Source organism: Cytobacillus sp. FSL W7-1323 (assembly GCF_038595015.1).
GTDB lineage: Bacteria > Bacillota > Bacilli > Bacillales > Cytobacillaceae > Cytobacillus > Cytobacillus kochii.
Map to the genome: position 1 here is coordinate 173,015 of NZ_CP151998.1, position 57,671 is coordinate 230,685.

A 57,671-nucleotide genomic window follows, 5' to 3' on the forward strand; every position below is an offset into this window, starting at 1 on the left:
AGTTAATCTATTATTGGAATATGAACTCATTGCAAATTGAGTTATTTTAATTCAATGAAATTCTAAGGCTTATTCAACTAGGGGGGAAGGTTAGTTAAAGAGGGACATACTTAAGCAAAGTATGTGAGTAGTTTAATCACACTATAATAATTGAACAATTATCTAAACTCGTTGAATGAGCAACAATACTTTGGTTTATGGTCTAATATATACTTTCAAGTCATTTGACAAATACTGTGGCTAAATGTTTTTTGTAATTCTTTATTTTAAAAATGAACGATTTCTCCCAGTTAATCGTATTACATATAGATTATTATTGTATGGAGTAGATCTCATGGATGAAAAGGATTTAATTCAAAAGGCGAAAAAAGGAGATACATTGGCGCTTTCGAAACTGCTACAACAGAATTATTCGTTTCTCGTAAAGTATTTAATGAAAGTTACCCTTCATCCACAAGTCGCAGAAGATTTAACGCAAGAGACGATGGTGAAGTGTATTGAAAAAATCCAACTGTATAATGGTGAATCCAAGTTTTCCTCATGGCTCATCACGATCGCAACGAACCTTTTCATCGATCAACAGCGGAGAAAGAAGCTGGAGAAAAACTGGCTAGAGCACGAACAAGCGCTCCGAAAAATGAAATGGAATGTAGCAAATATGAATGAAGAATGGGCAGATGTACTTGATATACTTGCCCAAATTGATGAAGAAATACGTATGCCAATCGTATTAAAGCATTATTACGGATATTCATATGGGGAAATTGGGAAAATGATGGGTCTAGCAGAAGGAACAGTAAAATCTCGAGTGTCAAATGGTCTAAAAAATGTACGAAAGGAGTTGGCTGATCTTGAAGGAGAATGATTCTAAAAATAGTAATTCTATGTTGGATGATGAAGATGAATTAACGGTTAAGCAATTAACAGATGGTTTAGAAAAACTGGACCAATGGAATCCAGTATCTACTCCAAACTTACAATGGTTTCAACAGAATGTTGAATTAGAGAAAAAAAGAATACGAAAAAAACAATGGAAAGACCTTCTCACGTTTATCTCTGTTGCAGTATTAGTGCTTTCAGTTGTGATTGCTGTCGTTTATCGCCAGCCAATTCTTTTTCTTTATTTTCAGCTTGTGGGGATTATCTTACTGCCCGTCGCTCTTAACAAAACTAGAAAGAAGGTCAGTAATGAATGAACTCAAATGAACTAAGTAGCATATCGCTTTGGTTATGGCTCGTGATTGCGTTCATTCTGATTTGCCAGAGCTCGTGGATGTTTTGGGACGCGCGAAAGAGAGGACACAATGCTTGGCTATGGGGATTCTTAGGTCTTATTCAATTTCCAACGTATCTTATTATCTATCTTATTTTTGCAAGGAAAATATTTAAAAGAAAGGTCTCAGGATCAAATTCCTGAGATTTTTTTTTCGTGAGTGAACGAATAGGCAAACGTAATCGTATTAAGGATAAATAAACAGTTTGGAGGAGAAAAAATGAATGAACTGTTAAATGGAATCCCATGGGGAGCGTTTGCGCCAATTATTGTCTTACAATTAATTCTTATGATTATCGCATTAGTTTCTTGTATTAAAGAAGAAAAAACGAACGGACCAAAATGGTTGTGGATTCTTGTTATTCTCTTTATCGGCATAATAGGGCCAGTGCTTTATTTCGTTGTTGGAAGGAGAAATGATTAATGGAATTATTAAAGGCAAGCGATTTAGTAAAAAGTTTTGGAAATACGAATGCTGTTAAAGGAATCAATTTTCATATTGAAGAAGGCAGGTGCGTTTCATTACTTGGACCAAATGGAGCAGGAAAAACAACAACATTAAAAATGCTATCCGGATTGTTGGCACCGACTTCAGGTAGTATTGATTTTAAAGGGGGAAAACCAAAGGATTTAAGGCCGTATATTGGGTATTTACCTCAATATCCTGCTTTCTATAATTGGATGAGCGGAAAGGAGTTTCTTGTTTTCGCAGGACAATTGGCAAAAATGAATCGTAAGGAAGCAGAAAAACGGAGTGAGGAATTACTTGAACGAGTGGGTCTAACGAATGCAAAGAAAAGGAAAATAGGGGGTTATTCTGGTGGAATGAAGCAGCGCCTCGGATTGGCACAGGCACTCATTCATCGTCCGAAATTACTTATTTTAGATGAGCCTGTTTCTGCACTCGACCCACTTGGGAGACGGGAAGTGTTGGACATGATGAGAGAGATTAAAGAGGAAACAACTATTCTTTTCTCAACTCATGTCCTTCACGATGCAGAAGAAATAAGTGATGACATTCTTATCATGCATGCTGGGGAAATTGCGATATCAGGTAGCCTGGGAAGGGTAATGGAGGAATATCGGCAACCTATTTTACAAATCGAATTCGAATCACCGGCTGTTGATTGGCTAAAGAGCATAGCGAGTTATAGCTTTGTATCTGAAGTAGACATTCAAGGTAATAAAACCAGCATCGTATTAAAAGATATGGTAAATGGAAAGCAAACATTATTAAAAGATATCGTGGATAGAAAACTTCCGATTCGTAAGTTCGAGATTTCTCAAACAACATTAGAAGATTTATTTGTCAAGGTGGTGAAGGCATGACGCAATGGACTGTTCTTTATCAAAAAGAAATAACGGAAATGGTGCGGAATTATAAAATTTTATGGATTCCAATTGTGTTTATTTTGCTAGGTGTTATGCAGCCGGTTAGTTCGTATTATATGCCGGAGATTTTGGACACTTTTGGGGGTCTTCCAGAAGGTACAATCCTTGAAATGCCTACTCCAACAGGGGCAGAAGTATTAATGAATGTTCTATCTAATTATGGGATGCTCGGTGTACTTATTCTTGTTTTGAGTGCAATGGGTATCGTTTCCGAAGAAAAACAAAGTGGAGTAGCAGCTATGGTCATGATTAAACCAGTTTCTTATTCCTCATATATATTATCTAAATGGGCTGGGTTACTTACAATTACATTCGTTTCATTGCTTATTGGATATGTAGCTTCTTGGTATTATACGAGTTTACTCATTGAAACAGTCGCTTTTGAGCGCGTTTTTCAAAGTGTAGTGATCTATAGCATATGGTTAGTTTTTGTTGTTACATTGACGCTTTTTTTTAGTACGATAATGAAAGGAAATGGAGGAGTTGCTTTTGTTACAATATTTGTGGTCTTTGCCATTTCGACAGTTACATCCCTTCTAGGAAAGTATATGAAATGGAGTCCGGCCACGATGACTGAGCACACAGGACAGGTCTTGCTGTCAGGAAAACTAGATTCTAGTTTCTTGTTAGCTTTTATTACAACTATTGCTATTATTATCGTCGTACTCATCGCATCTGTACAAATATTTAAGCGAAAAGACTTATTGGAATAAAAAATCCTTTTTCATACATTTTTATCCATATAACACTTCGCAAAATGGTATAAACTTGTTATATCAATGTTAACCCTCTTTGTTCTTAATGAGCAAGGAGTTTTTTTAAGTCTAATTAAGGATTTGAAGGGCTCTAGAATCAAGGGTAAATAATTATATTGTGCAATCTTGCAAGAGCATGTAACAACAGGGGAGGAGCAAGGAGGGTATTAATGTCATTTTTAAATCATCCAATCTAAGTACAATTCATTTACCTAATATTAAATTTCCTCTTGTATCTCACGTAACGTGAGTTGTTAATATTAATTCACAATCTATCAAGGAGGATAAATTATGGAAATTGGATTTTGGCTTATTTTAATTACCTTATTGCTTTATGATCCGATTGTTGGATACTTAGACTTTCAGAAATTTAAAAAGGATGTACGGATAAAAGAGCATGCAAGATTAAAGTACTACTACAAAATAATATATGGATTATGGATACCCATCATTTTCATGCTTGGCCTGGTTTTACTGACAGAACTGTCTTTAGGGCAAATAGGATTCACATCACTGAAACTTAATACTTCTGTTTTAGGTACTGTTTTCAGTTACATCATTTTAACCTTAGGAGTATTTTATCTTTGTTTAGTTTTGTACTATATAATTGGTTATTATTTAAGTTCTAAGATTAGGCGTGAACTATCCATAAAAAAAGCGGGGGAAATGGAGAATTATGAGTTTACTCCGATATTGCCAGTTAATGATAAAGAGAAAAAAGTGTGGAATTTTGTATCATTGAGTGCGGGGATAACCGAAGAAGTTCTTTATAGAGGTTTCTTAATTTTTGCACTATCCTATTTATTTCCTGATTTATCAATATGGGGAGTCATTATTGCCGCATCTTTTATATTTGGATTAGCACATACCTATCAAGGGGTTTGGGTAGGAGTTGTAAGAACTACTATTATAGGTTTTTTATTTTCTTGCCTATATATTGTTTTAGGATCAATTATTCCACTAATTATTTTACACTTCTTAATTGATTATCTTGCTAAATTAGGTGATCAAGGTCATGCTGTTGCGAAATGAGTGAGGGATGTTACCCCTAATTACTGTTATGGCAGCTTGTAACTAAAAAATTTGGAGTAGGTGTTAGATGAAACAAAGGGGAAACGTAACAGGATTCAATATTCATTTTCTCACTTGAATGATAAAAGGAATCGCCCTATGTTTCCTTTTTTTAATGTCAAGTTAGTTTTAGGAGGAAAAATATATTAAATGCCGAACTAATTATATTAAATAATACACAAAAAGGAGAAGAGTCATGAAAGAAGGTCAATTGGTACTTTTTAATCAGTTAGAAGCTTATCGACAAGATTTATTGGATAGTATAAGTGGGGTAAGTGCAGAGGCAGCTGAGATTGTACCCAACCATTTTAATAATAATATTAGATGGAATATGGGACACGTATATCTAGATCAGTATTTATGGATTGAGACTTTAACAAAGGAGAAAACGGAGGCTCCAGAATCTTTCCGAAAATGGTTTGGATATGGTACAACACCGGATAATTTTTCTATGGAGACACCTTCTTATATCGAACTAAAAAAATTGTTGGAGGAACAACCTAAGAGGTTGAAGGAGAGCTATGGACATCGTTTAGAAGAATTATTTTCTCCCACTGAAATGGGGATGCGAACGATTGAACAAGTGTTAATTCGGACCATCTTTCACGAGGGAATACATTTGCAAGCTATAAATGACATAAAAAAATGTTTATATTTGCATGAAGCGATATAAACCCTTAAAGGAAACTGGTGTAGAAGGAAAGGCTCTTCCTAAGAAAGTCGGCATCAAGTGGAAACAAAGAGGTAGCTTATGCAGCCCCTTTGTTTTTTTGTGGAAAATAAACGCTGTAAAAAATGTAGTAAAGCCAAAAGTTGTTTCATGCTTGGTGAGATAAACTTTTTCCTTCACAAACGGGGTTGAGCAATTCAGTCAGACAAAAGAGGCTCTATGAAGTTACTATTAGTTCATAGAGAAAATTACAAACATGACGATAGGACCTTCTTTAACAAACGCATTTCTCATCAAGAAGTGTAACTACCTTAGATATCCACCATTATTTATATCGAAAGTTGCCCCCGTATAATGCTTTGCTCTATCTGATAATAAGAAGACAACAGTATCAGCCACATCTACAGGGAGGACAGGTGTATGAATGAGTTGCTGTTTTAGATAATTCTCTTTTCTCCAATCAGGAATCGTATCCATCATTGGAGTAGTAACCATAGTAGGAGCAACAGCATTTACTCGGATATATGGTGAGAAATTTAATGCACAGCTTTTAGTTAAACCTAATATAGCAGCTTTTGATAACCCATAAATTGCATCTGAACTGCCTTCCATTCCAGATACGGAAGACATATTAACAATAACTCCCGGGCGCTTGCTTTGAAGCAACTTTTTACCGAACATTTGTGAGAAATAAATAAACCCTTTAACGTTTATATCCAAGACTTTATCCATTTCATCTACTTGATAATCCAGTATGTTTTTCGCCAAATACACCCCTGCATTATTTACTAATCCATCTACATCTGTATGTGCTTCTTCAACATGTTCAAAGAATTTAGCGACCTCTTCATAGTTACTTACATCTAACTGATATGTATGTAGAACATAGTGATTAGCCATGGATTCTTTTAATTCATATAAAGAATGTTCATTAATATCGCATGCAATTACTGAAACTCCCTCATGTAAGCATTGTTTAACAATTTCTTTCCCTATTCCAGAAGCCGCTCCTGTTACGATTACTTTCTTAGTTTTAAGCACTTATTATAGCCCCTCTCTTTACATGGTTACTCTAGACAGTATTATTTATCCAAATAACTATTTCCTTCTTTTTAGGTCAATTTATTGGTATCTATTAGTGGCTTTGTCGTATTGATTATATTGGGTCTTATTCAACATATGAGAAATAATAAAAAATACAAGTAGTCCTTCAAGTGCATTGTCATAATGAAAAGAGTCGAATGAACGTTGTTGTTCATTCGACCCTTTTTTAGATTCAATACTTATCAGTTGATTAGAAAAACCTTTCCTTTACGATTTCGATAAGACTCTACAAAATTGACTGCTTCTTTTACTTTTATCAAGTCGAATTGAGCATCTGCATTCTGGAGTTTTAACTTTTTATTAGTGATTAAGGCTATCAGGTGATTAAATGTTTCTTGCCAAGTACTTATCGAAACTCTATTATTCCAATGTCGTAAATGAAATATTTTGGCGTTTACTTTTGCCTTATTTATGATTTGTGCCCAGTCTACTTGAATTCCTGATAATAGTCCTATAGTTAAAAAGGTTCCAGTTGGGTGAACGCTAAATGCTAAATTAGTGCCTGCAGGACCTCCTATTGAATCAATGGCTGCTTTGGCCCCGAGTCCATTGGTTAATTCCATCACTGTTTCATGCAATGGGCTGACAGAGGTGTTTATAACATAAGAAGCACCGAGTCTTAGTAAATCTTTTGAGTATTTCTCATTTCTTGTTACAGCTATTAATCGGAAGCCTATTACTTTAGATAATTGAGCAAAAATATGCCCAATCGAAGAACCACATGCGTTTACCAATAAGACATCATTTGGCCTTAATTTTAATTCTTCCACACATATCACCCAGGCTGTTATTGGGTTTATATACATCTGAGCAGCTGTAAAGTCATCAATAGAATCCGGTATCGGCACGGTAAAGTCTGCTGTTGTTTTCACAAACTCTTGCCAAGTACCTTCACCTCGTAAAGGTAAGACACGCTTACCAATAAGGTTTTGAGATACTAATGGACCAACCTCTTCTACAATACCTACGCCCTCATAACCAGGAATATTAGGTAACGGAATACGGTGAGAATATGCACCTTTAATGGGAATTAAATCAGAAGGGTTCATTGGTCTTGCTATCATACGTACCAGCACTTCATTATCCTTAGGAGTTTAGTACGTCTTCGGGATTACCAAATTCATAGAACTTAATACACTTTGCTTCCAAAACAGTAATTCTCCTTTTCCATAATCTCAACATTGCTATGGCGCTAATAATCATTCAGACCCTTTTATTATCATGGTGTATTTGAAAATAAAAGACACCAGAAACCCCAAAATTGTAGGACGCGTTTCTAGTGTCTTCATCCTTCCCTATTCCTTCCCTTCAGGTTTCTCATTCAATATCGAACGCAGTTCTTTGATGTCTTTGTCTGATAATTTATCGTCTTGGATAAAGTGGACGAGCATGGATTTGAGTGTGCCGCCGTAGATGCGTTGGATGAATGATTGTGTTTCTGCCTTTTGGCACTCTTCTTGGGAGTAGAGTGGGGAAAAGGTGTACACTTTCTGGCTCTTGTCGACAGCTACGACTGACTTTTGGACGAGACGGTCGAGCAATGTTCTGATGGTCTTTGGTTTCCAATCAGTATTTTTTTGTAAAGATTGGATGATATCGTTAGCTGTTCGTGGTGAGTGATCCCAAAGGACATTCATGATGGCCCATTCGGATTCTGAGATATTCGGTAATGTTTCCCCCATTTATTGTGCCTCCTTGCTTTCGTAAATCCCTAATTCTTTCAAAATATCTCTCGTGATTTGTATTGCCTTTTGCCCATCTGGTTCTCCTTCGTCTTGAATATTTGTGGCAAAGAAGTAGGTAGTTTGCTTTGTTTCGACGTAACCTATAAACCAACCGTTTTTGTTTATACCATTAATGGTTCCTGTGCCTGTTTTTCCATATAAGCGGTAACCTGTGTGGCTTTCAATTAATAGTGCATCTTGCACCTTGGCTGTATGCTCCTTTTTAAATCCTAATTGATGATGATAAAAAGATTGCAAGAGCTCGACTTGTTCAACTGGTGAAATCTTCAAGGATGATTCATTCCAAAAGTCTTTTACGCCTCCTGAAGTATCGGTGTTGCCATAATGTATACGTTGAAGATTTGTTTGTAACGCTTCCTCACCAGCCATCGTATCTAAGCGTTGGAAATACCAATTAACTGAGTTTTGTAGAGCAGAAGTTAAGTTGTGATCTTGATTCCAAGCCGCAAAAGGTTGGTTTCTGCCATCCCACGAAAGGGTGGAAGCTTCCTCCATAATGTACCCTGCATCTAATGCAAATAAAGCACTATAGATTTTATAAGTAGAATCAGGTGAGATCCGCTTCATGCCATTCTCGCGGTTATGAATGACGTATTGATTTTTCGCTTCATCATAAAGGACGAAACTTCCTTCAAACCCTTGAAAGAAAGGTGAGAGATTTCGCTCAATGATGCTCTCGTTTTGAAAGTCATATGTCTCTTCTGCTCCGATTTCGAGTGCAGATACGAAAGGTAGCTGAGCAATTAAGATAAAGAGAGTTAAAGTATAGAAGCATACTGTTTTTTTAAATGAGTATGCTTTTTTTGTACGAAAAGCAGCAATACGCTCGATTCGTTCTTTCATTTGTCGTTTGCCACTTGTGAATTCTGCGGTTAGTGGCAGCTTCCTTTGCATAGTAGATGCGAAATTAATCATTGTATGCCCATAACGAACGACAGCTTTGTCATGGTAGAGTAACTGTAAAACTGCCTCATCACAAGCCATTTCTCTATCGGCTTTCATTCTTTTTGAGGCAATCCAGATGAGCGGGTTGAACCAGTAAATGACCTGGAAGAAAATCATCACATAGTTTGTAAGTAAATCTTTATTTTTATAATGACTTAACTCATGTAGAAAGATATTTTCATAGTCCGTCATGGTTAACCAGCTTTGCTCTTTTTTTGGGATGACAACGACACTATGAAAAAGGCCAAAAATGAGTGGTGAGTGAGTCTCGGTTGAATAGCGGACGTCGATAGTTCTTTTAATCCCTAGTCTTTTTTTACATGATAGAAAAAGAGCCTTAATATTTGGGTCTTCAACTGGTTGTGTTTGGGCCTTCAACCTTTTAAGTGCGAAAAAGCTAATCAAAAGTAAAGATAGTAACACAAACACACCGAGTAGCCATAGAATCATGAGCGGTACATTTAAGAAAGAGAAATCAATCCTTTGAACCGAAACAGAGAAATCTTTAATGAATTCGTTTGTCATTACACCTTGGTTTTTTTCAATTGCCACTGTTGTACCTTCCTTTTGTAATTCCGGAATTTGCGGTTGTGCGGAAAACAAAGAAGGTAATGGTATAGGGCATAAAGGAATGAGCAGTGTTAGGAAAAGCAATATCCACAAGTGGTTAAGTGATTGTGCTTTTATTTGGTTTTTCATCCAATTACGTATAAGTAGGATGGTAAGGATTGAAAAAGTGGAAATGATCAACCCGTTGAGAAAGAAACTTATAAAGATCTCGCCCACCTCCTTTTTTTAAAAAAAAATTTGACAATTAGGATTACATATGTAATATTGTACTACAGATGTAATCAGACTACAAATGTAATCTGGTATTAAATTTTAGGGAGTGGTTTTTGGATGAAAAAAATGATTGTTGGTTTATTTGTTGCTATGTTATTACTCGTCGGTTGTTCTAAAGAAAATGAAGTGAATGGTGGGGAAGTGAAGGCAGAGGATGTGTCGTCTGGCAAGTTTGCTCAGTTAGAAGAAAAGTATGGTGCTAAATTAGGTGTATACGCTATTGATACAGGTAATGAAGAAACGGTTGCCTATCAAGAAGACGAACGGTTTGCGTATGCCTCGACATTTAAGGCGTTAGCGGGGGCGGTTTTATTAAAGGAAAACCCGATATCAATCTTAGATGAAAAAAGAATGTACACAAAAGAAGACCTTGTTACCTATTCACCGATTACAGAAAAATATGTCGATGAAGGAATGACATTAAGGGAGATTGCGAAAGCAGCTATGCAGTATAGCGATAATACAGCGGGAAATTTATTGTTTGCAGAATTAGGTGGACCAGATCAGCTTGAGGAAGCACTAAGAGCGATCGGTGATGATGTGACAGAGATGGACCGGTTGGAGACAGAATTAAATGAAGCCACTCCTGGGGATACGAGAGATACTAGTACCCCTAAAGCATTGGCAACAAATTTAAGAATACTTGGATTAACGGATGAATTATCGGAAGAAAAAAGAGAAATTTTTCAGGAGTGGTTCAAAGGAAATACAACTGGTGATACCTTGATTAAATCAGGAGTACCAACAGATTGGATCGTTGGTGATAAAAGTGGTGCCGCATCTTATGGTACAAGAAATGATATCGCGATTGTATGGCCGCCTAATGATGAACCAATTGTGATTGCCGTATTGTCGAATAAGCAGGAAAAAGAAGCCGAATATGATGATCAATTGATTGGAGAAGCAACCGAGATTGTGCTTGAAACATTGACTCAAGTGAATTGAGATCAAAAAGTGTTATTGGGAATAAACTGCCTAGATAAAATTGATTGTTCATAGCTGTTTTACAGTAGAAAATATGTCATTTCTGTCCCTGCATCATCATAAAAAAACCCATTCTGACCATAAGTCAAAATGGGTTTCTTACTTTATTTATAATTATTGTGCTGTGTATCCACCATCAATAATTAGGCTGTTACCAGTCATGAAAGAAGAATCATCGCTAGCCATAAATAATACTGCTTTTGCCATTTCTTCTGGTTTACCTAAACGATTCATTGGTGTAGCAGCAGTTAAACCTTGTCTATCTGCTTCTCCAAGAATTGGTGTATCGATAAATCCTGGGCAAAGCGCATTTACACGGATATTGCGTGCTGCATACTCTAAGCCAAGCGAACGAGTTAAGTTCACGACACCTGCTTTGGCAGCGTTATATGCCGCACTTCCAGGTGAGCCAACCCAACCATACATAGAAGCTGTATTGACAATAACACCGCTTCCTGTTTTTAAGAATTCTTTAATAGCAGCTTGTGCAACTAAGAATACCCCATCTAAGTCCACTTCTACTGTTTTTCTCCACTCTGCATAGCTTAGCTCTTCAGTTGGTTTTACTGCGCCAATTCCCGCATTATTAAATAAAATATCTACTTTACCGAAAGTATCTAATGCTGTAGTAAAGATATTTTTAACTTCTACTTCACTTGTTACATCAGCTTTAAGGAAAACCGCTTCTGCACCTTGTGATTTTAATTCAGCTTCAAAACTAGCACCTTTTTCTTCGTTCATATCAACAAGGACTAATTTTGCCCCTTCTGAAGCAAATAATTTTGCAGTTGCAGCACCAATACCAGATACTCCCCCAGTAATAACAGCTACTTTATCTTGTAGTTTGCTCATGTTTCTTCCCCCTATTATAATGAATGTGTCAATACACTTAATTGAAAGTGTTTACAAATAAATTATAATACGATGATAGATAGGTTCAATCAGCAATAAAATTGTAATTGTGTATTCATTAGACATATTAGGTATAATTGTCTATAAACCAGCAAAATTTTGTTGCATAAGGAGAAGGAGCGAATGCAAAACAATTGGTCTACCCCAAGAAGAGATCGGACGAAGATGCACCTTCAACAGGCTCTGATTGCCTTAACGAAAGAAAAGGGCTTCCATTCTGTTTCTGTCAAAGATATCGTGCAGTATGCAAAGTATAATCGAAGTACGTTCTATGTTCACTATAAAGATAAATTTGAATTAGCCGATGACCTCTTGTCCACCAATCTAGCGGCGTTAGAAGAATCTTTTGAAAGGCCGTTTAAACTTAAGAGAGAGGTTAGTACAAACCTATTGGATAATAGGTATTTTCATATTATCTCATCCATTTATAACAATCGGGAATTTTATGATTTAATCAATTATGTCGACACCATTCCCGAACTGCATACGAGGTTTCCACAAACAATACTTACGATATATCAGGAGAAGTTTGAATTTAAAACAATTAATGATCTCCCGGTTAATATGGATTACTTTAAGCGATACACAGCATATGGATTTTACGGTTTATTAGCCAATTGGATTAATACAGGCTTCCAGATATCAAAAGAAGAATTGATTAAAGAAATTATCATACTATCTCAGGCGCATATGGCTTCGGTCAAATATTTAGATAAACATTAAAAGTGGCAAAAAAGTAGGCTCCGCTATTACAAGCTTGTTTGGACTATTTTCCTCATGGACCACTTTTTAATTCTTCATCATGTTCAATGATTCACAATCGGGTTATAGTTCTAGTATAACCGCTTGTGCACATTTTCACAAACTAATTTTAATTGATATTCGTTTGGAAACAATCTATGGAGTTAAGTCATCCATTAGCCCATTTAATTATGTTAAAATGAAAAGATAAAATTCAGTTGATTGATCCATGGTTTGCATAATGAATTAAGGGAGAATCCATTTTTGAATAAAAAAGATATAGCTGACTTTAAAAAACAATTTAAGATGAATAATGATTTATTAAAGATTAAAGATATTTTTAATGTTTATATAATGAAAGAATCTAGTGAAGTTTATCACCATCAAAGCACGCCATTTGAAATGCTTGAACAAGAACAGCAGGAACTTTTCTTAACCAACTTCAAAAAAGTACTGACAGGCCAGTTGGATCAGAAGTTGTTTGAATTGAAATTCCAGCGAAATATAGAGAATAGTAGCCAACTGATACTTCATCAAGCGATACTTACGAATGATACGGATGAATGGAAAGGGCATATGTTGGATCTTGTGGAAAAGATGTTGAAGGATAAACAGTACGAAATGGATATTGTCGTTACGTTTATACATGGTGAATATTTAAAGCCTACGAAACGGAGTAACGAAGAGACCGAAGAAAGCAGCCGAGATGCGGTTTATGCCAATCCTTTTATCTTATGCAGTATCAACAAGACGATAGATCCCAAAAAAGAGCTACTGTTTGACTATGTGGAGAAAGAATTCAAGTATCACTTTGTCGTTGATCCTGTTATCAATTTGAAAGTGCCAGTTGGCGGATTTCTATTTCCTAGCTTTACTGATCATGCTGCAGATGTGAATCATGTACTCTATTCAGCAGGAAAGGCATATGAGCTGGATTATCATTTCATTGAAGAAGTATTAAATGCTGAAGAAGCTATGACAGCACAAGACGATAAGATTGTGTTTGAGGAAATTGTAAAGGATGTTGCAGGCAACCAGATTAATACGTCGATACTTGCCAATGTATTCGATGAAATCCAACGAGTGGTGGAAGAGAATGAAGAGCCTGATGCCCCGAAACTGGACTATCGCGATGTGGAGAAGGTTCTAACGACTAGCGGTGTGCAGGATGTCGATCGCCAAAAGGTAGAATCAGCTTTCAAAAAGGTAATTGACGATGAAAATTATGAGCTGAAAGCAACCAGTATTGTGCCAAAGTATACGTCTAAGTCAATTAAAATCAAAACAAAAGTAGCAGATATTTCTGTTTGTCCGCAGGATTTGCGCTATGTCCGTCAAATGCATGTGGATGGTAAGCTTTGTCTAATGATTGAAGTGGAAGAGAACACAGTGATTGAAGGCTTTGAAATGATTCCAGAAGCAATATTTAATAAAGTAAAAGATGAAGAATAAAGAAAGATTTATCCCAATAAGTATTTAATAAGAATGGGATATAAAAATTAGCCGCCTTAGCCCAAATATAAGGCGGTTAAGCGTGATTTACCGGTAAATTGACACGAGATATGACCTATCCACCCTCCTCATTTTAAATAGATTCCCCAAAATGCCTGTATTACATTGGCATACTTTTCGAATATGCGATTAGATAGATATAGTCCATTCAGTTCCACGTAATCTTTATATGCCACTTTTACTTTATTCTTGAATTTATTTTTTTAAATATGAGCCGAAGGATTCCGTGGCTTAACAGAGTCCAAAGCAAGTGATGTTTATAGGGCAAGGGTACGACTTGTGTATATTTTACTGCTCAACATGCAACATTGGATAATATCTACTTATTAATAGGGTTCATTCCACTATTCTTTTAAAATGAGTATAAAAACCATATAAAATAATCCAAACTAATAGAAGGTAAAGAACCCTAATCATTCGGATGCATCTGATATCATTATCCCAACCACTGATTGATGTGACATTTACAAAAAGGAACCCAATTCTCTATTTTTAAATCCAATTTGAATCGTATCATTAACTTGTTAGGAGCTTTATTTAAACCTAACAGTAAATGATGTGGTTTCTTAAATGCCATATGTTTTCATCTGGCGTTGATAAAAAGTCTTTTGCTTTTAAAATGTTTACAATGTACCAATTATTGCCCCTTTTTAAAGCGACGTCTTCTCGATAAGCAACCATTAATTTGTAATTTAAAATTTCCAGTGACTTTTAAATGGAAACTTCCAAAAGGATGTTGTATTCTTATAGGTATTGAATTGGGGTTTTCTGTTATTAGAAGGCCCATCATGAATAAGGAAGGTGGAAGATTGAAGCAGATTTTCAGCATTGTCAGGCAGGATTTTAGGAATTTACGCAGGGTACCGTTAGTTGCGTTACTACTAATCGGTTTAGCCTTTTTGCCGTCATTGTATGCATGGTTTAATATTGCTGCATCGTGGGATCCATATAGCGAGACGAGTCAAATTAAGGTAGCAATTGTCAATGAAGATAGTGGCACAGAGCTTGAAGGGAAAGAAATGAATATAGGGCAAGAGCTCGTTGATCAATTAAAAGATAATGATCAAATGGGTTGGACCTTTGTGAATAGGCAGGTAGCTGAAGAAGGAGTAAGAGATGGAGATTATTATGCTGCGGTCTATATTGACGAGGATTTTTCGAAACAATTAACAAGTGTGGTGGATGGTGAACCAGAGGCACCGGAAGTCAGGTATGAGGTAAATGAAAAATTAAATGCGATTGCACCAAAGATGACATCTGCAGGCGCTTCCGCATTAGTTGAACAGATTAGTGAGAATTTCTTAGCCGAAGCATCAAAAGCCCTATTCACGGAATTTAACAATATCGGTATTAAGTTAGAGGAAGAACTACCGACCATTCTTAAAGTGGAGAATAATATATTTGCATTAGAAGAACGTTTTCCGGAGTTAAATGAACTAGGTGAAAAGATTGTCACGTTAAATGAAGACTGGCCAGAGATGAAGGAAACAATCACAAAAGTAATTGCCCTGGAAGAGAAATTTCCTGAATTAAATCAAGGAGCACAGCACATACTCACATTAGAAGAAAAGCTTCCGCTCATCAATCAATTAGGTGATCAAGTATTGACATTAGAAGAGCGGTTACCAGAAATTGAAGAGGCAGCAGAGCGATTAACAGAAGCAAGTCAGCAGTTTGGAGAAGTATCAGATCAGTTAAATCGAGCGTTAAAAGGTGTTCAAACAGCGCAGGAGGTGATTGATCGTGTGCAGGAAGCTTTACCGAAAGCCAATCAAATGGCAGCTGATGCTGAAGAATATGTTAAAAGTCTAAATAGCTTTTTATCAGCAAATGAAGGGGCAATTGAGCCCATATTAGATGTTATAACTCAAAATGCAGTTATCATTGAAAATACGGCCAATTCCATTGACCAAGTACTTAAACAACTCGAAAATGACCAAATGAACAATTCGGTCAATCAATCGATTAAAGATTTACAGCAACAATTGCAAACAAATATTACATCAGTTAATTATGCGATTGATATGTTTACGGCGTTAAATCAAAACGGTCAATTTACAACGGTGATTGATTCATTAACACAATTATCACAGCAGTTAACAGCACTTAATGATTCCCTAGCGCAAGCGGGCTCAGGTGAGTTATCAAAAGAGCAAATCCAAGTACTTAGGAAACAGGCTCAAGATACCGCTGCTCAAGCGGGAAGACTTGTTGCTTTTATGAACAATGGTGGAAAGCAAGAGATCTTAAATGGCATGCAACAATTGAATGATACAGCACAAAAAGCTGCGGGCGATTTAGAGAAAATTGAACAAGAAATGCCGAATATAGAAGAAGTGCTAACAAATGCAGAAGGAATTGCTGAGACAGGTGAAGCACAGCTCAATCAAATCATTGCTGACTTACCGGCAATCGAGGAGAGCATAGGTGAGATTGTTGCCAAGATTGAAACGGATTTACCGAAAGCAGTTGATGCCGTTCATAAGGCAAGCGACTTTATACGAAATGACCTTCCAGGTGTGGAAGAAAAAGTTCATCAAGCAAGTAACTTTGTCCGTAATGACCTCCCTAAAATTGAGTCAGAATTCTCGCGAATAGCGGGCTTAGTGAATGAAAACCTTCCTGAGGTGGAAAAAGGACTTTCTGAAGTTACCGCGTTCATTCAAGGGAATCTTCCTGCGCTTGAAGATTCGGTCCATAAAGCAGCCGATGATATTCGAGATTTTAAGGCAAATAATGATTTGGGAGAAATCATTGCGTTATTAAAAAATGATATTCAAAAAGAAAGTGAATTCTTTAAAGAGCCGGTAAAGCTTGTTGAGGATCAATTATATCCAATCCCAAATTACGGTTCAGCGAATACACCCTTTTATACTGTGTTATGTTTATGGGTAGGTGCACTGTTATTAGCGAACTTATTAAAAACAGATGTCCACCCAAAAGATATGAAAGAGGAGTATTCTATTCGTCATGTTTACCTTGGCAGGCTTGTCCTATTTTTAATCGTTGGCTTTCTACAAGGGTTAATTGTTAGTGTTGGTGATCTTCTGATTCTTGGAACTTACGCAGCAAATCCGGTTTGGTTTGTGATATTTACTGTCATTATTGCGATGATGTTTATGACAATGGTCTATACGATTGTCTCAATCTTTGGCAATATTGGTAAGGCGTTAGCGATTATACTCATGGTATTGCAGTTATCAGGTGCAGGCGGTACTTTCCCGATTCAAGTTGCACCAGCATTTTTCCAAGCGATTAATCCATTCTTACCATTTACACATGCGATTAATATTCTGAGAGAAGCAGTTGGAGGCATTGTCCCTCATGTCGTCTGGATGAGTTTTCTATACTTATTTCTCTTTTTCGTAGCCTCTTTAATCTTAGGGCTTGTACTAAAAAAACCATTAACGCCTTGGTTAAAGAAGACAGCGGAGAAATCTCGTTCTAGTCGATTAGTTGATTAATATAGAGCTTTTTGTCACTTATCGTGGCGAAAAGCTTTTTTTGATGATGTACATCAAATTTTTTCGGTGATTTAATTTACAGAACAGTGATTATTGGTGGCGATAATTTAAAGGGAGTGGGGGCAGATCTTCTTACGAGGTTGGTAATTAGGCAAGTCGCTCTGTTTGAAAATGTGAAGGGGTACATAGTTACAAGGGAAAGCAAAGGGATAAGTAGCGCAAAACAGATTTGTGACGTTCCTTAGTGGAAGCGTAAATGTTTAGCAGTTCTTTTCGGATGATGTGGCTCATACCTATCATCGTCATAAAATCTGAATAGTTCTCCTCATCCGTTTTACTTTCGTCTTTTCCATTATTTGTTGCTTTGTGTCCCAGAATAAAAGAATAATTTAACATGAAGCTACTATTGAAGTATGTGCAGATGGTTGTCCTTACTTTACAACAAAGATGAAAACACGATATTCAAGATTGAGCCTGCATACAGACCGTTGAGCGAGGTTAGAGGACATCAGGATTTGAATGGTAACGCTTTCTTTCACTATCTCGCTCATATGCTTATGACTTAATCGTTAACCCTTGATTCTAAATAGTGACATGTTAAGATAGATAACGTTGAAAAAAGTACGGAAACGAAGACACAACTTTTAAGGAGTGTTTGTGTAAATGTTAGAGAATAAGACAGTGGCTTTTTTTGGTGCAGGTTCAATGGCGGAATCAATGATTTCAGGAATGATTCATGCGGAGAAGGTACCAGCACAGCAAATTTATGTAACGAATAAATTCAATGGGGATCGGTTGACAGAAATAAAGGAAAGATACGGTGTTCATACGATGCTACAAAAGGATCTACCGTATGAAGAAGTTGATTATTTTATTATGGCAATGAAACCTTATGGCGCAGAAGAAGCCCTTGCCTTCTTAAAAGATAAAATCAGACCTGATCAAGTGGTTGTTTCTGTATTAGCAGGTATTTCTACTTCATATATGGAAGAGAAGCTAAATGATGAGCAGCAAGTTATTCGGGTGATGCCAAATACATCTAGCATGATTCAAGAATCGGCTACAGCGATGACTCTCGGTTCTTATACACAGAAGCGACATGAGAGAGATGTGAAAGATTTACTTGCTTGCATGGGAGAAGTATTTATCATTGAAGAAGAGCAGATGGATGTTTTCACAGGTCTTGCAGGAAGTGGCCCTGCCTACTTCTACTATCTAATGGAAGAGATGGAGAAGGTGGGTGTAGAACAAGGATTAGAGGCCAAAAAAAGCACGGAAAATTATTGCTCAAACGATATATGGAGCAGCAAAAATGGTTTTAGAAAAAGGCGAAGCACCGATTGTTTTACGTGAGAGAGTGACCTCACCTAATGGTACAACTTATTCGGGTGTCGAAGCACTAAAAGCTCATCACGGCGGAGAAGCTATTTCCGAAGCTGTTCAACATGCTGCTGCACGTTCGAAGGAAATTAGAGAAGAGTTAGAAAAAGTAGCACATTAATATAGTGGAAAAATTGGCAGCGGAAATCACCGCTGCTTTTTGTATGCCTCTATACAGGAAGTTAAAGAATAGAGATAGAGGTGAAAACAAGTGACACTTATTACTACATTTGAAGATAAGCGGCGAGAGAAGCAGTTAAAATATGAAAAATCAGTGCTAAAGGAGATCTCAGTAAAGGATCTGAAAGAACAAGTCAAGCACTTATTCGGTTCATCTCGTTTATTAACAGGTTTAATGAACCATGCGGGAATAGAGGAAGCTTGCTATGATATGGCAATCGAAGCGTATCTTTTAGGCGCACATTATAGTCATTTTGGTACTAGCGGTGAGACGGCTACTACTGTTCAACATAGATGTAAAGGGGAACTTACGCATTTTACGAATACTCTGTATCATTTTTTCTTATATTGGGCGCAAAATGAAGAAGGGGTTTATAGTGAATCCCTATTCTACAGTTGTGAACAGTATATCTATAGTTGGTGGATGGAAGGGTTTGAAAATGGTCGAAAAAGGCATAAATTAAGACTGCATTAAATCGTTCTAATCATTCTCCTTGTCCCATATATATATTTTGAGGACGAGCGGGGAGTGGTAATCGGTGAAGAAGAAATTAAAAGTAATTGGTTTTATAACTGGACTGGCTATTTTATTCTTTATTTTGCAATATGACTTTTCTGAAGATGATTCCTGGAACGCTTGGAATCTTCCTTTATCCGGAAAGGTTATCCTTCTTGACCCTGGTCATGGCGGTCCGGATGGTGGAGCAGATAATGGAAATGTGTTAGAGAAAGATATTGCCCTAGAAGTTTCTTTGAAGCTGCGTGATTACCTTCAAGAACAAGGAGCCGTGGTGATGATGACACGCGAAGATGATAAGGACTTAGCTGCAGAAGATACTAAAGGCTATAGTAGGCGAAAAGTAGAGGATTTGAAAAAGCGCTTAAATATGATTAACCATAGTGATGCTGATTTTTACGTGAGTGTACATTTGAATTCAATCCCTTCTCCTAAATGGAGAGGAGCACAAACCTTTTTTGCTTCTCATATAGATGGAAATGCACGAGCGGCTAAATTTATCCAAGATGAACTCATCGCTAACTTAGAAAATACGACAAGACGGGCGAAGGAATTAGAAAATGTCTATATTCTTGATCATTCAAAAAAACCAGGTGTCCTTGTAGAAGTAGGCTTCCTATCTAATCAGAACGAGCGGACCTTACTACAAAGCGACGATTATCAAAATAAAATAGCAGCCTCCATTTACAATGGCATAATGCGCCATTACTCTAATGAGAAAGAGATTGTGATTGAAGATTAAACGCGGACAAAAGATTTGTTCGTGTTTTTATTTTCTAAAAATCCCTTCGTGGAAAATATAAACATTTATACAAATAGATCTTTAAGATATTTTAGGCATTGTATAAAGACTGATATTCTAATATGTGTTAGAATGACAATTAGAGTTATTCTAATGAAGAAACGATTTTAAAGGGGTGTAGGATAGATGATTAATGAACAAAAAGTAAGAGAAGCCATTGAGGGCTTACAAGAACCTTTTTTACATAAAACACTCGGGGAACTTCAAGCGATTGAAGAGATTAAAGTAAAAGAGGAGAAGGCTCATGTCAGTGTAAAAATATTGATCGCCAAGACTGCAACAGCTGAACAATTGCAATTGCAAACTGAGATTGTGAATCGAATTAAAGCAGCTGGTGCAGAATCCGTGGGTATCCGTTTTAATGAACTACCGGCTGAAACACTAGAAAAACATAGACAAGCAATGCCTGAAGAAGATAAGGGTCTACTATCACCGAATAGTAAAACGAAATTTATTGCTATTGCTAGTGGTAAAGGTGGCGTTGGGAAATCAACAGTATCTGTCAATATGGCTGTCGCTCTTGCTAGGCAAGGAAAGAAAGTCGGTCTAGTAGATGCAGATATTTATGGGTTCAGTGTCCCTGATATGATGGGTATTATGAAGCGTCCTGTAGTAAGAGGTGAGCGCATAATTCCTGTAGAACGTTTTGGTGTTAAGGTTATTTCTATGGGCTTCTTTGTAGAAGATAATGCACCAATTATTTGGAGAGGTCCAATGCTTGGTAAAATGCTCAATAGCTTCTTTAATGAAGTAGAGTGGGGAGATCTTGATTATCTTCTATTAGATTTACCACCAGGAACAGGTGATGTGGCGCTAGATGTTCATACAATGCTTCCATCATGTAAGGAAATCATCGTAACTACTCCTCACCCTACGGCAGCTTTTGTTGCTGCACGTGCTGGTGCGATGGCTATTCGTACTGAACATGAAATCTTAGGCGTAATTGAAAACATGGCTTTCTTTGAAAGTAAAGTTACAGGTGAAAAAGAGTATGTCTTCGGTCATGGTGGCGGAGAAAAACTTGCAGAAGAACTAAGAACAGAGGTAATTGGTCAATTACCACTGCAGCAGCCTGATTGGAGCGAAGAAGATTTCGCACCATCTATTTACGACGCAGATCATCGTTTAGGAAAAATCTATACAGAAATTGCACAACAAGTAATTAAAAAAGCATAATAAGAAAGCATTTGGATGTTAAATCCAAATGCTTTTTTATATTTTTATTCTTCTCCAGAACCTTCTTGGCCGCTTTCTCCTTCACCGCCACCTTCACCACCTTGTTCACCGCCACCACCTTCGCTACTACTGCCGCCACCTTCTTTACCTTCTTTACCTGATTGTGATTCTTCGGCTGCCTTCATAAGAACGTCCTGTAATTTTGCCTTAAAGAGCGGGCTTTCAAAGGTTTCAGTAATGACTGTTTGCAAATGCGCCCTAAATTCTTGACTTTTCATCACTTCTGTTAATTTTTTCTCCATTTCAGGATCCTTTAGAATGTCCATCATCATTTTTTGATAATCTGGATCCTTCATTAAGTCCTTGAGTAACTCCTCATTCTCTGACTTCATGCTTTTAGCCATTGTTTCAGCAAACGCTGGGTCTTCAAATGACTTTTTCCAAAACTCTGTGCCTTTTTCAGATGTCAGTGTACTCTCGATTGTTTCTGTCACCATATTTTGGTCCATTACTAGTTGTTGTTTTATTTTTTCATCAGCCATTAAGTCTTGTAATGCTTGTTTTCCGTCATCCGTTTTTAGTATATCTACAATCATTTTCTTTGTTTGATCATAGTCCATGTGCTCACTACCTGATTGCGAACATGCTGTTAAGGTTAGAATGAGGAGCAATGGAATAATAAAAAGGCTTTTTTTCATGTTAAACTGCCTCCTAAAATAAATATCCCGTACTAATAGAATGAAGAAAATCTGTCAATATTATGCGTAAATTGCGGATTGCCTAGATTTTTCAAGTAAAGATTTGGTACAATCATTAAGTGATAATAACGTTATGGGGGAAAAGGAATTGACTAGCCGTGCTTGGATCAAATTTTTTATAACCACATTACTTGTCGGTGGCGTTGCAACAGGGGTTATTGGTTTTGTCGTGCGTTGGGATGAATTTTCTCATTTATTTACCAATTTTGATGCGTTGGAAATACTATCTGTTCTTTTTTGGTTATTCGGTGTCGGTTTAATTTTTAGTATTATTAGTCAAATGGGATTTTTCGCATATTTAACAGTGCATCGTTTTGGGTTGGGTATTTTTAAGTCTCATCAATTATGGAATGCTGTGCAAATTGTGTTGGTTTTATTTGTGCTATTTGATTTAGTGTACTTCCGTTATAAAGCTTTTGCGGATGCAGGAGATAGTATTCTTCCTTATTTAGGACTTGCAGGTTTTGTTTTAATAGCCGGTGTAGTAATTGCGGCCTTGAAAGTATCCACTACGAATAAACATGCTTTTGTACCAGCGTTGTTTTTTATGGTGGTCGTGACAACGATTGAATGGGTGCCGGTATTAAGAGTAAACGAAGAAAGTTGGTTATGGTTAATGGTTCTACCTTTAATCATTTGTAATGCTTATCAATTACTCGTGTTACCAAAATATAATGCAGAATCTGCCCGTCAAAGAGAAAGATTGGAAGCAAAAAAGTCGTCTGTTTAACCAGGCGACTTTTTGTTGTTTAATTAATTTCTTCTGCCGTTGCATTGGCATTGGCCATCATTTCTGAAATAGTAACTAACTCAATCTGTTCCTTTTTGAACCCATTTATGATAGAAGGCAATGCTTTGGATGTTTGTTTCACTGAATCAGATGCATGCATCAATACGATTTCTCCATTTTCAGCTTCGAGTACTTTTTGAATAATTTTATCTGTACCTGGATTTGTCCAGTCTTTAGAATCTAAACTCCAATGCACAACTGTATAGCCTAATTGTTTTGCTGCTGCTAAGGTCTTTTTGTCAAAGTGACCAGTAGGTGGTCTAACATATTTAATATCCTTAATATTTAACTTAGCAAACGCGGTTTGTGCTCTAGCTAAATCTTGTCTGATTTTATCTTCTTCTAGCTCTGTATAGTCTTCGTAATTATAACCCAGTATACCGATTTCATATCCAGATTTAGCAATACGTTCGACAATATCAGGGTGGCTCTCAGCCCATGAACCTGATAAGAAAAATGTAGCAGAAGTGACTTTTTCTTTCTTTAATAAATCTAAAATAGGCTCCGCCTTTTCATCTCCCCAACCAATATTAAAAGTGAGAGCTACTCCTTTCTCCCCTTTATATAATGCCTTCGGTGCGTCTTTTGTAGAAAAAACAGGTAAATGAATCGTTGTTTCCATAAACATAAACATTGCTGTAAAAAATGCAGCTACCAAAATTAAAGTCATTTGTTTTAATCTCTTTGCATGAAATACATAAAAGAACTTCATTCTTATTCACCTCGTCCCAAATACATCCTTGTCCTATATCTATGCAAAAAAATTAAAAACATGATGAATTTATCATTATAAAATGAGTGGGGATGGGTAATATAGTGATAGCTTGTCAAAGAGAGGGTGGAACAATCGTTGATCGGGTTATTACTAAATGGAAAAGAGCAACAAGAAATTGAATACTTATTAAAGAGAGAGATGGATGAAATATTGTTCGATTTAGAAGATGAGCGAATTGCAGATGTTGTTAAAGTTGCAATGAAAGAGAAGTATGAGATACTTTTAAGCTTATTCAAAAGGGTTGTTCCAGCAGATGAATATGCTCATTATAAATTAAATGAAAAAAAGAATAAAAAAATAAAAAAAAGTCATTGACGTTTTAAAAGATATGGTGTTATTATATTAAAGCAGTCGTTAGTGACATCAACTATTAAAAAAGTTTTTAATAAAAAAACAAAAAAGTTGTTGACAAAAACGAGCTTAAATGTTAAATTAATAAAGTCGCTTCTGAAGCGAACGAGATTGTTCTTTGAAAACTGAACGAACGTAAAACGTCAAGCGTAATTCTGAAAAAAGCTGATTTATCAGCAACAAAGCACCATAGGTGCAAACGAGCTAATCAAACACTTTATTGGAGAGTTTGATCCTGGCTCAGGACGAACGCTGGCGGCGTGCCTAATACATGCAAGTCGAGCGAATCTGAGGGAGCTTGCTCCCAAAGATTAGCGGCGGACGGGTGAGTAACACGTGGGCAACCTGCCTGTAAGACTGGGATAACTCCGGGAAACCGGGGCTAATACCGGATAATATCTATTTATACATATAATTAGATTGAAAGATGGTTCTGCTATCACTTACAGATGGGCCCGCGGCGCATTAGCTAGTTGGTGAGGTAACGGCTCACCAAGGCGACGATGCGTAGCCGACCTGAGAGGGTGATCGGCCACACTGGGACTGAGACACGGCCCAGACTCCTACGGGAGGCAGCAGTAGGGAATCTTCCGCAATGGACGAAAGTCTGACGGAGCAACGCCGCGTGAGTGATGAAGGTTTTCGGATCGTAAAACTCTGTTGTTAGGGAAGAACAAGTATCGGAGTAACTGCCGGTACCTTGACGGTACCTAACCAGAAAGCCACGGCTAACTACGTGCCAGCAGCCGCGGTAATACGTAGGTGGCAAGCGTTGTCCGGAATTATTGGGCGTAAAGCGCGCGCAGGCGGTTCCTTAAGTCTGATGTGAAAGCCCACGGCTCAACCGTGGAGGGTCATTGGAAACTGGGGAACTTGAGTGCAGAAGAGGAAAGTGGAATTCCAAGTGTAGCGGTGAAATGCGTAGAGATTTGGAGGAACACCAGTGGCGAAGGCGACTTTCTGGTCTGTAACTGACGCTGAGGCGCGAAAGCGTGGGGAGCAAACAGGATTAGATACCCTGGTAGTCCACGCCGTAAACGATGAGTGCTAAGTGTTAGAGGGTTTCCGCCCTTTAGTGCTGCAGCAAACGCATTAAGCACTCCGCCTGGGGAGTACGACCGCAAGGTTGAAACTCAAAGGAATTGACGGGGGCCCGCACAAGCGGTGGAGCATGTGGTTTAATTCGAAGCAACGCGAAGAACCTTACCAGGTCTTGACATCCTCTGACAATCCTAGAGATAGGACTTTCCCCTTCGGGGGACAGAGTGACAGGTGGTGCATGGTTGTCGTCAGCTCGTGTCGTGAGATGTTGGGTTAAGTCCCGCAACGAGCGCAACCCTTGATCTTAGTTGCCAGCATTCAGTTGGGCACTCTAAGGTGACTGCCGGTGACAAACCGGAGGAAGGTGGGGATGACGTCAAATCATCATGCCCCTTATGACCTGGGCTACACACGTGCTACAATGGATGGTACAAAGGGCTGCAAGACCGCGAGGTTTAGCCAATCCCATAAAACCATTCTCAGTTCGGATTGTAGGCTGCAACTCGCCTACATGAAGCCGGAATCGCTAGTAATCGCGGATCAGCATGCCGCGGTGAATACGTTCCCGGGCCTTGTACACACCGCCCGTCACACCACGAGAGTTTGTAACACCCGAAGTCGGTGGGGTAACCTTTTGGAGCCAGCCGCCTAAGGTGGGACAGATGATTGGGGTGAAGTCGTAACAAGGTAGCCGTATCGGAAGGTGCGGCTGGATCACCTCCTTTCTAAGGAATATACGGAATTAACTTGATGTTAGACTGTTCGTTCAGTTTTGAGAGTATAATCTCTCAATTCAATCGTTCTTTGAAAACTAGATAATGTAATGAAGAAGATTACCGAGTAATCGCCACCTTAGTTATTTTCTCTCTATTTAATAGTAATAGAGTAAAGATACTAAACTTTTTTAAGAAAACACAACCGTGAGGGTTGTGAGAAGCAAGCAGTTCAAGGAAGCGAGCGAGGAAACACCGGAGTGTGCGTCTTGTGCACATGAGGATGTTGACGAGTGAGCTGACGCCGAAATGCGTAGCTTATCGCAAGCCGAACAATGGTTAAGTTAATAAGGGCGCACGGTGAATGCCTTGGCACTAGGAGCCGATGAAGGACGGGACTAACACCGATATGCTTCGGGGAGCTGTAAGTAAGCTTTGATCCGGAGATTTCCGAATGGGGAAACCCCCTATCCGTTATGGGATAGGATCCATACCTGAATACATAGGGTATGGAAGGCAGACCCGGGGAACTGAAACATCTAAGTACCCGGAGGAAGAGAAAGCAAACGCGATTCCCTGAGTAGCGGCGAGCGAAACGGGATTAGCCCAAACCAAGAGGCTTGCCTCTTGGGGTTGTAGGACATTCTATACGGAGTTACAAAGGAACGAGATAGACGAAGAGGTCTGGAAAGGCCCGCCATAGGAGGTAAAAGCCCTGTAGTTGAAACTTCGTTCCCTCCAGAGTGGATCCTGAGTACGGCGGGACACGAGAAATCCCGTCGGAAGCAGGGAGGACCATCTCCCAAGGCTAAATACTCCCTAGTGACCGATAGTGAACCAGTACCGTGAGGGAAAGGTGAAAAGCACCCCGGAAGGGGAGTGAAAGAGATCCTGAAACCGTGTGCCTACAAGTAGTTAGAGCCCGTTAATGGGTGATAGCGTGCCTTTTGTAGAATGAACCGGCGAGTTACGATTACATGCGAGGTTAAGTTGGACAGACGGAGCCGTAGCGAAAGCGAGTCTGAATAGGGCGAATGAGTATGTGGTCGTAGACCCGAAACCAGGTGATCTACCCATGTCCAGGGTGAAGTCCAGGTAACACTGGATGGAGGCCCGAACCCACGTACGTTGAAAAGTGCGGGGATGAGGTGTGGGTAGCGGAGAAATTCCAATCGAACTTGGAGATAGCTGGTTCTCTCCGAAATAGCTTTAGGGCTAGCCTCATGCGTAAGAATCTTGGAGGTAGAGCACTGTTTGGACTAGGGGCCCTCATCGGGTTACCGAATTCAGACAAACTCCGAATGCCAAAGATTTATCCATGGGAGTCAGACTGCGAGTGATAAGATCCGTAGTCAAGAGGGAAACAGCCCAGACCACCAGCTAAGGTCCCAAAGTATACGTTAAGTGGAAAAGGATGTGGAGTTGCTTAGACAACCAGGATGTTGGCTTAGAAGCAGCCACCATTTAAAGAGTGCGTAATAGCTCACTGGTCGAGTGACTCCGCGCCGAAAATGTACCGGGGCTAAACGTATCACCGAAGCTGTGGATTGAACATCGTTGATGTTCAGTGGTAGGAGAGCGTTCTAAGGGCGTTGAAGCTAGACCGTAAGGACTGGTGGAGCGCTTAGAAGTGAGAATGCCGGTATGAGTAGCGAAAGATGGGTGAGAATCCCATCCACCGAATGCCTAAGGTTTCCTGAGGAAGGCTCGTCCGCTCAGGGTTAGTCGGGACCTAAGCCGAGGCTGAAAAGCGTAGGCGATGGACAACAGGTTGATATTCCTGTACCACCGTATTCTGTTTGAGTGATGGGGGGACGCAGGAGGATAGGGTAAGCGCACTATTGGATGTGCGTCTAAGCAGTTAGAGGGACCATGAGGCAAATCCCATGGTCACATACCTTGAGCTGTGATAGCGAGGGAAATTTAGTACCGAAGTTCTTGATTCCACACTGCCAAGAAAAGCCTCTAGCGAGGAATAAGGTGCCCGTACCGCAAACCGACACAGGTAGGCGAGGAGAGAATCCTAAGGTGAGCGAGAGAACTCTCGTTAAGGAACTCGGCAAAATGACCCCGTAACTTCGGGAGAAGGGGTGCTCATTAGGGTGTTAAAGCCTTGATGAGCCGCAGTGAATAGGCCCAGGCGACTGTTTAGCAAAAACACAGGTCTCTGCGAAGCCGCAAGGCGAAGTATAGGGGCTGACGCCTGCCCGGTGCTGGAAGGTTAAGAGGAGAGGTTAGCTCACGCGAAGCTTTGAATCGAAGCCCCAGTAAACGGCGGCCGTAACTATAACGGTCCTAAGGTAGCGAAATTCCTTGTCGGGTAAGTTCCGACCCGCACGAAAGGCGTAACGATCTGGGCACTGTCTCAACGAGAGACTCGGTGAAATTATAGTACCTGTGAAGATGCAGGTTACCCGCGACAGGACGGAAAGACCCCGTGGAGCTTTACTGTAGCCTGATATTGAATTTTGGTACAGCTTGTACAGGATAGGTAGGAGCCTTAGAAGCCGGAGCGCTAGCTTCGGTGGAGGCGTCGGTGGGATACTACCCTGGCTGTATTGAAATTCTAACCCACATCCCTTATCGGGATGGGAGACAGTGTCAGGTGGGCAGTTTGACTGGGGCGGTCGCCTCCTAAAGAGTAACGGAGGCGCCCAAAGGTTCCCTCAGAATGGTTGGAAATCATTCGTAGAGTGTAAAGGCACAAGGGAGCTTGACTGCGAGACCTACAAGTCGAGCAGGGACGAAAGTCGGGCTTAGTGATCCGGTGGTTCCGCATGGAAGGGCCATCGCTCAACGGATAAAAGCTACCCCGGGGATAACAGGCTTATCTCCCCCAAGAGTCCACATCGACGGGGAGGTTTGGCACCTCGATGTCGGCTCATCGCATCCTGGGGCTGTAGTCGGTCCCAAGGGTTGGGCTGTTCGCCCATTAAAGCGGTACGCGAGCTGGGTTCAGAACGTCGTGAGACAGTTCGGTCCCTATCCGTCGTGGGCGCAGGAAATTTGAGAGGAGCTGTCCTTAGTACGAGAGGACCGGGATGGACGCACCGCTGGTGTACCAGTTGTCTTGCCAAAGGCATCGCTGGGTAGCTATGTGCGGAAGGGATAAGTGCTGAAAGCATCTAAGCATGAAGCCCCCCTCGAGATGAGATTTCCCATAGCGCAAGCTAGTAAGATCCCTGAAAGATGATCAGGTTGATAGGTTAGAGGTGGAAGTGTGGCGACACATGTAGCTGACTAATACTAATCGATCGAGGACTTAACCAAAAACGAAAAGCGAAAGCGCCTTGCACAGGTGCGACAAGCATAAGACAGATTTGACAGGAGGTTGTTCTTTAACCTCATGACAAATTTGACTTATGACCTCGAGCACCTAGGCGCCGCAGCTGGACAGAACTACGTAAGTAGTATCCTACAGCACGCATTCAGGCGATTACTCAATAAATATCTTCTTCAACATTACCTAGTTTTGAGGGAACGATTCCCTTACAATTTCATAGTCCGGTGGCGATAGCGAGAAGGTCACACCCGTTCCCATACCGAACACGGAAGTTAAGCTTCTCAGCGCCGATGGTAGTTAGGGGCTGTCCCCTTGTGAGAGTAGGACGTTGCCGGGCATACATATTAACATATTATTCCGCAGTAGCTCAGTGGTAGAGCATTCGGCTGTTAACCGAACGGTCGTAGGTTCGAATCCTACCTGCGGAGCCATTTTAAACAAAATCAAAGATATTTAGCTGATGCTTCCATAGCTCAGCAGGTAGAGCACTTCCATGGTAAGGAAGAGGTCACCGGTTCGAGCCCGGTTGGAAGCTCTGGTAAGAACTTTAAATATTTTTGGCCCCTTGGTCAAGCGGTTAAGACACCGCCCTTTCACGGCGGTAACACGGGTTCGAATCCCGTAGGGGTCACCATTTTGGAGGATTAGCTCAGCTGGGAGAGCATCTGCCTTACAAGCAGAGGGTCGGCGGTTCGATCCCGTCATCCTCCACCATTTCAATTTACTATAGATGGGCCGGCCTAGCTCAATTGGTAGAGCAACTGACTTGTAATCAGTAGGTTGGGGGTTCAAGTCCTCTGGCCGGCACCATTTTAATATATTTATGTCGGAGGGGTAGCGAAGTGGCTAAACGCGGCGGACTGTAAATCCGCTCCTTCGGGTTCGGCAGTTCGAATCTGCCCCCCTCCACCATTTCAATTTTATTTGAATGAAAATCCAAAAAGCGGACATAATATAATTAGTCCTTTTTATTTTGTTTTTTTACATACGATGGGCTATAGCCAAGCGGTAAGGCAACGGATTTTGATTCCGTCATTCGCAGGTTCGATCCCTGCTAGCCCAGCCATTTTCGAGCCATTAGCTCAGTTGGTAGAGCATCTGACTTTTAATCAGAGGGTCGAAGGTTCGAGTCCTTCATGGCTCACTTAATCCTTAAACATTTTATGTTTAAGGATTTTTATTTGTTATCTTGTATTTTTCCCATGAGATTAAACATAAGGAAATTACCCACATACTTCTTGTATGAGATATCACAGGGCCTTTCTTTGTACAATCCTTTAAGCTGACTTAACTAAGTAAGCAGAGGAAGCGCATCTATTTTTGGTGATTTGTAATTCAATCTGTGTTTAGAAATATATCATTTTCCGTTTGTGTTCTGCTATCCTGCCCACAGTAATTGACCCAGAGCAATAATAAATGCCCTTTTTTTGTATAGATATACAAAATTTTGCACAGTTGAACCATTAGAATGTAACCGTTTACAATAGAGAGAGAATTCATTCTTTAGTAGGGGGAGCAACTAAATGAAAAACATTTCAATTATTGGTATGCCGATGGACTTGGGACAATTAAGAAGAGGGGTAGACATGGGGCCAAGTGCCATCCGATATGCGGGCATTGAAAATAGATTACAAGAACTTAATCACCAAGTTGATGATTTAGGTGATATTGAAATAGGTAGGTCGACTGAACAAATAGATAAGGAAACAGGTTTAAGAAACTTGGACTTAATTGCAGAAAAGACTAAAATCTTAGCAGATCAAGTTGATGGGGTAGTAAAAAAAGGAGCATTTCCTCTTGTTTTAGGAGGGGATCATAGTATCGCTATTGGTACGTTAGCTGGTTTATTACAGCATTATCATAACTTAGGTGTGATTTGGTACGATGCACACGGGGACTTAAATACAGCAGAAACTTCGCCATCCGGTAATATTCATGGGATGTCCTTAGCAGTCGCTCTAGGATTTGGGCATCCATTGTTATTAGAGGTAGGAGGAGTCCATAAGAAGTTGAAGCCTGAAAATGTTGTGATTATAGGAGCAAGGTCTTTAGACCAAGGCGAAAGGGATTTGATTAAAGCCAAGGGAATAAAAGTCTTTACGATGCATGAAATTGATCGCTTAGGGATGCCGAGGGTAATGGAAGAGACGATTAGTTATTTACAAGACCGAACAGATGGTGTTCACCTTTCGTTAGATTTAGATGGTCTTGATCCATCTGATGCACCTGGTGTGGGTACACCAGTTATGGGGGGGATAAGTTATCGAGAGAGCCACCTTGCTATGGAAATACTGGCAGAATCCCAAATGATTACTTCGGCCGAATTTGTTGAGGTTAATCCAATATTAGATGAAAGAAATAAAACAGCTGATGCAGCGGTGGCCTTAATGGGCTCGCTATTCGGTGAAAAATTACTATAAAGTGAAAGAAGCTTGAGTCGATGCTCAAGCTTCTTTTTTTAATGTTAATGTATAGTATCTATTAATTAGGTTGTCCAATTCAATGCTCGCTTTAAGAACTTGGTGGTTTGAAAATGAAGAAATAGAAGCAAGTTCAACCATTTTAGCTCTGTGTATTTCAATATCTTTTAATAGTTCCTCCGTATACATGAGATCATTGTCCTTTCCATTTGAAAATTTTATTCCAGCACGTAGACAATTTTTAAATGTATGGTCTCTTGTTCGTTGGAGCAAAAATATTGAAGGGAAGGTCTTTTTTCCTTCGTCAACACACTGGTTTTAAATCCTTTATACCCAGTATGAAAATTAATTAAACTACTTTAGTTAAAATTTGTTAAAATATTATGTGATAACTCTTATATAACCAAAGTACTTATGGAGGAAAAGGAACCTAATAAAAAATATGTGAAACCTTTTTGCTATCGATTCGTAAATGATTATCGATAAGCCGCATAGAGCGGGGGTAAATAGATGGAATTGTTGGTGAAGAAAAGAATTAAACAAGTATTAAAAGGAGATCAAGATGCTTACGCTGAAATAGTAGAAATATACAAAGACAGAGTATATCATATCTGTTATCGAATGTTGGGTAATCAACATGAGTCTGAAGATATTGCACAAGAAGCTTTCTTACGAGCATATGTAAATATACAAAGCTTCAATACGAACTTAAAGTTCTCAACATGGTTATATCGCATTGCAACAAACCTATGTATTGACCGGATCAGGAAGAAAAAGCCTGACTATTATTTGGACGCGGAAGTAGCAGGAACAGACGGTTTAAATATGTACTCACAAATTCCCGCGAGTACGAAACTACCTGAAGAAGATGTAGAAAAAATGGAGTTGCAGGAAACCATACAAATGGAAATTTCGAAGCTACCGGAAAAATATCGATCGGTCATCGTGCTTAAGTACATTGAAGAACTATCCTTGAATGAAATCAGTGAGACCTTAGATCTACCATTAGGCACTGTGAAAACGAGGATTCATAGGGGAAGAGAAGCTTTAAGAAAGCAATTACGCTACGTATAAGAAGGTGATTTCAGTGAAATGTAATGAAGAAATTATTGAATATATGCATGAATATTTAGATGAAGAAATAACAGATGAGCATAAACAATTACTCAAAACACATATAGAGCAATGTGAAGAATGCCGCATGCATTTTCATGAACTAAAGCGAGCGATTGCCTTTGTCCAGAGTACGTCACATTTCCAAGCGCCTGCAGGTTTTACTGAGAATGTGATGGCAAGACTGCCTAAAGAAAAGAAAAAAGTAGGTGCACAAAGGTGGCTCAGGAAGCACCCAATGCTTGCTGCAGCATCACTCTTTCTTATCTTAATGTCTGGAAGTGTTCTATCTGCCTGGAATCAAGAAAGTGCATTGTCTGTTTCCAAGCAATCTAATCTAGTGATTGAGAACGATACGGTCATTGTCCCAGAAGGAGAAGTGGTCAAGGGAGATGTTGTTGTTAAGAATGGAAACTTGCAAATAAATGGTGAAGTCGAAGGGGATGCAACGGTCATTAATGGTGAGCAATATTTAGCCTCGGCTGGTAACGTCACAGGAGAAATAAAAGAAGTAGACCAGCTTTTTGAATGGTTATGGTATCACATTAAAAATACAAGTAAAAGTTTAATCTCGACTGTTACACAAGAGGATGAAAAAGAGTAAGGGAAAATAGGTCACTGCTATAATGCGGTGGCTTTTTCCTTTGTTCAAAGAAGTGTAAATATGTAATTATTTGTTAATAAATCGCTTAATCTTTGCATATGTAGTAATAAAAATGTAGGATATATTTTAATAACGTTCACGATTGTATACATAACTAGAAAATTGGATTTCATTAGAAATATGGTATAATAAGTAGGTTAAACGACTATTTTAATGGTGGAAATAAATACTTGGAGGAAGGAAAATGTCGCTTTTAGATTTATCTTTCACAGATTTACCTTTATTAAGGCTTTTAGCGAATACAGTAGACATTCTCCTTGTCTGGTTCGTTATATATAAATTAATTATGATTGTTAAAGGGACGAAAGCCGTCCAATTAGTCAAAGGGATATTTATTATTCTGATTGTAAAGGTTTTAAGTGATATCCTTCATTTGCAAACTTTAGGATGGATGATGGAACAAGTTCTCTTATGGGGGGTACTAGCCATTATTATTATCTTCCAACCAGAGTTGCGTCGTGCACTAGAGCAGCTTGGTAGGGGTAAATTCTTCGTTAGAAGTGGTAACCAAGAAGAGATGGATCAAGATCAATTAGTTACTGCAATTGTAAAGTCTGTTGATTACATGGCTAAGCGGAGAATTGGTGCGCTAATTTCGATTGAACGTGAAACTGGTATGGGTGACTATATTGAAACTGGTATTCCATTGCATTCCAAAATATCATCAGAATTACTTATTAATATCTTTATTCCCAATACACCATTACATGATGGCGCCGTTATTATACAGAAAAGTCAAATTGCAGCTGCTGCATGTTACTTGCCTTTATCAGAAAGTCCTTTTATCTCTAAAGAGTTAGGTACTAGACATAGAGCAGCGATGGGAATTAGTGAAGTAACAGATAGTATCACCATTATTGTGTCTGAAGAGACAGGTGGAATATCTGTAGCGAAAAATGGTGAACTTACACGCGATTTGAAACTCGATCAGCTCAAAGAACTTTTAAATGAGAAGCTTATTCACTCAGCTAAATCAAAACAATCTTCTTCCACTCTTTGGAACTGGAGGGGAAAGAAAAATGGATAAATATATTGATAAGCTCATTGATACCAGATGGTTTATGAAGGTAGTGGCTTTATTAATTGCTCTGCTCCTGTTTGATTCGGTTTATGATACGAATAACGATAATAGAAGTATCAATGTACCTGGAGATGATGGCTCAGCTGTCATTGAAAATGTTCCGCTCACAGCTTACTATGATACAGATAATCTTGTCGTTTCCGGACTTCCAGAAACAGTGGCTGTTACTTTAGATGGCCCAAGGAGCCATTTGGAAAATGCGAAGGCACAGCGGAACTTTGAAGTGTTTGTGGACTTATCAGATGCAGAAATTGGTCGACAAGAAGTAGAGGTAGGGATTAAAGATCTATCCGATAAGCTTGAATATATAATTGACCCTTCTACTGTAGATGTAACAATTGATGAAAAAGTAACTGAAGAGTTCAATGTGGAAGCAGAATTTAACAATAGTTTACTTGAAGAAGGTTACAAGGCCGAAGCAGCACTTGCTGAACCTAGTACAGTCAAAATAACAGGTGCCAAAAATGTGATTGAATCGATTGCTTATGTCAAAGCAACTGTTAATACAAAAGGTTCTATAACGGAATCATTTACAGAAACAGCCGCGATTAATGTGCTCGATCGTAATATGAATAAATTAGATGTAGATGTAAATCCAGGTGAGGTGGAGGTTTCGGTCGATGTGAAGCGTTTAAGTAAGACGGTGCCCATCGATATTGTTGAAACCGGGAGCCTTCCTTCGGGAGTTGAGTTAGACTCTCTTAAACTCAGCCAAACAGAAGCAACCATTTTTGCTCCAGAAAATGTTCTAAATGATGTAAAAACGGTTAGGGTTGAGGTCGATTTAAGCAAACTCGATAAAGATCAGGAAATAAAATTACCTGTGATCATCTCTGACGGAATTACTAGTGTTGATCCTAAAGAAGTGACGGTTAATGCCAATGTGACTGTTAAGGAACAAGAAGCACCAGAAGATAGCAGCAGTGAGGAAGAAGAATCACAAGTACAAGAACAAGAGCAGGAACAAGCCGCAAATGAACAAACAGTGAATCGAACCTATTCAGGCATGCCGATAACAATCACAGGATTAGACGACCAATATGATGTGACATTTCAAAGCCCTGATGAAGGTGAGACAAGCTTGAAGGTTTCTGGTAATGAAAAGGATATGAATAGTTTAAGTAAAGGTGATTTTACCCTATCTATAGATGTATCTGGCCTTGATCCTGGAGAACATGAGGTGAATATTCAATTAGACGCACCTCTTGGTGTTGAGTCCCAACTTGAGAGTGAGACGGCAACAATCAATATTACAGAAAAAGAATAGATGGAACAGCAGAGGAAAGTGAAGGAGCGATTAATAATGGGAAAATATTTTGGTACGGATGGCGTTCGCGGAGTGGCAAATAGTGAGTTAACGCCAGAGTTAGCCTTTAAACTAGGTAGATTTGGTGGATATGTATTAACAAAAGATCAAGAACGCCCAAAAGTTTTAATTGGGAGAGATACAAGAATCTCAGGACATATGCTTGAGAATGCACTGGTAGCAGGCCTTCTTTCTATCGGCGCAGAAGTGATGCGACTCGGCGTTATTTCTACTCCAGGTGTTGCCTATTTAACGAAAGCATTAGATGCAGAGGCGGGCGTAATGATATCTGCTTCCCATAATCCTGTTGCGGATAATGGAATTAAGTTTTTTGGTCCAGATGGCTTCAAGCTTTCAGATGCACAGGAAAATGAAATCGAAGAACTAATGGACAAGGAGAATGATTCCCTACCACGACCAGTTGGTGGTGATCTTGGACAAGTGAATGATTACTTCGAAGGCGGACAGAAATATCTGCAATACTTAAAGCAATCTGTTGATGATGATTTTTCTGGCATTCATATCGCTTTAGATTGTGCACATGGAGCGACTTCATTCTTAGCAAATCATTTATTTGCTGACTTGGATGCCGATTTATCGATGATGGGTGCTTCACCCAATGGGTTAAATATTAATGAGGAAGTGGGCTCTACACATCCAGAAGCCTTAGCTGCTTTTGTGAAAGAAAGAGGAGCGGATGTAGGGCTTGCCTTTGATGGTGATGGCGATCGGTTGATAGCTATCGATGAAAAAGGGCAAGTGGTAGATGGTGACCAAATCATGTTCATTTGTGCGAAGTACTTGAAAGAACAAGGTAGACTTAAAGAGGATACCGTTGTTTCTACAGTAATGAGCAACCTTGGTTTCTATAAGGGATTAGAAGCAAATGAGATGAAAAGTGTGCAAACGGCAGTCGGTGACCGCTATGTTGTAGAGGAAATGAAGAAGAGTGGTTATAGTTTAGGTGGCGAACAATCAGGCCATATTATCTTCCTTGATCATATCACGACAGGTGACGGGCTCCTTTCTGGTTTACAACTAGTGAACATTATGAAGGTGACAAACAAATCACTTTCAGAGCTTGCGAAAGAAATGCAGAAGTTCCCACAAAAGCTCGTTAATATTAAAGTAACGGATAAACACCATGTAACAGATAATGAAAAGGTTAAAGCTGTTATTAGTGAAGTTGAAAAAGAAATGAATGGTGAAGGACGTATTCTTGTCCGTCCTTCAGGAACTGAACCGCTTGTTCGCGTCATGGCAGAAGCAGCTACAGAAGAGGCTTGTGAAGCATATGTAAACCGTATTGCTGCTGTTGTAGAAGAAGAAATGGGACTAAAATAAGCGTGTAATATTGATGCATAAGGGAACGCTTCTGTTTTCTTATGCATATTTTATTTATGTATGAAAAAAGCATGGAGAACTTCCACTTATAGTAAAAAATACCTATTAATTGATGGTTATTCGTTGACTTTCATAAGCGTATCGGTTATGCTTATCATGTTTTTGTATATAAAAAAGAAAGGTGGTTTAGAAGCACAATTTCATAATTAAAGCGCCCGGGCTAATCTTTGAACGGATATGGAAGGTTAGTTGACGAGGAGGAGGTTTATCGAAGCATCGGCGGGTACCTCCCGGTTGAAAAGCACAACCGTAATCATGTCTTTAAATCATTAGGGTAACCTAATGGACAAAGAGAGATGAATGCCATAAATATAGAACGTAAAGGCATCTATGTCATGCCTTGCTTTCACATTGAAAAAATACGGAGATAAGGGGCAAGTACGCCCTTAAAGGCTTCTTGCCCCTTCTACATTAGGAGGAAGAAGTATGTGCGGTATTGTTGGATATATTGGTAATCAAGATTCAAAGGAAATTTTATTAAAAGGCTTAGAAAAGCTAGAATATAGAGGCTATGATTCTGCAGGTATTGCGGTAGTCAATGAAGCTGGCGTGCAAGTTTTTAAAGAAAAAGGCAGAATTGCTGACCTTCGTGCGATTGTAGACGAAAAGGTTTTAGCGAATACAGGAATCGGTCATACACGTTGGGCAACACATGGTGTACCTAGTCAAGAAAATGCACACCCTCATCAAAGTAATTCAGGTCGTTACACACTTGTTCATAACGGTGTGATTGAAAACTATGAACAGATGAAACGTGAATTCTTACAAGGTGTGGAGCTGAAAAGTGAAACAGACACCGAAGTTATCGTACAAATGATTGATCAATTTGCTAAAGAGCTTAGCACTGAAGAAGCTTTTCGCAAAACTTTGCAACAGCTTAAAGGCTCTTACGCTCTTGCGCTTGTAGATAATGAAGACAAGAGCACAATCTATGTCGCGAAGAACAAAAGTCCATTATTAGTTGGTTTAGGAGAGGCATTCAATGTCGTGGCTTCTGATGCGATGGCAATGATTCAAATCACAGATCAATATGTAGAACTCATGGACAAAGAAATGGTAATGGTGACAAAAGACGGTGTAACGATTAAGAACCTTAAAGGGGAAACAATCGAACGTGCACCTTACACAGCAGAACTTGATGCAAGCGATATTGAAAAAGGAACATACCCTCACTACATGCTAAAAGAAATCGATGAGCAACCACTTGTTCTTCGTAAAATCATTCAGAAATACCAGAATGACCAAGGAGAGCTAGCGATTGATGGAGAGATTCTGGATGCAATGAACAGTGCTGATCGTATCTACATTATCGCTGCCGGTACGTCTTACCATGCTGGATTAGTCGGTAAGCAATATATTGAAAAAGTAGCGAAAGTCCCTGTTGAAGTGCATATCTCAAGTGAATTTGTTTATAACACACCGTTGCTATCAGAAAAACCGTTATTCATCTTTATTTCACAAAGTGGTGAAACAGCTGATAGCCGTGCAGTATTAGTTAGTGTGAAAGAAATGGGACACCCAGCATTAACGATTACAAATGTCCCTGGCTCAACCTTATCCCGTGAAGCAGACTACACGCTCTTGTTACATGCTGGACCAGAAATTGCTGTCGCTTCTACAAAGGCATACACTGCCCAAGTAGCGGTATTAGCAATCTTAGCAGAGGTCACAGCGATTGCTAAAGGACGTGAATTAGAATTTAACCTTGTCCAAGAATTAGGTATTGTTGCAAATGCGATGGAAACACTATGTGACTCAAAAGAAACTTTCGAAGACATCTCACGTAGCTTCCTATCAACAACAAGAAATGCCTTCTTCATCGGCCGAAGTATTGACTACTACGTAGGCCTTGAAGGCGCATTAAAACTAAAAGAAATCTCTTATATCCAAGCAGAAGGTTTTGCTGGAGGAGAACTCAAACATGGTACCATTGCTCTGATCGAAGACGGTACACCAATCATCGCCCTGGCAACACAAGAAGGCGTTAACCTAAGCATCCGCGGCAACGTTAAAGAAGTCGTCGCACGTGGAGCTAACCCATGCATCATCTCAATGAAAGGCCTAGACCAAGACGGTGACACATTCGTCCTACCAGAAGTACACGAAATGCTCTCACCACTTGTTTCGGTTATTCCATTGCAGTTGATTTCTTATTACGCTGCTCTGCACCGTGACTGTGATGTAGATAAACCAAGGAACTTGGCTAAGTCGGTTACTGTTGAATAAGGGGATTTTGTTGGATTTTAGAATTTGTCCGCCCTGTAACTCTCTTGGTTCTCACGTAACTTTGTTCTTCTCATGGAACTAAGGTGGTATCCTAACGGTAAATGAGTCGGGGAAAGAGCGGGGAAAACACGAATAGATAGACATTCATTTAAGGTTATTCAAAATCTCAATACAAATCCGGGCTGGATCCAATAGGGTTCAGTCCTTTTCTTTGACCAATATTCCCCCAAAAACCCTGTCTGATAAAAAAGTTATAGTGTGTTCGTTTATTTGTCATATTGTTTCTATACTCTTCGTAAGAAACGGGATAGAAGAATAAGAGTGTTGGGAAAGGTATTTTTTATTCTCATTGCTTATGTCTAATTCTGTCTCCATTCAGAGGGACATCTATTTTATATTGTCAAAATATTATATACAATACAGAACGTAAAAAGAGGTCGATAGTGGCCTTTTGGGGAATAGCTTAATAACATTGCCTTCAGGCGTAAATGAGCGGGTGGAACGTTGGGGGAGAAAGGATAGAGGGGATTTGGTGAGAAACCAAGAAAGTCACAAAGGTATAGCAATCAATTCAGGTTGGTGTAGGATTTTTTTAAATCGGGTATTGTAATTATAGACATCATGGAAATAGTTATTTCCAATCTCAACTTACATTGCAAAATTTTTAAAAAGGAGATGAGGTTTTGACTTTAAATAATAATGGTTTTACTCTAAATGATGGTACAGAACTTCCTTTTGTGGGATTAGGCACGATCGGTATTAATGGGGATCAGGGTACGTTTGAAATTTTAAACGCCTTGAATATAGGATATCGCTTAATCGATACGTCAACAAACTACGACAATGAAGGGATTGTCGGTGAAGCTGTGCGTCGGTCCGCACTGCCCAGAGAGGAAATTTTGATTAGTACGAAATTACCCGGTGCTTACCATGAATATGACAAGGCATTTATCTTTATCCAAGAATCTCTACGCCGCACTGGATTAAAATATTTTGACAAGTATTTAATTCATTGGCCGAACCCTAAGGACGGCAAGTATGTAGAAGCTTGGAAGGCTTTAGTGGATGCTCAAAAACAAGGGTTAATCAGAAACATTGGCGTTTCAAATTTTGAACCAGAACATCTGGACGACATTATCGAAGCAACAGGTGTGACACCTGCTACAAATCAGGTGGAGCGTCATCCGTATTTTAATAATAACCGTATGGTAGAAGAAAATAAAAAACGGGGCATTCTTACTGAATCTTGGAGCCCTTTTGGTAGAGGTTATCTGAATGACGTGCTAAAAAATACCACAATTAAAGAAATTGCGGATAAGTACGATAAAAGCCCGGCGCAGATTATTTTAAATTGGAATTATCAAGCAGACGTATTTTCTATACCAAAATCAAGTAATCCCGTGCATCAAAAAGATAATTTCAATAGTACCAACTTTGAATTAGCACCTGAGGATATTGAAACAATTGATTCATTGGATAAAGGAGAAGCTGGCCGTGTAGAAGGGCAGGACCCAAATGAATATCACGAATATGTATAGGCAGGACAATATATAAACATCGTATAGTATTCGTTCATAAAATAAATATCGTTTTTGATACGATATTCGATTGGAACTATGAATTAGATATTTTTTGAACAATAGATAAAAGGATGGTCTGTTTTAAGCAGATCTTCCTTTTATTTTTTTACAATATATTCCTCATTTCCTTTGCCGGGATGTATTGACCACTATTAATTCTAGCAATTATGATTTTGATTTAACTTCTAAAGTGGAAACAGAAAATTACATTTGAATTTGAACCATTCACTTTAGAAAAAAGCTCGCAAATATGTTTCGTTTTTTCACCTCCCGTTAAAATAATGTTATGCTATAATTAAATGATGAAAAAATTTGATTATAAAAAGTATTCAATATAATTAAATTCATTCCTACTTTTCTTGTTATAACTGGAGAGGGAGTATAATAATTTGTAAATTTTAAATTTACTTAATTATATGTTTTTTTATAGTCTTAACTAGATTGATGTATATCACCATACGAAACTAACGTTTTAAAAACGTTGTATTAATTATAGGGAGGGTGCCTTATGGAAAAAAGAAAAAATTTATTTAGTTGAAGAATATGCAGAAAAGAAGTCTATTATCAATTGATTGAAAAATAAGTTTTAAATCATGTACTTCATAAAATTCTTTATTATCGGCATGTGGTTTGGCTTAAATTGGTATCTTCACAATGAACAACCCGACTATCTTTACTGTCACTCTTCGCTTTACTGGTACTTATTTAGATACAGTGTTGTCTAAAGCGAATATAGGCAAATATTTATTTGCTAAAGTACTATTCAAAAAAACACTGAATATGGCATGAAAAAACTTTAAAAAAAGGGGAATTTAATCCATGACGATTCAATTAAATGATGAGGCTATTCATGATTTGCATTACGATGAAATTAAGCAATTTTTAAAAGACGAACCACTTGCATCCTTTCTCGGCATGAAACTGACAAAACTTGGGCCTGGCACAGCGGAAGCCGAATTAATTCCTGACGAACGCATGCTTAATTCACATGGAATGGTTCATGGGGCCATTATCTTTTCACTTGCAGACTACGTATTCGCAGCTGCAAGCAACTCATATGGCAAAACAGCAGTGGGCGTCACAACCAATGTTAACTTTATATCAGCTGGCAAACGTGGTATGACATTAACTGGATATGCAAAAGAAATAAAGAAAAATCATAAACTTGCTTGGTACAAAATCGATGTCCAAAGTGAGAATGAACTAATTGCAACAATGGAAGCGATGGTATACCGGAAAAGTCAATATTTTATTCAACAGGATAAATTAAGATAAGGTTTTTTACATACCGGACAAATCATTCGATTTGCAGGGGGAGTTCGTAATAGTTGTTAGAATTTAATGAAAGTCCTCCGTTGTCACTTAGGGCAAAGGGTATGCTCTTAAGTTGTACTGATTAACCTAAATTATTTAAGCGTTTTCATTTAGTTATAAAGGAGGTAATAATTATGCTTATAAAGCGGAAAGAAGGAGAAATTCATCCTGGGTTTAAATGGGGTCCCTTTACAATGAGGATTCCAGGAGTTCATCTCGAAATAACACCAAGTCAGCATCTTCAAGGCGGCTTATTACTACTAGCAACATGTGGTTCGATAACTCCCCTTGCGATGAAATATTTTAACATCTCTTTAGAAGTTGCATGGACAGTAAGTTTAGTGTTTTTAGTTTGGGTCATCGCTCAAACCGTACTATTTGGTGACATATATGCTGCTGGTGCAATTACACCAGCGCTTCCCTTAACCATCGTTTATTTGAATACGCTTACACCTGGTATTGAAGCGATTCATGGTATGATCGCAATATCCATTGTAGTGATCGCATTATTCCTGTTCTTTGGTATAACTAGATTAGGAGAAAAGTTTAATAATGTAATTCCTGCATCCCTAAAAGCGGGGATTATTATGGGGGCAGCGATTGCAGCATTTCAAAGTGAGATTGGCCGTTTACCAACGATGCCGATTACGTTAGTGACAGCTTGGGTAATCGTACTTCTATTAATGTTCTCTATTCCATTTGCTAGATTACCAGATACAAAGGCAAAGGCCATAGCGGGATCAAATGCATTATTAATTGCATTTGCACTAGCTGGTGTTGTAGGTTTCTCTACAGGTGAAGTTACGTTTGATCTTCAGTGGGGAGTTTTTGTTCCTCCTATTGGTGAAGTGTTTTCTACATTATCCATCTGGTCAGTTGGTTTACCACCTTGGGAAATGATTGTGTCTGTGATTCCAATTGGGTTTATGTTTTATATTTTAGTGTTTGGGGATTTACTTGTTGCTCAAACATTGTTAAAAGACGCGGAAGAAGCAAGAAAAGATGAAAAAATTGATATTAATATGAATCGAAGTCACTTCGTACTAGCATTCCGTAACTTAGCACAAATTTTAACAGCAGGACCAATGCCGTGGCTACATGGACCAATTTGGACGGGGGTACAGGTTTTCTTAATCCAACGTTATAAAAAGGGTCGTCATGTAATGGATTCTATTTTCTCTGGTGTAGCAAACTTCTATCTACTAGCGATTCCATTAGGATTACTTTTACCAGTCATGGGTATTATTGCACCGCTATTTCCAGTTGCCCTATCGGTAACCATCCTACTCACTGGATTTGCTTGCGCGTATATAGCGATGTCAATGGTTACAAATAATATTTCGCGTGGATTAGTGCTAATGATAGGTGTGTTATGCGCCACTTTAGGAGTTGCATGGGGAATTGGTATTGGTACCGTTTTATATATGTTGTTAATTGGGAAAAATAAAGAGGATTTACCTATTGTTAATGATGTGAAAATTAAGGAAGAAAAAATTAGTTAATCAAAAGCGTAATTGAACAACTTAAGTGTATTTTGGAAAGTAATATTTACTAATAGTTCTAACGGTCTGTTCTATATTTTGAAAAGGTTGTTTTTAAATTGGAAGTGGTGGTTTTGCTTGTAGGGTTCGGGTGCAAATTCTTGAAGAAAATATAAGCGAAAGATTTCTAGTGATGCCCAATCCTAAGCAATTAGTCCAAACAGTTGATGGGTGAATTCTTTTTGAATTTGGACAACTGTCTGTTTTTAGAGTACTAGTATTAGTATGTCCAAGATTTAAAGATTAATTGCAAGAGTATTGAAATTTTTGAAAAGAACCCTATTTGTCGTTTATGTTTTAAATCTTTTGAAGGAATCTATATATTATCTACCATAAAGGCTAACAATTTTCCGCAAAATCTATCACAAGGGGAGACTCGCACTTAATCATAAAAATATAAATCTATTAGTGGAAAAGTAGGATTATGGTTAGAGTGACGATCTTTTGCCCAAAATGTGGCTTTGGGAGGTACTTTTGATCAAACTTTACTCCAAGGCTACAAGTAATCGTATAGAATTTAAATAAAAGTGATACCGTTTTAAAAATTCTGATATGCACCCCATTTGTTAGACATGATCTAACAAATGAGGTGCAGTTTTTTATGGTTAAGTTCTCTAAAATTTAAAATAGAAATAGAAAAAACTTATCATTGTTGGATTATACATTTACAATATCAAGGAGAAGAAGCATTCAAAAAATCTATACAATTTTTATAAGTATAAACTAAATTTACTGAATTACTTGTTTTTTTTAAAAGGACTTTTGCAACGGGTACTCCTTTAGAGTATTCGATTATCAAATACCAAAAAATTCTGCAGAAAGTAAAAACTTAAGACTTTTTGTTTCTTTGTTATGTCTAATAACTAGAAAGAGAAAAGGGGGAAGCGCGCTTGGAAGTGAAAAACCTAGTCAATAGAGCAAGAAAGGGAGATGATGATGCTTTCTACGAATTAATCCAAATCCATAAAAGTAGACTATTAAAAATAGCCTTGGGTTACTTACATAATGAGGAGGAGGCCTTAGAAGCATTGCAGGAAGTAACTTTTAGGGCTTATCTTTCATTGAATAAATTGAAACATGCAGAATACTTCTCAACATGGGTTATCCGGATTATGCTTAATTACTGCCATGATCAAATTCGTAAAAGAAAAAGAATCGCAGATCCTAAGTATATTGATAATCTAATAGTAACGAAGAATGACAACCAGACGTTAGAAATAGAGGAAGCATTACTAAAAATAGATGCACGTTTTCGAGAAGTCATTATTTTAAAGTATTATAACGATTTAAAGATAAAAGATATTGCCGAAATTCTCGAAAGGTCGGAGAGCACCATTAAAACCTGGCTATACAAAGGCCTAAAAGCACTTCAGGTTCAATTAAATAAGGGGGGTGGGCTAAATGTTTGAAAGAGAAGAAAGTGAGTTGGCTGAATCAAAAAAAATAATGAAGGATCTATCCATTTCTGACGATCGCTCTGACCAGGCAATTCTAAGGGGAATACAGCAAGCAAAAGCAGAGAAAAAGAAAAAGAGAGTGCAGCTGCCCATTAAGACATTCACTGCTGCATGTATTTTAGGACTTACGTTTATTACATCTGTTAATGTATCCGAACCCGTTGCATATTACATGTCAAATGTACCTGGTATGGGGAAAATTGTTGATTTTGTCCGATATGACAAAGGACTACTTGCAGCTGTTGAAAATAATTACATACAAAAAGTGGATTCAAGTGTGAATAACAAAGGTATAGAGTTTACTTTGAATTCAATTATTCATGATGAAAAATCACTGATCATTTTTTATGAATATCAATCAGATGAAGAAGACGTAGTTATTACTCTAGGAAGCTTTCAATTGCTTAATGAAAAAGGAGAGGTATTGCCTTATCATATAGTTGGTGAATATCGGAATGATAATCCGGATTCTTTGCTGGAAATCAGGGTTCCTTTAAAAGAAGGGGATAATCTGCCAAATGAACTAATTCTTTCAACTCAGTTTTCTAAAGATAAGAAACTTTTAGACGGGGTTTGGGAAATTCCCTTTACTTTAGATAAAGGTAAAATTGTTGGAAAGAAAGTGTATAATGTGGATAAAACATTAGAAATTGAAGGACAGCAATTTACAATCAAGGACGTAACAATGTATCCTTCTCAAACAGCTGTACATGTATATTATCATTCGCAAAATAGTAAAAAGATATTTGGTATTAATGACTTGCATCTAATAGATGAAAAAGGAGAAACATGGAATACAAGTGTAATAGAGACTACACAAATCAATGAGAACGAAACAATCATTTATTTGCAGAGCAACTACTTTACTAATCCTAAAGAATTATATTTGCGTTTCAATTCAATTCGTGCGCTTGATAAGGAAGAGCTCAATGTTGAAGTAGACCCGATAAAAAAGAAAATACTTAAGGCACCGAAAGACGGAAAATTAACAGATGTAGAGATAGAGCAAGGCGAGATGTCCATTAAATTAGATACGAATCCGAATCAATTCAAATCAGCAATTTTTACGCATGCAATAGATGCAGATGGAAATGTAATAAGTAAGGATGAACCATATGGTATCTCCTATTCTTATGTCGACGACTATGTATTGTATTCCGTTCCTTTCCCATCTGAGGCAACTGACTTAGGACCTGTTAAACTTGAATTGCTTGATTATCCAGCCTCTATCAGTGCAGAGGCTAATGTGAAAATAAAGTAATAGCCCAATGCAAATGTCATCAGGTACTCCGTTAAATAGAAGGTGAATTTTTCATAAAAAACCACTGTCTGTATGCGCATTTGCATTACTTTTGGGGAATTACCAAAGGGTTAAAGACCTCTTAATAATAATCCCGACTGAATCTAATAGAATTGATTTTTATCGTTTTTCATTAAGGTAATATGTACTTATGTTTAGAAAAAGCTCCGTAAAATTTTCCGGGTCTTTTCTAACTTTGATCCTAAAGAATCCACATTAATTTCTAACTATTCTTTTGGCAGCTGTTCCTACGGTTCATAAATGAATTAGATAACAAAAAGTGAAGACCAGATGATGAAAATCCCGACCATGAGTAGGTAGGGATTTTTATCAATTTAGACAACACATTTATGTTAGTAATTATTAACTAAGGGTTATATTTATTTTAGTTAAAAGTGTGAGATAGTTATACTTTTACACCTAGAAAACAGCTAGATGCCGGTTAATAAACTATTTTGTTGGTTTCGTACAAGAACCGTTTGAAGCATATTCGTTATATTTAATTTTGATCAAACTTACTCCAAATCAGCATAAATTGCGATGTTTATACCCTTTGGATATGATGGTCAAGAGGAGGTTTTTTATCGGAAATTTTATTTCGCAAACGGGCATAGTTTAAGATGAAGCTTTTTGTTAATCTTAATAATGAATAAAAATGTAAAGGAGAATAAGATGACTAAATTCGGAAAGTTATATGAAGTGAATGGTCGTTATGTTTTGCAATTTGAACGTTTGTTTACCCATAAACCAGAGAGTGTTTTCCGCTACGTAACAGATCCTGATTACTTTACCAGGTGGTATCCGTTTGCAACTGGAGAGATGGATCTTATTGAAGGTGGCAAAATAGCTTTTGATGATGGAGAGGGGACGAAGTACGAAGGCATAATTACTGAATACCAACCACCTGTCGTCTTTGCCTTTCATGAAGGCGCTGATATGCTAAGAATCGAGTTGCAAAATACCGATGACGGGTGCCGAATGAATTTTCAGCATACGTTTGATGACCGGTCTTGGGCAGCGGCAACAGCAGCAGGATGGCATCGCTGTCTTGATGCATTGGTTATGTTGGCTAACGAACAGCTGCCCGAATGGCCGGATAACGGAGCGGAGTTAAGGGAGTTTTATCGGGAAGCATTTGATTCGAATTAAGTGGAGAATATAGCACTCATCATTAGAAGTATAGACATCTTAAAAAGTAAGTTGAAAAAAGCAAATCTAGTGACGGGGGGAGATTGATGGATAAGTTAATACAAGACATCCTAAATTGGATTACAATAACGGATAAAAAGCTTATTATTGGTATTTCCGGACATGGTGCTGCTGGAAAAACAACGTTTGCCAATAAGCTTATAAACGTATTAAATCAAGATGGAGTGAATTATATAAATACAGACCCGTATATTGTTAGCTCGAATATACGAAACCATGCAATGATTGACTATACATATCAAAACGAAAATCATCGTTATAAAATGACAGCTTGCCACCCATCAGCGCATCATTTGTTATCTTTAGAAAGAGATGTTCAGATGATTAGAGATGGTTTAGATTTATACACAATGCATACACATTATATGAAAAGCGAATTAATTTCCTCGAGGAATAAAGTAACGATTGTTGAGGGAATGAGTGTAGCATTTATTCATCCTGATTTATTTGACTTAAAAATTTATTTCTATACAGATGGTGAAACTGAATTATTAAGGAGGTCGAATCGGGACATCGTTGAAAGGGGAGCAGATCTCAATTATTTAAGGCAATCCCATGAAGAACGAAGGATACAGTACGAAGTGTTTATGCATCCATACAGCCAGGATTTTGATATCATTATAAATACGTCTGCAGCAGCGATATGTATAGAGAAAAATACATTTGAAGTGAAAGAATAAACTACTTTTAAAAAAAGAAATCTTACCTTTTAAGCCTTCTCCCTTGCATCTTGACAGAAGGCTTTCGCATTTTACATATGAAATGATAATTCCAAGGATATTACATTAAATCAAGAAAAATATAAATGGCTGTACCCCAGATAAAGATAGCAGAGAATTTATTAAATAATTGCAATACATTTCTTTTGCCATCTAACTTTTTCACAAATGCTCCTGCAATCATTAGCCCAAAGAACCAAATCCAAGATACTGTAATACAAGTAATAGTAAAAAGAAATTGTTCTTTTCCAGCATATTTTATTGCACTTACCCCAATAACACCGACTATATCTAAGATGGCGTGAGGGTTTAAAAAAGAAACAGATAAAGCAAAGATAATTTGTTGACGAATAGGTAAAGCCTTATTCGTTTTTTTTGTCGTTTCGGATTTCCAAATGACAGATCCCATATACAATAAAAATAAGATACCGGTAATCATTAAAATTACTCGTAACCATTCAAATTGAAGGACAATCATTGATAAACCAAATACAGATAATAAGATTAAAAGTGTATCAGAGATTGCAGCTGTTATCGTGGCTGGAAGTGCCTGAGCCAATCTAAGTTGGGTTGCTCCTTGAGAAAATACAAAGACATTCTGTACCCCTAAAGGTAAAATAAGTCCGAATGCCAAAATTAATCCATGCAGAATGGGTTCCATTCAAATCAACTCTCTTTCAATTACTATCGTACTATGATAAAACTGAAAGAAAACAACCAATTGGATGGTTTTTTATCCACCCAATTTAAGGGGGATTATCTTGAAATGGAAACCGAGTAGTGATTCTCATTTAACTTTTCACGAACAAATTGTAGATTGGATGAAATTTCGTATAGAAAGTGGAGATTGGGCGGTTGGAACAAAAATCCCCACACAGCGTCAACTAGCGATACAATTTAATGTCAATAGAAGTACAGTTCAACTTGCTCTTGATGAACTGAAGGCAGATGGTTTACTTCAATCAAAATTAGGATCAGGTGTATTTGTAACTAATATTTCTTGGAATGTACTTTTAAATAAAACTCAACCGAATTGGAAAAAGCATATTGATTCAAGTATCCATAGAGCAAATGACCATACCATTCAACTTATCAATGAATACGAGCAATATAATCATATCATTCGCCTTGGAACAGGTGAATTATCACCGGAACTACTCCCAACAAAACAACTTGAACAGTCCTTAAAAGAAATCACCCTTGATGCAAAATCTATCGGTTATTCATCACCAAAAGGAAATGAAAGACTTAGAAGAGTATTATGTGACTATCTGAAAATAAGAGGTATTCAATCGGAACCAGAGAACATTCTAATTGTTTCTGGAGCACTTCAGGCGCTTCAACTAATTGCCATTGGATTATTAGAAGAAGGCTCTGTGATTTTCCATGAAGAACCATCTTATTTAAGTTCTATTCATCCTTTTCAATCTGCTGGAATGCGTATGCATACGGTAATGCGTAATCATCCGAAATTAGCTGAGAACTTAAAAGTTTTTAAGAGGAAAAAACAATCTATATTTTATTGTGTTCCGACATTAAATAATCCTACTGGAGTTAATTGGTTGTTGGAGGAAAAGAAAAATCTATACAATATATGCAAAGAGTTACAGATTCCTATTATTGAAGACGATGTTTATCATGAATTACTATTTGATCATACTTTACCTACCTTAAAGTCTTTAGACAAGTCAGGACAAGTACTTTATCTTGGTAGTGTATCGAAAACATTAAGTCCTGGGTTACGTATTGGATGGATTGTAGCACCTTCACCTGTGGTTGAACGGCTAGCGGATATAAAAATGCAAACGGATTATGGTTCAAGTGCTCTTTCTCAAGAGATCGTCGCACATTGGATTTCAACTGGTTTATATGAAAATCACTTAAAAAATCTTCGTGAACAACTAAAGAACAGAGCGGCATTTATTGAAAATATACTAGAAAACCAATTTAGAAAGATTGCTACGTGGAATAAGTCAGAAGGTGGCTTTTATATTTGGTTAAGGTTTAATAAACCTATCGTAAACAAAGCACTATTTCTAAACCTTCTCAATCAAAATATTTTAATCAACCCAGGTTATATCTATCATTCAGGTGATTTTCATCATATAAGACTGTCGTATGCGTATGCTTCACTAGCAGAAATAAAAGAAGGTCTGCATGCTTTATTATTACTCTGTAATCATGAATGAATACTACTAAATAATAGAAAGTGATGAGAAGTCTACATGAAGTCAATTAACCAAGAAATACAAGAGTTATCCGTAAAATCCTTAGAGTCTACATTTAGTAAACTTTCAAATGCTTATAAAAGCATGACTGAAAAGGGGTCTAATACTACTCTAGTAAGAAAGAGACGAGATGCTATAAAAGTCGGTTTAGATAGCTTAAGGAATATTTGGAACGGTGAAGACTTCTCATATGAAGAAGAAGTTATTCTAACATCTAAAGATATTTTGCAAAGTACTATTCCACCTATTGAAAAACAGATAGCAAAAGCAAAAGATGGTAGTCCTCAAAAAACAGTAAATGAGCGACGATTAATTGCGCTTCAACTGGCGATTGAATCATTGGAGAACCGTCTTAAAAAGTAGTGACTTTCAACTTTTCTTAAGTTATTTATAATACACTTCAGATTAACTAATACTTTAAAAATCTTACTTAAGTAAATTATCCGAATGAAATAAAGTGTTAATTGATATTAAAGTTAATCAAGTGGTTTTAGTCATTTTAATTATTGCTGTGATTATGGTGCTTTATCATCTGCTCTATTGGTAAATATCAGGTGTGAGATGTTTGTAAAGATAAACTTATATAAAGCTATGATAGAAACGGTCACTTCCTTTTTTACTTTAGTGGTATAGGGGAATGGCCGTTTTCTTATACTGGAAATTTCCCCACGGGTATCTTCAAATAGAAAACAGCATAATAAGTATAAATGACAATGGGAAATGTAGGTAAAGTGATAGCTGATATAATATAACATGGTAAAATAACTACTCATTTTATCCCGCAACTATTCGTTTACATCGTTGCAACGACACGGTTCTTTACGTTTAGTTAGAGATGCAAATATACTGGAGTTGTTAGGAGATGAAGAAAATGGATTTCCCCCAAAAATTAAAAGAACAACGTTTAAAACATGAAATGTCTCAACAACAGCTCGGTGAATTACTTAAAATTAGTAGACAATCAGTATCAAAATGGGAACGTGGAGAAGGATATCCCAGCATTGAATCTCTCATTCAACTAAGTGAAATTTTTGATATTACCATTGATGAATTATTAAAAGGAGATGATCATTTGAAGGAGAGCATTATTGAAGATGGAAAGCAATTAGCGTATCCAAAGTTAAAGTTGTTTTTTGATCTTCTTCTGCTTGTTGGCTTATTTTTAGTTGTTTTCAAAATTCTTATCGCTGTGGGTAATAAATTTTTTGACTTGAATATAACGTTTTTCCAAGGTTCGATTCTTTATGCGTTTCTTCCATTCACTGCTTCAATCATTGGAGCGATTGGGAGTGAAACGTTGGCAAAAAAATATAAAACGGAGTAAGCAAATTTATTAAGAGAGGGAGAAGCTTCAGAGGGTATGCCATTGAAGCTTCCCTGCTATGTTTGGAGTTTAGCTATTACCTCTATAAAAATGTCCTGTTTTCAGCCAATTTATTACTTATCCTATTCGTTCAATATACTTTCTTCTAATACCGAGAATTTATCCCCATATAGCTTGGTCAAATGGTTCTCTCCCCAGGCACATAATGAAGTTAAGATCCCTTCTAAGCTTTGTCCGTATTCGCTGAGTTCGTATTCTACTTTTGGTGGAACTTGATTGTACACGATACGATTGATGACACCATCCTCTTCAAGCTCGCGTAGCTGTTGGGTAAGCATCTTTTGTGTGATGTTAGGCATGAGACGCTTTAATTCGCTTGTTCGCTTTTTGCCATGTGTGAGATGACAAAGGATTACACATTTCCACTTTCCTCCGATGACTTCTAAAGTTGCTTCAACAGAAATATTGTATTTCTTCTTCTCCATTCTTGTTTCCCTCCTTAGGAACTAAAAAGTACCTATATTACTTTTTTGTATCTATATTACTTTAAAGTGCGTACTTCTCTTTGTATTCTATATGTATCATAATAACATTTGCCGGCGGATTGAAACTATACTTTCCTTTAAAATTATTATGTTCGAAAAGGAAATTTTCCATTTATATAAAAGAAAAAAGGTGAAGAATATATGAATCTAAGCAGAAAGCAAAGCACAATGGCCTTGCTTACTTTGGCAGTAAGTGCCTTTGCAATCGGGACGACTGAATTTATCAGTGTTGGTTTATTACCCCTTATTGCAAATGATTTAAGTATTCCGGTAACTACTGCAGGGTTAACGGTTTCTTTATATGCCTTAGGGGTAACATTTGGTGCCCCTGTTTTGACATCTTTGACATCGCGAATGTCCCGCAAGACTTTATTACTTTGGATTATGATTGTTTTTATAATCGGGAATACGCTTGCTGCCTTTTCAACGACTATAGGGTTATTACTCGTTGCACGTGTGATCTCAGCATTTTCCCATGGGGTCTTCATGTCAATCGGGTCGACAATCGCTGCTGATTTAGTTCCTGAAAATCGAAGAGCGAGTGCGATTTCCATTATGTTTACGGGTCTGACGGTCGCTACTGTTACAGGTGTTCCATTTGGCACCTTTATCGGTCAACAATTAGGGTGGAGAGCAGCGTTTATGACGATTGTCATTATTGGTGTTATTGCTTTAATTGCTAATAGTATTCTCGTTCCATCACATTTACGAAAAGGGGTCAAAACATCCTTTCGTGATCAACTGAAACTTGTGAAAAATGGCCGGTTATTGCTCTTATTTATCATTACAGCACTAGGTTATGGTGGAACATTCGTCGTGTTTACCTTCTTATCGCCATTGCTTCAAGATATCACTGGATTTGAAGAAGGAACTGTAGCAATCATTTTATTGGTTTATGGCATAGCGATTGCAATTGGGAATATGGTTGGCGGGAAGTTATCGAATCAAAATCCTATCCGCGCATTGTTCTATATGTTTATTGTACAGGCGGTTGTGTTATTTATTTTGATGTTTACAGCACCTTTTAAAGTGGCTGGATTGATAACGATTTTTCTAATGGGATTATTAGCATTTATGAATGTGCCGGGTTTACAAGTCTATGTGGTGATGTTGGCAGAGCGCTTTGTTCCGAGTGCAGTGGATGTCGCATCTGCCATCAATATTGCAGCATTTAATGCTGGTATCGCCATTGGCTCTTACTTAGGTGGTATGATTACGGACTCGATTGGACTGATTCATACATCTTGGATTGGAGCGCTTATGGTTTTAGTGGCAGCCGTTTTAACGGGGTTTAGCAGAGCTTTGGAACGAAAAGATCAAGAAAATAATATCACTTTGGAGGTTGAAAGATGATGGTCAAACATTTACAAGATACAACTACTTTGCATAACGGTGTAAAGATGCCTTGGTTTGGATTAGGTGTTTTTAAAGTGGAAGAAGGTTCTGAATTAGTAAACGCAGTAAAGTCAGCGATTAACCATGGATACCGCAGCGTGGATACCGCAGCAATTTATGAGAATGAAGTAGGTGTAGGTGAAGGTATCCGAAAAGGTATAAGAGATGCAGGGATTTCTAGAGAAGAGCTATTTGTCACTTCTAAAGTTTGGAATGCTGATTTAGGGTATGAATCAACAATCGCTGCTTATGAAGCAAGCTTAGAGAAGCTTGGTTTAGCGTATTTAGATTTATATTTGATCCATTGGCCGGTTGAAGGGAAATATAAGGATGCTTGGAGAGCTTTAGAAACGCTTTATAAAGAAGGTCGTGTAAAAGCCATTGGAGTGAGTAACTTTCAAACTCATCATCTGGAAGAACTAATGAAGGATGCTGAAATTAAACCGATGGTCAATCAAGTAGAATGCCATCCAAGGATATCGCAAAAAGAGTTACAAGTATTTTGTCAAGACAATGGGATTCAGCTGGAAGCATGGTCACCATTAATGCAAGGACAATTACTAGATAATAAAGTGTTACAGGAGATCGCAAACAAGCATCATAAGTCTGTTGCGCAAATTATTTTGCGTTGGGATTTACAGAACGGGATTGTCACCATTCCAAAATCAACAAAAGAGCATCGAATTGTAGAAAATGCAAATGTGTTTGATTTTGAATTAACGATAGAAGAGATGCAAATCATTGATGGATTAAATCAGAATCTTCGTGTAGGGCCAGACCCAGACAATTTTGATTTTTAATAAAGAACTTGTAGTGTAGGGATGCATACTTTCCCTACACTTTTTCATGTGTCCTGAATGAGAGAGGCAATCAGCTTTTATTTCAAATGAGACTAACGAATGAAAATCATCAGTCTTTTTTTATACCATCAGTTATATATTTTAGAAGGAATTATGCCCCCTTTATAGAAATAAAGGGAGAGTTAAAGGTGATTGATTCATTGCATGGTTAGTACAAAGGATTGGATGTGGAAGTATGCAAAAGCGTATTCTTCTTGTGGAAGACGACAGGGAGATTAGTGAATTAATAACAGATATTTTGAGACAGGAGAGTTTCGAGGTATTTACCGCATTTGATGGGGAGGAAGCTTTATCCCTTTTCCATAAGGAGGACTTTGACTTAATCTTGTTGGATTTAATGCTTCCGCAGTTAAGTGGTATGGATGTTTTAAAACGCATCAGAGAAGAGAGTTTAATGCCTGTGTTGATTATTTCAGCGAAGGATAGTGACTTAGACAAGGCGTTAGGATTAGGCTTTGGTGCCGATGATTATATAAGCAAACCGATTTCAATGATCGAACTAACGGCGAGGGTCCATGCGGCTATTCGTAGGGCAACGCAATATCGTCCTGCGGGGACTCCAGCTATATCTCATAACATTCATTTTAAGGAATTATCCCTCGATTTACATACCTTTTCTGTACAAATGAAAGATAAGGTTGTGCAGCTTACTTCTAAGGAATTCCATATTTTAAAGCTGTTTATGACCAATCAAAATCGAGTGTTTACAAAGGAACAAATATACCATTTTATTTGGGAAGATGATTATTACGGCAATGAAAATGTAATCAATGTTCATATAAGAAGGTTACGAGAAAAAATAGAAGAGAATCCGTCTCATCCAAAGTATATTCGAACCATTTGGGGAATCGGATATAAATTAGGTGAATAGTCTATGATGGTTACTTTAATTGTTATCATGGCCATTTTAATTGTAATGAATGGATGGCAATATTATTCTCTTAAAAAAACAAAGCAACATATAAATGAAATCAGTGATAAGTTAACAAATATTATCGAACAACAGACAGCTGAAAAAGTGTTACTCCAAACAGATCAAGAGGCCATTCAACTTTTACTTATTCAAATCAACCGAATGCTTGATAACAATCAAAAAGTATTTGCCGATTACGCCAAAACAAAAGATAGTTTAAGGAAAATGATAGCCAATATGTCACATGATTTGAAAACACCACTAACAGTTATTTTAGGTTATGTAGAAAAAATAAAGCTGGATAAAACGATGGCTAAGGACGAAAAAGAAATCGTCATTTTACGCTTGCACGAAAAAGTAATGAGTCTCGTTTCTTTACTTAATCAATCCTTTGATCTTGTTAAACTAGAATCCGATGATTACCTCATGCCGTTGAGTAAGGTTTCACTTAATGAGATTTGTAGAAAGAATGTATTAGAGTTTTATGATTTGCTTGTATCAAAAGGATTTCAGGTAGAGATAGACATTCCAGAGCGGAATTTTTATATTCTTGGTAATGAAGAGGCAATTAACCGGGTGCTAAGTAATCTTATCTCGAATGCGATTCGATATGGAAATGATGGGGGCGTATTAGGTCTCACCCTTCGAGGAGATGGGGAAACCATTGCCGTAGAGGTTTGGGATAAGGGGAAAGGGATTGCAGAGGTACACCAGGACCGGGTGTTTGAACGACTATATACATTAGATGATGCTAGAAACCCTCAATTTCAAGGCAGTGGATTGGGTTTAAGTATTTCGAAACGATTAACAGAAGCAATGAATGGTACGCTGCACGTGAGTAGCCAACCATTTGAGAAGACGACTTTTACTTGTAGGTTTAAACAAATGACATATTAAGACTTCGCGAAAAGGGGTGTTCTGTTGGAACGGCTCTTTTTTTATTCAAACTTAAGAAATATGTAAGAAATGAGAAAGAAAAAAGATACTTTCTTTGCTTAAGCTAGAAGTAACAATCATAAAGGAGGTTAAGACAATGGATTACGTCGTGCAAACCAATGGCTTAACGAAAAAGGTCAAAGGTAAGGTGCTTGTAACTAATGTAAATCTTCATATTAAAAAAGGAGAAATATACGGATTTCTCGGACAAAATGGGGCTGGGAAAACGACGATCATGAAAATGCTCACGGGATTAATTCATCCTTCTTCAGGAGAGATTGCGTTATTTGGTGAAAGGCTTACAGAAAATAAGAAGTCTGGGTTGAAGCGTGTGGGTAGTATTATTGAATATCCGCTCTTTTATGAGCATTTAACAGCGAGAGAGAATCTACAGCTTCACTGTGAATATTTAGGGTTTTATGATCAAAAAGCCATTACGCAAGCTTTAGATATGGTTCATTTAAAAGGAATTGAAGGGAAAAAAGTGAAGGATTTTTCCCTTGGGATGAAGCAGAGATTGGGGATTGGCAGAGCCATCATAACAAAGCCGGAACTGATTGTTCTCGATGAACCTACCAATGGTCTTGATCCCATTGGTATAAAAGATATGAGAGATTTAATTCGCATGTTAAATAAAGAATATGGCATGACTTTTCTCCTTTCTAGTCATATTTTAGGGGAAATGGAACAGGTTGTTGATAGAATAGGTGTGATTAGGGATGGTCAATTAGTGAATGAAGTCACTTTGGCTGATATTAGGAAGCAGCAAACGGAATATATTGAGATTGTGACATCGAATGTAGAAAAATCAGTGTATTTGCTAGAGTACGAACTTCGTATTACTAATATGAAGATTATAGAAGACAATAGAATTCGCATATATGATTTAACCTTGTCCCCAAGTGAGATCTCAAAGGCATTAATTCTTCATCAGATTGATATAGAAGAGATACAAAAAC

Annotated in this window: 47 protein-coding genes, 8 tRNA genes, 3 rRNA genes and 2 pseudogenes (1 of these 60 cut by a window edge); 51 read left to right on the top strand and 9 right to left on the bottom strand. The window is 37.9% G+C overall.

Annotated features, from left to right (window positions below; translation table 11 throughout):
• Nucleotides 1-334 precede the first annotated feature (334 nt).
• The 7 genes from sigY (at nt 335) to MKX67_RS00960 (ending at nt 5,164) form a co-directional block, all read left to right on the top strand.
• A complete protein-coding gene (gene sigY / locus MKX67_RS00930; protein WP_095371100.1) occupies nt 335-865 on the top strand; it encodes an RNA polymerase sigma factor SigY in 531 nt (176 codons plus the stop codon).
• The gene (locus tag MKX67_RS00935) at nt 852-1,196 is read left to right on the top strand and encodes a YxlC family protein (protein ID WP_322910593.1); all 345 of its coding nucleotides are present in this window, start codon (nt 852-854) and stop codon (nt 1,194-1,196) included. Before sigY ends, MKX67_RS00935 begins: the two co-directional genes overlap by 14 nt.
• A 297-nt stretch (nt 1,197-1,493) precedes the next feature.
• Nucleotides 1,494-1,697: a PLD nuclease N-terminal domain-containing protein gene (locus tag MKX67_RS00940; protein WP_095371097.1), complete on the top strand. Its 204-nt coding sequence runs from the start codon at nt 1,494-1,496 to the stop codon at nt 1,695-1,697.
• Nucleotides 1,697-2,602: an ABC transporter ATP-binding protein gene (locus tag MKX67_RS00945; RefSeq protein ID WP_095371096.1), complete on the top strand. Its 906-nt coding sequence runs from the start codon at nt 1,697-1,699 to the stop codon at nt 2,600-2,602. The genes MKX67_RS00940 and MKX67_RS00945 overlap by 1 nt, the downstream gene beginning before the upstream one ends.
• Complete coding sequence (locus tag MKX67_RS00950) at nt 2,599-3,378, top strand: ABC transporter permease subunit (RefSeq protein ID WP_322910592.1); 780 nt, start codon at nt 2,599-2,601, stop codon at nt 3,376-3,378. The genes MKX67_RS00945 and MKX67_RS00950 overlap by 4 nt, the downstream gene beginning before the upstream one ends.
• Before the next feature lie 333 nt (nt 3,379-3,711).
• Nucleotides 3,712-4,452, top strand: coding sequence for a type II CAAX endopeptidase family protein (locus MKX67_RS00955; RefSeq protein WP_322910591.1), 741 nt, complete (start codon nt 3,712-3,714; stop codon nt 4,450-4,452).
• Nucleotides 4,453-4,687: 235 nt separating this feature from the next.
• Complete coding sequence (locus tag MKX67_RS00960; protein ID WP_322910590.1) at nt 4,688-5,164, top strand: DinB family protein; 477 nt, start codon at nt 4,688-4,690, stop codon at nt 5,162-5,164.
• Nucleotides 5,165-5,467: 303 nt separating this feature from the next.
• On the opposite strand, the gene MKX67_RS00965 is transcribed toward MKX67_RS00960, so the two are convergent.
• The 4 genes and pseudogenes from MKX67_RS00965 to MKX67_RS00980 form a co-directional block, all read right to left on the bottom strand.
• Nucleotides 5,468-6,202: an SDR family oxidoreductase gene (locus MKX67_RS00965; RefSeq protein WP_095371091.1), complete on the bottom strand. Its 735-nt coding sequence runs from the start codon at nt 6,200-6,202 to the stop codon at nt 5,468-5,470.
• 245 nt (nt 6,203-6,447) lie between these two features.
• A pseudogene (locus tag MKX67_RS00970) lies at nt 6,448-7,414 on the bottom strand (zinc-dependent alcohol dehydrogenase family protein).
• A 146-nt stretch (nt 7,415-7,560) separates the two neighbouring features.
• Nucleotides 7,561-7,947, bottom strand: a complete 387-nt coding sequence (blaI, locus tag MKX67_RS00975; RefSeq protein ID WP_095371090.1) for a penicillinase repressor BlaI — start codon at nt 7,945-7,947, stop codon at nt 7,561-7,563.
• The gene (locus MKX67_RS00980; protein WP_342488792.1) at nt 7,948-9,741 is read right to left on the bottom strand and encodes a BlaR1 family beta-lactam sensor/signal transducer; all 1,794 of its coding nucleotides are present in this window, start codon (nt 9,739-9,741) and stop codon (nt 7,948-7,950) included.
• Nucleotides 9,742-9,855: 114 nt separating this feature from the next.
• On the opposite strand from MKX67_RS00980, the gene bla reads away from it, so the two are divergent.
• Entirely contained in the window at nt 9,856-10,743 is an 888-nt protein-coding gene (gene bla, locus MKX67_RS00985) for a class A beta-lactamase (protein WP_307316863.1), read from the top strand.
• 153 nt (nt 10,744-10,896) lie between these two features.
• Here bla and MKX67_RS00990 read toward each other — a convergent pair whose 3' ends face one another.
• Nucleotides 10,897-11,634, bottom strand: coding sequence for an SDR family NAD(P)-dependent oxidoreductase (locus MKX67_RS00990; RefSeq protein ID WP_095371087.1), 738 nt, complete (start codon nt 11,632-11,634; stop codon nt 10,897-10,899).
• Nucleotides 11,635-11,817: 183 nt separating this feature from the next.
• On the opposite strand from MKX67_RS00990, the gene MKX67_RS00995 reads away from it, so the two are divergent.
• The 7 genes and pseudogenes from MKX67_RS00995 to MKX67_RS01025 all read left to right on the top strand — a co-directional run bounded on the left by MKX67_RS00995 (nt 11,818) and on the right by MKX67_RS01025 (nt 21,466).
• A complete protein-coding gene (locus MKX67_RS00995) occupies nt 11,818-12,417 on the top strand; it encodes a TetR/AcrR family transcriptional regulator (protein WP_307316861.1) in 600 nt (199 codons plus the stop codon).
• A 282-nt stretch (nt 12,418-12,699) separates the two neighbouring features.
• A complete protein-coding gene (locus tag MKX67_RS01000) occupies nt 12,700-13,887 on the top strand; it encodes a DUF4317 domain-containing protein (RefSeq protein ID WP_095371085.1) in 1,188 nt (395 codons plus the stop codon).
• Nucleotides 13,888-14,735: 848 nt separating this feature from the next.
• Nucleotides 14,736-17,411, top strand: a complete 2,676-nt coding sequence (locus MKX67_RS01005) for a YhgE/Pip domain-containing protein (protein ID WP_342488793.1) — start codon at nt 14,736-14,738, stop codon at nt 17,409-17,411.
• 705 nt (nt 17,412-18,116) lie between these two features.
• Nucleotides 18,117-18,912: pseudogene (gene proC / locus MKX67_RS01010) on the top strand (pyrroline-5-carboxylate reductase).
• Nucleotides 18,913-19,002: 90 nt separating this feature from the next.
• Nucleotides 19,003-19,446, top strand: a complete 444-nt coding sequence (locus tag MKX67_RS01015) for a DUF2521 family protein (protein ID WP_322910585.1) — start codon at nt 19,003-19,005, stop codon at nt 19,444-19,446.
• Nucleotides 19,447-19,510: 64 nt separating this feature from the next.
• Nucleotides 19,511-20,230, top strand: a complete 720-nt coding sequence (gene cwlD / locus MKX67_RS01020; protein ID WP_095371080.1) for an N-acetylmuramoyl-L-alanine amidase CwlD — start codon at nt 19,511-19,513, stop codon at nt 20,228-20,230.
• 186 nt (nt 20,231-20,416) lie between these two features.
• Nucleotides 20,417-21,466, top strand: a complete 1,050-nt coding sequence (locus MKX67_RS01025; protein WP_095371079.1) for an Mrp/NBP35 family ATP-binding protein — start codon at nt 20,417-20,419, stop codon at nt 21,464-21,466.
• A 44-nt stretch (nt 21,467-21,510) separates the two neighbouring features.
• Here the strand turns inward: MKX67_RS01025 and gerD are convergent, their stop codons facing one another.
• On the bottom strand, nt 21,511-22,164 hold the full coding sequence (gerD, locus tag MKX67_RS01030) for a spore germination lipoprotein GerD (protein ID WP_307316849.1): 654 nt from the start codon (nt 22,162-22,164) through the stop codon (nt 21,511-21,513).
• Nucleotides 22,165-22,312: 148 nt separating this feature from the next.
• Here gerD and MKX67_RS01035 point away from each other — a divergent pair, with 148 nt between their 5' ends.
• The gene (locus MKX67_RS01035; protein WP_095371077.1) at nt 22,313-22,954 is read left to right on the top strand and encodes a KinB-signaling pathway activation protein; all 642 of its coding nucleotides are present in this window, start codon (nt 22,313-22,315) and stop codon (nt 22,952-22,954) included.
• 19 nt (nt 22,955-22,973) lie between these two features.
• Here the strand turns inward: MKX67_RS01035 and pdaB are convergent, their stop codons facing one another.
• Nucleotides 22,974-23,726: a polysaccharide deacetylase family sporulation protein PdaB gene (pdaB, locus tag MKX67_RS01040; protein ID WP_322910584.1), complete on the bottom strand. Its 753-nt coding sequence runs from the start codon at nt 23,724-23,726 to the stop codon at nt 22,974-22,976.
• Between the two features lie 138 nt (nt 23,727-23,864).
• Here pdaB and MKX67_RS01045 point away from each other — a divergent pair, with 138 nt between their 5' ends.
• The 27 genes from MKX67_RS01045 (at nt 23,865) to MKX67_RS01175 (ending at nt 48,472) form a co-directional block, all read left to right on the top strand.
• Nucleotides 23,865-24,104, top strand: a complete 240-nt coding sequence (locus MKX67_RS01045) for a hypothetical protein (RefSeq protein WP_095371075.1) — start codon at nt 23,865-23,867, stop codon at nt 24,102-24,104.
• A 253-nt stretch (nt 24,105-24,357) separates the two neighbouring features.
• Nucleotides 24,358-25,906: ribosomal RNA gene (locus tag MKX67_RS01050) — 16S ribosomal RNA — on the top strand.
• A gap of 325 nt (nt 25,907-26,231) precedes the next feature.
• Nucleotides 26,232-29,164, top strand: a 23S ribosomal RNA gene (locus MKX67_RS01055).
• A gap of 233 nt (nt 29,165-29,397) precedes the next feature.
• A 5S ribosomal RNA gene (rrf, locus tag MKX67_RS01060) occupies nt 29,398-29,514 on the top strand.
• Together the 16S, 23S and 5S rRNA genes with 8 tRNA genes alongside form the textbook arrangement of a ribosomal RNA operon.
• Before the next feature lie 19 nt (nt 29,515-29,533).
• A tRNA-Asn gene (locus tag MKX67_RS01065) sits at nt 29,534-29,608 on the top strand.
• A 31-nt stretch (nt 29,609-29,639) separates the two neighbouring features.
• Nucleotides 29,640-29,712, top strand: a tRNA-Thr gene (locus MKX67_RS01070).
• 24 nt (nt 29,713-29,736) lie between these two features.
• Nucleotides 29,737-29,811: transfer RNA gene (locus MKX67_RS01075), tRNA-Glu, on the top strand.
• Between the two features lie 4 nt (nt 29,812-29,815).
• A tRNA-Val gene (locus MKX67_RS01080) sits at nt 29,816-29,891 on the top strand.
• A gap of 20 nt (nt 29,892-29,911) precedes the next feature.
• A tRNA-Thr gene (locus MKX67_RS01085) sits at nt 29,912-29,987 on the top strand.
• A gap of 18 nt (nt 29,988-30,005) precedes the next feature.
• Nucleotides 30,006-30,089, top strand: a tRNA-Tyr gene (locus MKX67_RS01090).
• A 79-nt stretch (nt 30,090-30,168) separates the two neighbouring features.
• Nucleotides 30,169-30,243: transfer RNA gene (locus MKX67_RS01095), tRNA-Gln, on the top strand.
• Between the two features lie 5 nt (nt 30,244-30,248).
• A tRNA-Lys gene (locus MKX67_RS01100) sits at nt 30,249-30,321 on the top strand.
• A 379-nt stretch (nt 30,322-30,700) separates the two neighbouring features.
• Complete coding sequence (gene rocF, locus MKX67_RS01105) at nt 30,701-31,597, top strand: arginase (RefSeq protein WP_322910227.1); 897 nt, start codon at nt 30,701-30,703, stop codon at nt 31,595-31,597.
• A gap of 510 nt (nt 31,598-32,107) precedes the next feature.
• Nucleotides 32,108-32,671: an RNA polymerase sigma factor SigW gene (gene sigW / locus MKX67_RS01110; RefSeq protein WP_095371072.1), complete on the top strand. Its 564-nt coding sequence runs from the start codon at nt 32,108-32,110 to the stop codon at nt 32,669-32,671.
• Between the two features lie 13 nt (nt 32,672-32,684).
• Nucleotides 32,685-33,314: an anti-sigma factor gene (locus tag MKX67_RS01115; protein WP_095371071.1), complete on the top strand. Its 630-nt coding sequence runs from the start codon at nt 32,685-32,687 to the stop codon at nt 33,312-33,314.
• A gap of 244 nt (nt 33,315-33,558) precedes the next feature.
• A complete protein-coding gene (cdaA, locus tag MKX67_RS01120) occupies nt 33,559-34,401 on the top strand; it encodes a diadenylate cyclase CdaA (protein WP_095371070.1) in 843 nt (280 codons plus the stop codon).
• Entirely contained in the window at nt 34,394-35,722 is a 1,329-nt protein-coding gene (locus MKX67_RS01125) for a CdaR family protein (protein ID WP_322910228.1), read from the top strand. Before cdaA ends, MKX67_RS01125 begins: the two co-directional genes overlap by 8 nt.
• Before the next feature lie 36 nt (nt 35,723-35,758).
• Entirely contained in the window at nt 35,759-37,105 is a 1,347-nt protein-coding gene (gene glmM, locus MKX67_RS01130) for a phosphoglucosamine mutase (protein WP_322910229.1), read from the top strand.
• A 486-nt stretch (nt 37,106-37,591) separates the two neighbouring features.
• Entirely contained in the window at nt 37,592-39,391 is a 1,800-nt protein-coding gene (glmS, locus tag MKX67_RS01135; RefSeq protein ID WP_307315834.1) for a glutamine--fructose-6-phosphate transaminase (isomerizing), read from the top strand.
• 683 nt (nt 39,392-40,074) lie between these two features.
• A complete protein-coding gene (locus MKX67_RS01140) occupies nt 40,075-40,929 on the top strand; it encodes an aldo/keto reductase (protein ID WP_095371066.1) in 855 nt (284 codons plus the stop codon).
• Nucleotides 40,930-41,625: 696 nt separating this feature from the next.
• A complete protein-coding gene (locus MKX67_RS01145; RefSeq protein ID WP_322910230.1) occupies nt 41,626-41,760 on the top strand; it encodes a hypothetical protein in 135 nt (44 codons plus the stop codon).
• Between the two features lie 30 nt (nt 41,761-41,790).
• On the top strand, nt 41,791-42,246 hold the full coding sequence (locus MKX67_RS01150; protein WP_307315815.1) for a PaaI family thioesterase: 456 nt from the start codon (nt 41,791-41,793) through the stop codon (nt 42,244-42,246).
• A 173-nt stretch (nt 42,247-42,419) separates the two neighbouring features.
• Nucleotides 42,420-43,787, top strand: a complete 1,368-nt coding sequence (locus tag MKX67_RS01155; RefSeq protein ID WP_322910232.1) for a hypothetical protein — start codon at nt 42,420-42,422, stop codon at nt 43,785-43,787.
• Nucleotides 43,788-44,722: 935 nt separating this feature from the next.
• Entirely contained in the window at nt 44,723-45,235 is a 513-nt protein-coding gene (locus MKX67_RS01160; RefSeq protein WP_322910326.1) for a sigma-70 family RNA polymerase sigma factor, read from the top strand.
• Entirely contained in the window at nt 45,228-46,544 is a 1,317-nt protein-coding gene (locus MKX67_RS01165) for a DUF4179 domain-containing protein (protein WP_322910233.1), read from the top strand. The genes MKX67_RS01160 and MKX67_RS01165 overlap by 8 nt, the downstream gene beginning before the upstream one ends.
• Nucleotides 46,545-47,213: 669 nt before the next feature.
• Complete coding sequence (locus MKX67_RS01170; RefSeq protein ID WP_340977314.1) at nt 47,214-47,732, top strand: SRPBCC family protein; 519 nt, start codon at nt 47,214-47,216, stop codon at nt 47,730-47,732.
• A gap of 86 nt (nt 47,733-47,818) precedes the next feature.
• A complete protein-coding gene (locus MKX67_RS01175) occupies nt 47,819-48,472 on the top strand; it encodes a phosphoribulokinase (RefSeq protein WP_095371059.1) in 654 nt (217 codons plus the stop codon).
• A 100-nt stretch (nt 48,473-48,572) separates the two neighbouring features.
• Here MKX67_RS01175 and MKX67_RS01180 read toward each other — a convergent pair whose 3' ends face one another.
• Entirely contained in the window at nt 48,573-49,172 is a 600-nt protein-coding gene (locus MKX67_RS01180) for a LysE family transporter (RefSeq protein WP_095371058.1), read from the bottom strand.
• Nucleotides 49,173-49,272: 100 nt separating this feature from the next.
• On the opposite strand from MKX67_RS01180, the gene MKX67_RS01185 reads away from it, so the two are divergent.
• The 3 genes from MKX67_RS01185 (at nt 49,273) to MKX67_RS01195 (ending at nt 52,063) form a co-directional block, all read left to right on the top strand.
• Complete coding sequence (locus tag MKX67_RS01185; RefSeq protein ID WP_322910234.1) at nt 49,273-50,700, top strand: PLP-dependent aminotransferase family protein; 1,428 nt, start codon at nt 49,273-49,275, stop codon at nt 50,698-50,700.
• 36 nt (nt 50,701-50,736) lie between these two features.
• A complete protein-coding gene (locus tag MKX67_RS01190) occupies nt 50,737-51,102 on the top strand; it encodes a hypothetical protein (RefSeq protein ID WP_307315807.1) in 366 nt (121 codons plus the stop codon).
• Nucleotides 51,103-51,610: 508 nt separating this feature from the next.
• The gene (locus MKX67_RS01195; RefSeq protein ID WP_307315870.1) at nt 51,611-52,063 is read left to right on the top strand and encodes a helix-turn-helix transcriptional regulator; all 453 of its coding nucleotides are present in this window, start codon (nt 51,611-51,613) and stop codon (nt 52,061-52,063) included.
• A gap of 122 nt (nt 52,064-52,185) precedes the next feature.
• On the opposite strand, the gene MKX67_RS01200 is transcribed toward MKX67_RS01195, so the two are convergent.
• Nucleotides 52,186-52,548 carry a winged helix-turn-helix transcriptional regulator gene (locus tag MKX67_RS01200; protein ID WP_095371054.1) on the bottom strand — a complete coding sequence of 121 codons (363 nt, stop codon included), beginning with the start codon at nt 52,546-52,548 and terminating at the stop codon, nt 52,186-52,188.
• 201 nt (nt 52,549-52,749) lie between these two features.
• On the opposite strand from MKX67_RS01200, the gene MKX67_RS01205 reads away from it, so the two are divergent.
• The 5 genes from MKX67_RS01205 to MKX67_RS01225 form a co-directional block, all read left to right on the top strand.
• Entirely contained in the window at nt 52,750-53,961 is a 1,212-nt protein-coding gene (locus MKX67_RS01205) for an MFS transporter (RefSeq protein ID WP_322910235.1), read from the top strand.
• Nucleotides 53,961-54,803 carry an aldo/keto reductase gene (locus MKX67_RS01210; protein WP_322910327.1) on the top strand — a complete coding sequence of 281 codons (843 nt, stop codon included), beginning with the start codon at nt 53,961-53,963 and terminating at the stop codon, nt 54,801-54,803. Before MKX67_RS01205 ends, MKX67_RS01210 begins: the two co-directional genes overlap by 1 nt.
• Nucleotides 54,804-55,038: 235 nt before the next feature.
• Nucleotides 55,039-55,734, top strand: coding sequence for a response regulator transcription factor (locus MKX67_RS01215; protein WP_307315804.1), 696 nt, complete (start codon nt 55,039-55,041; stop codon nt 55,732-55,734).
• A gap of 3 nt (nt 55,735-55,737) precedes the next feature.
• Nucleotides 55,738-56,673, top strand: a complete 936-nt coding sequence (locus MKX67_RS01220; protein ID WP_322910236.1) for a sensor histidine kinase — start codon at nt 55,738-55,740, stop codon at nt 56,671-56,673.
• 136 nt (nt 56,674-56,809) lie between these two features.
• On the top strand, nt 56,810-57,671 hold the 5' portion of the coding sequence (locus MKX67_RS01225) for an ABC transporter ATP-binding protein (protein WP_095371049.1). Its footprint extends 62 nt past the window's final position; 862 of the gene's 924 nt are visible here — the first part of the coding sequence; its start codon is at nt 56,810-56,812; the stop codon falls past the right edge of the window.

Excerpts from the sequence above, each read along its gene's own strand:
- MKX67_RS00960 (WP_322910590.1), top strand. The coding sequence starts at position 4,688 with ATGAAAGAAGGTCAATTGGTACTTTTTAATCAGTTAGAAGCTTATCGA.
- MKX67_RS01155 (WP_322910232.1), top strand. The coding sequence starts at position 42,420 with ATGCTTATAAAGCGGAAAGAAGGAGAAATTCATCCTGGGTTTAAATGG.
- MKX67_RS01165 (WP_322910233.1), top strand. The coding sequence starts at position 45,228 with ATGTTTGAAAGAGAAGAAAGTGAGTTGGCTGAATCAAAAAAAATAATG.
- MKX67_RS00955 (WP_322910591.1), top strand. The coding sequence starts at position 3,712 with ATGGAAATTGGATTTTGGCTTATTTTAATTACCTTATTGCTTTATGAT.
- glmS (WP_307315834.1), top strand. The coding sequence starts at position 37,592 with ATGTGCGGTATTGTTGGATATATTGGTAATCAAGATTCAAAGGAAATT.
- MKX67_RS01175 (WP_095371059.1), top strand. The coding sequence starts at position 47,819 with ATGGATAAGTTAATACAAGACATCCTAAATTGGATTACAATAACGGAT.
- MKX67_RS01025 (WP_095371079.1), top strand. The coding sequence starts at position 20,417 with ATGATTAATGAACAAAAAGTAAGAGAAGCCATTGAGGGCTTACAAGAA.
- MKX67_RS01190 (WP_307315807.1), top strand. The coding sequence starts at position 50,737 with ATGAAGTCAATTAACCAAGAAATACAAGAGTTATCCGTAAAATCCTTA.
- MKX67_RS01005 (WP_342488793.1), top strand. The coding sequence starts at position 14,736 with ATGAATAAGGAAGGTGGAAGATTGAAGCAGATTTTCAGCATTGTCAGG.
- blaI (WP_095371090.1), bottom strand. The coding sequence starts at position 7,947 with ATGGGGGAAACATTACCGAATATCTCAGAATCCGAATGGGCCATCATG.
- MKX67_RS01145 (WP_322910230.1), top strand. The coding sequence starts at position 41,626 with ATGAACAACCCGACTATCTTTACTGTCACTCTTCGCTTTACTGGTACT.
- MKX67_RS01205 (WP_322910235.1), top strand. The coding sequence starts at position 52,750 with ATGAATCTAAGCAGAAAGCAAAGCACAATGGCCTTGCTTACTTTGGCA.
- MKX67_RS01200 (WP_095371054.1), bottom strand. The coding sequence starts at position 52,548 with ATGGAGAAGAAGAAATACAATATTTCTGTTGAAGCAACTTTAGAAGTC.
- MKX67_RS00990 (WP_095371087.1), bottom strand. The coding sequence starts at position 11,634 with ATGAGCAAACTACAAGATAAAGTAGCTGTTATTACTGGGGGAGTATCT.
- gerD (WP_307316849.1), bottom strand. The coding sequence starts at position 22,164 with ATGAAAAAAAGCCTTTTTATTATTCCATTGCTCCTCATTCTAACCTTA.
- MKX67_RS01215 (WP_307315804.1), top strand. The coding sequence starts at position 55,039 with ATGCAAAAGCGTATTCTTCTTGTGGAAGACGACAGGGAGATTAGTGAA.
- MKX67_RS01195 (WP_307315870.1), top strand. The coding sequence starts at position 51,611 with ATGGATTTCCCCCAAAAATTAAAAGAACAACGTTTAAAACATGAAATG.
- MKX67_RS01210 (WP_322910327.1), top strand. The coding sequence starts at position 53,961 with ATGGTCAAACATTTACAAGATACAACTACTTTGCATAACGGTGTAAAG.
- rocF (WP_322910227.1), top strand. The coding sequence starts at position 30,701 with ATGAAAAACATTTCAATTATTGGTATGCCGATGGACTTGGGACAATTA.
- MKX67_RS00995 (WP_307316861.1), top strand. The coding sequence starts at position 11,818 with ATGCAAAACAATTGGTCTACCCCAAGAAGAGATCGGACGAAGATGCAC.
- MKX67_RS01150 (WP_307315815.1), top strand. The coding sequence starts at position 41,791 with ATGACGATTCAATTAAATGATGAGGCTATTCATGATTTGCATTACGAT.
- MKX67_RS01125 (WP_322910228.1), top strand. The coding sequence starts at position 34,394 with ATGGATAAATATATTGATAAGCTCATTGATACCAGATGGTTTATGAAG.
- glmM (WP_322910229.1), top strand. The coding sequence starts at position 35,759 with ATGGGAAAATATTTTGGTACGGATGGCGTTCGCGGAGTGGCAAATAGT.
- MKX67_RS00950 (WP_322910592.1), top strand. The coding sequence starts at position 2,599 with ATGACGCAATGGACTGTTCTTTATCAAAAAGAAATAACGGAAATGGTG.
- sigW (WP_095371072.1), top strand. The coding sequence starts at position 32,108 with ATGGAATTGTTGGTGAAGAAAAGAATTAAACAAGTATTAAAAGGAGAT.
- cdaA (WP_095371070.1), top strand. The coding sequence starts at position 33,559 with ATGTCGCTTTTAGATTTATCTTTCACAGATTTACCTTTATTAAGGCTT.
- MKX67_RS00940 (WP_095371097.1), top strand. The coding sequence starts at position 1,494 with ATGAATGAACTGTTAAATGGAATCCCATGGGGAGCGTTTGCGCCAATT.
- pdaB (WP_322910584.1), bottom strand. The coding sequence starts at position 23,726 with ATGAAGTTCTTTTATGTATTTCATGCAAAGAGATTAAAACAAATGACT.
- sigY (WP_095371100.1), top strand. The coding sequence starts at position 335 with ATGGATGAAAAGGATTTAATTCAAAAGGCGAAAAAAGGAGATACATTG.
- bla (WP_307316863.1), top strand. The coding sequence starts at position 9,856 with ATGAAAAAAATGATTGTTGGTTTATTTGTTGCTATGTTATTACTCGTC.
- MKX67_RS01220 (WP_322910236.1), top strand. The coding sequence starts at position 55,738 with ATGATGGTTACTTTAATTGTTATCATGGCCATTTTAATTGTAATGAAT.
- MKX67_RS00945 (WP_095371096.1), top strand. The coding sequence starts at position 1,697 with ATGGAATTATTAAAGGCAAGCGATTTAGTAAAAAGTTTTGGAAATACG.
- MKX67_RS01180 (WP_095371058.1), bottom strand. The coding sequence starts at position 49,172 with ATGGAACCCATTCTGCATGGATTAATTTTGGCATTCGGACTTATTTTA.